This window comes from Corynebacterium meridianum (assembly GCF_016342265.1).
Taxonomy (GTDB): domain Bacteria; phylum Actinomycetota; class Actinomycetes; order Mycobacteriales; family Mycobacteriaceae; genus Corynebacterium; species Corynebacterium meridianum.
Map to the genome: position 1 here is coordinate 398,754 of NZ_JAEIOS010000013.1, position 57,063 is coordinate 455,816.

58 protein-coding genes (2 of these 58 running past the window's edge) are annotated in these 57,063 nt (G+C 65.9%); 44 read left to right on the forward strand and 14 right to left on the reverse strand.

Annotation, left to right across the window (positions count from 1 at the left end):
• From rpoB to tuf, 6 genes are all read left to right on the forward strand, one after another.
• Nucleotides 1-2,137, forward strand: the 3' portion of a protein-coding gene (gene rpoB, locus JDV75_RS09665; protein ID WP_198739125.1) for a DNA-directed RNA polymerase subunit beta. It extends 1,361 nt beyond the left edge of the window; the window shows 2,137 of its 3,498 coding nt (coding positions 1,362-3,498); the start codon falls outside the window, past its left edge; the stop codon is at nt 2,135-2,137.
• Between the two features lie 139 nt (nt 2,138-2,276).
• Nucleotides 2,277-6,281: a DNA-directed RNA polymerase subunit beta' gene (locus JDV75_RS09670; RefSeq protein WP_198739011.1), complete on the forward strand. Its 4,005-nt coding sequence runs from the start codon at nt 2,277-2,279 to the stop codon at nt 6,279-6,281.
• Nucleotides 6,282-6,686: 405 nt separating this feature from the next.
• Complete coding sequence (rpsL, locus tag JDV75_RS09675) at nt 6,687-7,058, forward strand: 30S ribosomal protein S12 (RefSeq protein ID WP_198734971.1); 372 nt, start codon at nt 6,687-6,689, stop codon at nt 7,056-7,058.
• A 3-nt stretch (nt 7,059-7,061) separates the two neighbouring features.
• On the forward strand, nt 7,062-7,529 hold the full coding sequence (gene rpsG / locus JDV75_RS09680) for a 30S ribosomal protein S7 (RefSeq protein WP_198734970.1): 468 nt from the start codon (nt 7,062-7,064) through the stop codon (nt 7,527-7,529).
• 344 nt (nt 7,530-7,873) lie between these two features.
• The gene (fusA, locus tag JDV75_RS09685; RefSeq protein WP_198739012.1) at nt 7,874-10,003 is read left to right on the forward strand and encodes an elongation factor G; all 2,130 of its coding nucleotides are present in this window, start codon (nt 7,874-7,876) and stop codon (nt 10,001-10,003) included.
• A 431-nt stretch (nt 10,004-10,434) separates the two neighbouring features.
• Nucleotides 10,435-11,625, forward strand: coding sequence for an elongation factor Tu (gene tuf, locus JDV75_RS09690; RefSeq protein ID WP_198739013.1), 1,191 nt, complete (start codon nt 10,435-10,437; stop codon nt 11,623-11,625).
• 638 nt (nt 11,626-12,263) lie between these two features.
• Here the strand turns inward: tuf and JDV75_RS09695 are convergent.
• The 6 genes from JDV75_RS09695 to JDV75_RS09720 form a co-directional block, all read right to left on the reverse strand.
• Nucleotides 12,264-12,833, reverse strand: a complete 570-nt coding sequence (locus JDV75_RS09695; protein WP_198739014.1) for an Asp23/Gls24 family envelope stress response protein — start codon at nt 12,831-12,833, stop codon at nt 12,264-12,266.
• The gene (locus tag JDV75_RS09700; RefSeq protein WP_198739015.1) at nt 12,830-13,378 is read right to left on the reverse strand and encodes a DUF6286 domain-containing protein; all 549 of its coding nucleotides are present in this window, start codon (nt 13,376-13,378) and stop codon (nt 12,830-12,832) included. The genes JDV75_RS09695 and JDV75_RS09700 overlap by 4 nt, the downstream gene beginning before the upstream one ends.
• Nucleotides 13,375-15,333: an Asp23/Gls24 family envelope stress response protein gene (locus JDV75_RS09705; protein WP_198739016.1), complete on the reverse strand. Its 1,959-nt coding sequence runs from the start codon at nt 15,331-15,333 to the stop codon at nt 13,375-13,377. The genes JDV75_RS09700 and JDV75_RS09705 overlap by 4 nt, the downstream gene beginning before the upstream one ends.
• A gap of 5 nt (nt 15,334-15,338) precedes the next feature.
• Nucleotides 15,339-15,524 (reverse strand): hypothetical protein, encoded by a 186-nt coding sequence (locus JDV75_RS09710; protein WP_198739017.1) that lies wholly within the window; start codon nt 15,522-15,524, stop codon nt 15,339-15,341.
• A 63-nt stretch (nt 15,525-15,587) separates the two neighbouring features.
• On the reverse strand, nt 15,588-15,896 hold the full coding sequence (locus JDV75_RS09715) for a hypothetical protein (RefSeq protein ID WP_198739018.1): 309 nt from the start codon (nt 15,894-15,896) through the stop codon (nt 15,588-15,590).
• 11 nt (nt 15,897-15,907) lie between these two features.
• On the reverse strand, nt 15,908-16,423 hold the full coding sequence (locus JDV75_RS09720) for an Asp23/Gls24 family envelope stress response protein (RefSeq protein WP_198739019.1): 516 nt from the start codon (nt 16,421-16,423) through the stop codon (nt 15,908-15,910).
• A gap of 794 nt (nt 16,424-17,217) precedes the next feature.
• On the opposite strand from JDV75_RS09720, the gene rpsJ reads away from it, so the two are divergent.
• The 16 genes from rpsJ to JDV75_RS09800 all read left to right on the forward strand — a co-directional run bounded on the left by rpsJ (nt 17,218) and on the right by JDV75_RS09800 (nt 29,358).
• Entirely contained in the window at nt 17,218-17,523 is a 306-nt protein-coding gene (gene rpsJ / locus JDV75_RS09725; RefSeq protein WP_003854291.1) for a 30S ribosomal protein S10, read from the forward strand.
• A 38-nt stretch (nt 17,524-17,561) separates the two neighbouring features.
• Complete coding sequence (gene rplC, locus JDV75_RS09730) at nt 17,562-18,218, forward strand: 50S ribosomal protein L3 (protein ID WP_198739020.1); 657 nt, start codon at nt 17,562-17,564, stop codon at nt 18,216-18,218.
• Nucleotides 18,215-18,871, forward strand: coding sequence for a 50S ribosomal protein L4 (gene rplD, locus JDV75_RS09735; protein ID WP_198739021.1), 657 nt, complete (start codon nt 18,215-18,217; stop codon nt 18,869-18,871). The genes rplC and rplD overlap by 4 nt, the downstream gene beginning before the upstream one ends.
• A complete protein-coding gene (gene rplW / locus JDV75_RS09740) occupies nt 18,871-19,176 on the forward strand; it encodes a 50S ribosomal protein L23 (RefSeq protein ID WP_198739022.1) in 306 nt (101 codons plus the stop codon). The genes rplD and rplW overlap by 1 nt, the downstream gene beginning before the upstream one ends.
• Nucleotides 19,177-19,206: 30 nt before the next feature.
• Nucleotides 19,207-20,049: a 50S ribosomal protein L2 gene (gene rplB, locus JDV75_RS09745; RefSeq protein WP_198739023.1), complete on the forward strand. Its 843-nt coding sequence runs from the start codon at nt 19,207-19,209 to the stop codon at nt 20,047-20,049.
• 13 nt (nt 20,050-20,062) lie between these two features.
• Entirely contained in the window at nt 20,063-20,341 is a 279-nt protein-coding gene (gene rpsS, locus JDV75_RS09750) for a 30S ribosomal protein S19 (protein ID WP_013241207.1), read from the forward strand.
• Nucleotides 20,342-20,344: 3 nt separating this feature from the next.
• Entirely contained in the window at nt 20,345-20,710 is a 366-nt protein-coding gene (gene rplV / locus JDV75_RS09755) for a 50S ribosomal protein L22 (RefSeq protein ID WP_198734956.1), read from the forward strand.
• Nucleotides 20,710-21,462, forward strand: coding sequence for a 30S ribosomal protein S3 (gene rpsC, locus JDV75_RS09760; protein ID WP_198739024.1), 753 nt, complete (start codon nt 20,710-20,712; stop codon nt 21,460-21,462). The genes rplV and rpsC overlap by 1 nt, the downstream gene beginning before the upstream one ends.
• Before the next feature lie 4 nt (nt 21,463-21,466).
• Nucleotides 21,467-21,883 carry a 50S ribosomal protein L16 gene (gene rplP / locus JDV75_RS09765; RefSeq protein ID WP_198734954.1) on the forward strand — a complete coding sequence of 139 codons (417 nt, stop codon included), beginning with the start codon at nt 21,467-21,469 and terminating at the stop codon, nt 21,881-21,883.
• Nucleotides 21,883-22,113: a 50S ribosomal protein L29 gene (gene rpmC / locus JDV75_RS09770; protein WP_198739025.1), complete on the forward strand. Its 231-nt coding sequence runs from the start codon at nt 21,883-21,885 to the stop codon at nt 22,111-22,113. The genes rplP and rpmC overlap by 1 nt, the downstream gene beginning before the upstream one ends.
• 2 nt (nt 22,114-22,115) lie before the next feature.
• Nucleotides 22,116-22,406, forward strand: coding sequence for a 30S ribosomal protein S17 (gene rpsQ, locus JDV75_RS09775; protein ID WP_198739026.1), 291 nt, complete (start codon nt 22,116-22,118; stop codon nt 22,404-22,406).
• Between the two features lie 212 nt (nt 22,407-22,618).
• Nucleotides 22,619-23,050: a hypothetical protein gene (locus JDV75_RS09780; protein WP_198739027.1), complete on the forward strand. Its 432-nt coding sequence runs from the start codon at nt 22,619-22,621 to the stop codon at nt 23,048-23,050.
• Nucleotides 23,051-23,313: 263 nt separating this feature from the next.
• Nucleotides 23,314-24,627, forward strand: coding sequence for a lysine 6-monooxygenase (locus JDV75_RS09785; protein ID WP_198739028.1), 1,314 nt, complete (start codon nt 23,314-23,316; stop codon nt 24,625-24,627).
• Nucleotides 24,628-24,687: 60 nt separating this feature from the next.
• Nucleotides 24,688-26,292, forward strand: coding sequence for an amino acid adenylation domain-containing protein (locus JDV75_RS09790; RefSeq protein WP_198739029.1), 1,605 nt, complete (start codon nt 24,688-24,690; stop codon nt 26,290-26,292).
• Nucleotides 26,293-26,353: 61 nt separating this feature from the next.
• The gene (locus tag JDV75_RS09795) at nt 26,354-27,454 is read left to right on the forward strand and encodes a thioesterase domain-containing protein (RefSeq protein WP_198739030.1); all 1,101 of its coding nucleotides are present in this window, start codon (nt 26,354-26,356) and stop codon (nt 27,452-27,454) included.
• Nucleotides 27,455-27,567: 113 nt separating this feature from the next.
• Nucleotides 27,568-29,358: a siderophore-interacting protein gene (locus JDV75_RS09800; protein ID WP_198739031.1), complete on the forward strand. Its 1,791-nt coding sequence runs from the start codon at nt 27,568-27,570 to the stop codon at nt 29,356-29,358.
• Here the strand turns inward: JDV75_RS09800 and JDV75_RS09805 are convergent.
• On the reverse strand, nt 29,345-29,674 hold the full coding sequence (locus JDV75_RS09805) for a hypothetical protein (RefSeq protein ID WP_198739032.1): 330 nt from the start codon (nt 29,672-29,674) through the stop codon (nt 29,345-29,347). The two genes, JDV75_RS09800 and JDV75_RS09805, sit on opposite strands and share 14 nt — an antisense overlap.
• A gap of 3 nt (nt 29,675-29,677) precedes the next feature.
• Nucleotides 29,678-30,403 (reverse strand): ABC transporter substrate-binding protein, encoded by a 726-nt coding sequence (locus tag JDV75_RS09810; protein ID WP_198739033.1) that lies wholly within the window; start codon nt 30,401-30,403, stop codon nt 29,678-29,680.
• A 407-nt stretch (nt 30,404-30,810) separates the two neighbouring features.
• On the opposite strand from JDV75_RS09810, the gene rplN reads away from it, so the two are divergent.
• Genes rplN through rplE form a run of 3 tightly spaced genes read left to right on the forward strand, consistent with a single transcriptional unit; the run spans nt 30,811 to nt 32,066 of the window.
• A complete protein-coding gene (gene rplN, locus JDV75_RS09815; RefSeq protein WP_198734946.1) occupies nt 30,811-31,179 on the forward strand; it encodes a 50S ribosomal protein L14 in 369 nt (122 codons plus the stop codon).
• Nucleotides 31,180-31,494 (forward strand): 50S ribosomal protein L24, encoded by a 315-nt coding sequence (gene rplX, locus JDV75_RS09820; protein WP_198739034.1) that lies wholly within the window; start codon nt 31,180-31,182, stop codon nt 31,492-31,494.
• Between the two features lie 2 nt (nt 31,495-31,496).
• Nucleotides 31,497-32,066 (forward strand): 50S ribosomal protein L5, encoded by a 570-nt coding sequence (gene rplE, locus JDV75_RS09825; RefSeq protein WP_198739035.1) that lies wholly within the window; start codon nt 31,497-31,499, stop codon nt 32,064-32,066.
• An 88-nt stretch (nt 32,067-32,154) separates the two neighbouring features.
• On the opposite strand, the gene JDV75_RS09830 is transcribed toward rplE, so the two are convergent.
• The 6 genes from JDV75_RS09830 to JDV75_RS09855 are packed head-to-tail and all read right to left on the reverse strand — an operon-like array spanning nt 32,155 to nt 40,535.
• Entirely contained in the window at nt 32,155-36,096 is a 3,942-nt protein-coding gene (locus JDV75_RS09830; RefSeq protein WP_198739036.1) for a non-ribosomal peptide synthetase, read from the reverse strand.
• A gap of 31 nt (nt 36,097-36,127) precedes the next feature.
• Nucleotides 36,128-36,361 carry a phosphopantetheine-binding protein gene (locus JDV75_RS09835; RefSeq protein ID WP_198739037.1) on the reverse strand — a complete coding sequence of 78 codons (234 nt, stop codon included), beginning with the start codon at nt 36,359-36,361 and terminating at the stop codon, nt 36,128-36,130.
• The gene (locus JDV75_RS09840) at nt 36,358-38,004 is read right to left on the reverse strand and encodes a (2,3-dihydroxybenzoyl)adenylate synthase (protein ID WP_198739038.1); all 1,647 of its coding nucleotides are present in this window, start codon (nt 38,002-38,004) and stop codon (nt 36,358-36,360) included. Before JDV75_RS09840 ends, JDV75_RS09835 begins: the two co-directional genes overlap by 4 nt.
• Nucleotides 37,994-39,109, reverse strand: a complete 1,116-nt coding sequence (locus tag JDV75_RS09845; RefSeq protein ID WP_198739039.1) for an isochorismate synthase — start codon at nt 39,107-39,109, stop codon at nt 37,994-37,996. Before JDV75_RS09845 ends, JDV75_RS09840 begins: the two co-directional genes overlap by 11 nt.
• Nucleotides 39,102-39,758: an isochorismatase family protein gene (locus JDV75_RS09850; RefSeq protein WP_198739040.1), complete on the reverse strand. Its 657-nt coding sequence runs from the start codon at nt 39,756-39,758 to the stop codon at nt 39,102-39,104. Before JDV75_RS09850 ends, JDV75_RS09845 begins: the two co-directional genes overlap by 8 nt.
• A gap of 48 nt (nt 39,759-39,806) precedes the next feature.
• Nucleotides 39,807-40,535: an SDR family oxidoreductase gene (locus JDV75_RS09855; RefSeq protein WP_198739041.1), complete on the reverse strand. Its 729-nt coding sequence runs from the start codon at nt 40,533-40,535 to the stop codon at nt 39,807-39,809.
• A 327-nt stretch (nt 40,536-40,862) separates the two neighbouring features.
• Between JDV75_RS09855 and JDV75_RS09860 the strand changes: the two genes are divergently transcribed.
• The 19 genes from JDV75_RS09860 to rpsM form a co-directional block, all read left to right on the forward strand.
• A complete protein-coding gene (locus tag JDV75_RS09860; protein ID WP_198739042.1) occupies nt 40,863-41,804 on the forward strand; it encodes a methionyl-tRNA formyltransferase in 942 nt (313 codons plus the stop codon).
• 44 nt (nt 41,805-41,848) lie between these two features.
• A complete protein-coding gene (locus JDV75_RS09865; protein ID WP_198739043.1) occupies nt 41,849-43,483 on the forward strand; it encodes a serine hydrolase in 1,635 nt (544 codons plus the stop codon).
• Nucleotides 43,484-43,647: 164 nt separating this feature from the next.
• Nucleotides 43,648-44,685, forward strand: coding sequence for a sugar ABC transporter substrate-binding protein (locus JDV75_RS09870; RefSeq protein ID WP_418884396.1), 1,038 nt, complete (start codon nt 43,648-43,650; stop codon nt 44,683-44,685).
• Entirely contained in the window at nt 44,682-45,770 is a 1,089-nt protein-coding gene (locus JDV75_RS09875) for an ABC transporter permease (protein WP_198739044.1), read from the forward strand. The genes JDV75_RS09870 and JDV75_RS09875 overlap by 4 nt, the downstream gene beginning before the upstream one ends.
• Nucleotides 45,771-46,592, forward strand: coding sequence for an ATP-binding cassette domain-containing protein (locus JDV75_RS09880; protein ID WP_198739045.1), 822 nt, complete (start codon nt 45,771-45,773; stop codon nt 46,590-46,592).
• A gap of 105 nt (nt 46,593-46,697) precedes the next feature.
• A complete protein-coding gene (locus JDV75_RS09885) occupies nt 46,698-47,924 on the forward strand; it encodes an acid phosphatase (protein ID WP_198739046.1) in 1,227 nt (408 codons plus the stop codon).
• A 364-nt stretch (nt 47,925-48,288) separates the two neighbouring features.
• Entirely contained in the window at nt 48,289-48,687 is a 399-nt protein-coding gene (gene rpsH, locus JDV75_RS09890) for a 30S ribosomal protein S8 (protein WP_198739047.1), read from the forward strand.
• Between the two features lie 17 nt (nt 48,688-48,704).
• On the forward strand, nt 48,705-49,241 hold the full coding sequence (gene rplF / locus JDV75_RS09895) for a 50S ribosomal protein L6 (protein WP_198739048.1): 537 nt from the start codon (nt 48,705-48,707) through the stop codon (nt 49,239-49,241).
• Nucleotides 49,241-49,642: a 50S ribosomal protein L18 gene (gene rplR, locus JDV75_RS09900; RefSeq protein ID WP_198739049.1), complete on the forward strand. Its 402-nt coding sequence runs from the start codon at nt 49,241-49,243 to the stop codon at nt 49,640-49,642. The genes rplF and rplR overlap by 1 nt, the downstream gene beginning before the upstream one ends.
• A 40-nt stretch (nt 49,643-49,682) precedes the next feature.
• Nucleotides 49,683-50,330, forward strand: coding sequence for a 30S ribosomal protein S5 (gene rpsE / locus JDV75_RS09905; protein WP_198739050.1), 648 nt, complete (start codon nt 49,683-49,685; stop codon nt 50,328-50,330).
• Between the two features lie 3 nt (nt 50,331-50,333).
• Nucleotides 50,334-50,519 (forward strand): 50S ribosomal protein L30, encoded by a 186-nt coding sequence (gene rpmD / locus JDV75_RS09910; protein WP_198734927.1) that lies wholly within the window; start codon nt 50,334-50,336, stop codon nt 50,517-50,519.
• An 8-nt stretch (nt 50,520-50,527) separates the two neighbouring features.
• Nucleotides 50,528-50,980 (forward strand): 50S ribosomal protein L15, encoded by a 453-nt coding sequence (gene rplO, locus JDV75_RS09915; RefSeq protein WP_198734926.1) that lies wholly within the window; start codon nt 50,528-50,530, stop codon nt 50,978-50,980.
• A gap of 388 nt (nt 50,981-51,368) precedes the next feature.
• Nucleotides 51,369-52,172: a TSUP family transporter gene (locus tag JDV75_RS09920; protein ID WP_198739051.1), complete on the forward strand. Its 804-nt coding sequence runs from the start codon at nt 51,369-51,371 to the stop codon at nt 52,170-52,172.
• 301 nt (nt 52,173-52,473) lie between these two features.
• Nucleotides 52,474-53,793 (forward strand): preprotein translocase subunit SecY, encoded by a 1,320-nt coding sequence (gene secY / locus JDV75_RS09925; RefSeq protein ID WP_198739052.1) that lies wholly within the window; start codon nt 52,474-52,476, stop codon nt 53,791-53,793.
• Nucleotides 53,790-54,335, forward strand: a complete 546-nt coding sequence (locus tag JDV75_RS09930; RefSeq protein WP_198739053.1) for an adenylate kinase — start codon at nt 53,790-53,792, stop codon at nt 54,333-54,335. The genes secY and JDV75_RS09930 overlap by 4 nt, the downstream gene beginning before the upstream one ends.
• A 146-nt stretch (nt 54,336-54,481) precedes the next feature.
• A complete protein-coding gene (map, locus tag JDV75_RS09935; protein WP_198739054.1) occupies nt 54,482-55,276 on the forward strand; it encodes a type I methionyl aminopeptidase in 795 nt (264 codons plus the stop codon).
• A gap of 63 nt (nt 55,277-55,339) precedes the next feature.
• A complete protein-coding gene (locus JDV75_RS09940; RefSeq protein ID WP_198739055.1) occupies nt 55,340-56,056 on the forward strand; it encodes a L,D-transpeptidase in 717 nt (238 codons plus the stop codon).
• Between the two features lie 229 nt (nt 56,057-56,285).
• On the forward strand, nt 56,286-56,507 hold the full coding sequence (gene infA, locus JDV75_RS09945; RefSeq protein ID WP_075724780.1) for a translation initiation factor IF-1: 222 nt from the start codon (nt 56,286-56,288) through the stop codon (nt 56,505-56,507).
• Nucleotides 56,508-56,731: 224 nt separating this feature from the next.
• Nucleotides 56,732-57,063: the 5' portion of a 30S ribosomal protein S13 gene (gene rpsM, locus JDV75_RS09950; protein WP_198734920.1), read on the forward strand. The gene runs 37 nt beyond the window's last position; 332 of the gene's 369 nt are visible here — the first part of the coding sequence; it begins with the start codon at nt 56,732-56,734; its stop codon lies off the right edge, out of view.

Below are 57,063 nucleotides of genomic sequence, written 5' to 3' on the forward strand. Positions count from 1 at the left end.
GCGTGCCGGCATCGAGGTCCGCGACGTGCACCCCTCGCACTACGGGCGCATGTGCCCGATCGAGACCCCTGAGGGCCCCAACATCGGCCTGATCGGTTCGCTGTCCTCCTACGCCCGGATCAACCCCTTCGGGTTCATCGAGACCCCGTACCGCAAGGTCATCGACGGTCGACTGACCGACGAGATCGACTATCTCACCGCGGACGAGGAGGACCGGCACGTCGTCGCGCAGGCGAACACGCCCTACGACGAGAACGGTCTGATCACCGAGGAACAGGTCGTCGTGCGCATGAAGGGTGGCGACAACGAGGTCGTCGACCGTGAGCGCATCGACTACATGGACGTCTCGCCCCGCCAGATGGTCTCCGTCGGCACGGCGATGATCCCCTTCCTCGAGCACGACGACGCCAACCGTGCCCTGATGGGTGCGAACATGCAGAAGCAGGCCGTTCCGCTGGTCCGCGCCGAGTCGCCGTACGTCGGCACCGGCATGGAGCTCCGGGCCGCCTACGACGCCGGTGACCTCATCATCTCCAACAAGGCCGGTGTCGTCGAGAACATCGCCGCCGACTTCATCACCGTGATGGGCGACGACGGCATCCGCGACACCTACATGCTGCGGAAGTTCCAGCGGACGAACCAGGGCACCTGCTACAACCAGAAGCCCCTCGTCAACATGGGCGACCGTGTCGAGGAGGGCCAGGTCCTCGCAGACGGCCCCGGTACCCACAAGGGTGAGATGGCGCTCGGCCGGAACTTGCTCGTCGCGTTCATGCCGTGGGAGGGTCACAACTACGAGGACGCGATCATCCTCAACCAGCGCCTGGTGGAGGAGGACGTCCTCACCTCGATCCACATTGAGGAGCACGAGATCGACGCCCGCGACACCAAGCTCGGTGCCGAGGAGATCACCCGCGAGATCCCGAACGTCTCCGAGGAGGTCCTCAAGGATCTCGACGACCGCGGAATCGTGCGCATCGGCGCCGACGTCCGTGACGGCGACATCCTGGTCGGCAAGGTCACGCCGAAGGGCGAGACCGAGCTGACCCCCGAGGAGCGCCTCCTGCGTGCCATCTTCGGTGAGAAGGCCCGCGAGGTCCGCGACACCTCCATGAAGGTTCCGCACGGTGAGACCGGCAAGGTCATCGGTGTGCGCCGCTTCTCCCGCGAAGACGATGACGACCTCGCGGCCGGCGTCAACGAGATGATCCGCGTCTACGTCGCCCAGAAGCGCAAGATCCAGGACGGTGACAAGCTCGCCGGACGTCACGGCAACAAGGGCGTCGTCGGCAAGATCCTCCCCGCCGAGGACATGCCCTTCCTGCCCGACGGCACCCCGGTGGACATCATCCTGAACACCCACGGTGTCCCGCGTCGTATGAACATCGGCCAGGTCCTCGAGGTGCACCTCGGTTGGCTCGCCGCCGCCGGTTGGCACGTGGACCCGGAGGACGTCAAGAACGCCGAGCTCATCAAGACCCTGCCCGAGTCGCTCTACGACGTCCCGCCGGAGTCCCTCACCGCCACGCCGGTGTTCGACGGTGCCTCCAACGAGGAGCTTGCGGGCCTGCTCGCGAACTCCCGCCCGAACCGTGACGGCCAGACGCTGGTCGACGGCAACGGCAAGGCGCAGCTGTTCGACGGTCGCTCCGGTGAGCCCTTCCCGTACCCGGTGTCGGTCGGCTACATGTACATGCTGAAGCTGCACCACCTGGTCGACGAGAAGATCCACGCCCGCTCCACCGGCCCGTACTCCATGATCACCCAGCAGCCGCTCGGTGGTAAGGCCCAGTTCGGTGGACAGCGCTTCGGTGAGATGGAGGTGTGGGCGATGCAGGCATACGGCGCCGCCTACACCCTGCAGGAACTCCTGACCATCAAGTCCGACGACGTCGTCGGCCGCGTCAAGGTCTACGAGGCCATCGTCAAGGGCGAGAACATCCCGGACCCGGGTATCCCGGAGTCGTTCAAGGTCCTGCTCAAGGAGCTCCAGTCGCTGTGCCTCAACGTCGAGGTCCTCTCGGCCGACGGCACCCCGATGGAACTCGGGACCACCGACGACGACGAGTTCGACCAGGCGGGTGCCTCACTGGGCATCAACCTGTCCCGCGACGAGCGAACCGACGACGTGGCCTGACGGTCACCCGGATCCGCACGACGGTCTGACCGCGGCCGTCCCCCCACCGGGGCGGGCGGCCCGCGGGACGGGCAGCTAATCACCGATATTCTTTTTCTTCACACAACACCCCCGGAGAGACGGGGGGAAAGGGAGTTACGTGCTCGACGTCAACTTCTTCGACGAACTCCGCATCGGCCTTGCTACGGCCGACGACATTCGCCGCTGGTCCAAGGGCGAGGTCAAAAAGCCGGAGACCATCAACTACCGAACCCTCAAGCCCGAGAAGGACGGCCTGTTCTGCGAGCGGATCTTCGGACCCACCCGCGACTGGGAGTGCGCCTGCGGCAAGTACAAGCGCGTCCGCTACAAGGGCATCATCTGTGAGCGCTGCGGCGTCGAGGTGACCAAGTCCAAGGTGCGTCGTGAGCGCATGGGACACATCGAGCTCGCCGCTCCGGTCACCCACATCTGGTACTTCAAGGGTGTCCCATCGCGTCTCGGCTACCTGCTGGATCTCGCGCCCAAGAACCTTGAACGCATCATCTACTTCGCGGCGAACATCATCACCTCCGTCGACGACGAGGCCCGTCACAACGACCTGTCCACTCTCGAAGCCGAGATGCTCCTGGAGAAGAAGGACGTCGAGGCCGACGCCGAGTCCGACATCGCCGACCGGGCCCAGAAGCTCGAGGAGGACCTCGCCGAGCTCGAGGCCGCCGGTGCCAAGGCCGACGCGCGCCGTAAGGTGCAGAACGCCGCCGACAAGGAGATGCAGCACATCCGCGAGCGCGCGGAGCGCGAGGTCGCGCGCCTCGACGAGATCTGGAACACCTTCGTCAAGCTCGCCCCGAAGCAGATGATCGTTGACGAGACGATCTACTCCGAGCTCGTCGATCGCTACGAGGACTACTTCACCGGCGGCATGGGCGCGGAGGCCATCCAGACGCTCATCCGCAACTTCGACCTCGACGCCGAGGCCGAGGAACTGCGCACCATCATCAACGAGGGCAAGGGCCAGAAGAAGGCCCGCGCACTCAAGCGCCTCAAGGTCGTCGCCGCGTTCCAGCGCTCCGGCAACGACCCGGCCGGCATGGTCCTGGACAGCATCCCGGTCATCCCGCCGGAGCTGCGCCCGATGGTCCAGCTCGACGGTGGCCGGTTCGCCACCTCCGATCTGAACGACCTCTACCGTCGCGTGATCAACCGCAACAACCGCCTCAAGCGGATGATCGATCTCGGCGCCCCCGAGATCATCGTCAACAACGAGAAGCGGATGCTGCAGGAGTCCGTTGACGCGCTGTTCGACAACGGTCGTCGCGGCCGTCCGGTCACCGGCCCGGGCAACCGCCCGCTGAAGTCGCTGTCCGATCTCCTCAAGGGCAAGCAGGGTCGCTTCCGTCAGAACCTGCTCGGTAAACGCGTCGACTACTCCGGTCGTTCCGTGATCATCGTCGGCCCGCAGCTCCGTCTGCACGAGTGCGGCCTGCCGAAGCTGATGGCGCTGGAACTGTTCAAGCCCTTCGTCATGAAGCGCCTCGTGGAGCGCGAGTACGCGCAGAACATCAAGTCCGCGAAGCGCATGGTCGAGCGTCAGCGCCCCGAGGTCTGGGACGTGCTCGAGGAGGCCATCTCCGAGCACCCCGTGATGCTGAACCGTGCCCCCACCCTGCACCGCCTGGGTATCCAGGCCTTCGAGCCCGTGCTCGTCGAGGGCAAGGCCATCCAGCTGCACCCGCTCGCCTGTGAGGCCTTCAACGCCGACTTCGACGGTGACCAGATGGCCGTCCACCTGCCGCTGTCCGCGGAGGCCCAGGCCGAGGCCCGCATCCTGATGCTCGCCTCGAACAACATCCTCTCCCCGGCGTCCGGCAAGCCGCTGGCCATGCCCCGCCTGGACATGGTCACGGGTCTGTACTTCCTCACGCTGGACAAGAACCCCGACGAGCTGGGCGGCCAGGGCGCGTACGAGCCCGCGACCGAGAATGGTCCCGAGCGCGGTGTCTACAGCTCCTTCGCCGAGGCTATCATGGCCTACGACCGAGGTGTGCTGGGCCTGCAGGCCCCGATCAAGGTCCGCATCTCGCACCTGCGTCCCCCGGCGGACATCGAGGCGGAGCAGTTCCCCGATGGCTGGAAGCGTGGCGACGTCTGGATGGCGCACACCACCCTCGGCCGCATCATGTTCAACGATCTGCTGCCGTGGAACTACCCGTACCTCGAGGGCGTCATGGTCCGTAAGGGCGGCGGCACCGACAAGATCATGCTCGGTGACGTCATCAACGATCTCGCCTCGCGGTATCCGATGATCACCGTCGCGCAGACGATGGACAAGATGAAGGACGCCGGTTTCTACTGGGCCACCCGGTCCGGTGTCACCATCACGATGTCCGACGTGCTCGTTCTGCCGAACAAGGCCGAGATCCTCGACCGCTACGAGGCCGAGGCGCGTGAGGTCGAACGCAAGTACTGGGTCCAGGGCGCACTCACCGAGCGTGAGCGCTACGACCGTCTGGTCGAGCTCTGGAAGGACGCCACGGACACCGTGGGTAAGGCCGTTGAGGACATGTACCCCGACGACAACCCGATCCCGATGATCGTGAAGTCCGGCGCCGCCGGTAACATGCGCCAGATCTGGACACTGGCGGGCATGAAGGGCATGGTCGTGAACTCGAAGGGTGACTACATCACCCGCCCGATCAAGACCTCCTTCCGCGAGGGACTGTCCGTTCTGGAGTACTTCAACAACTCCCACGGTTCGCGTAAGGGCCTGGCCGACACCGCGCTGCGTACCGCCGACTCGGGATACCTGACCCGTCGTCTCGTGGACGTCGCGCAGGACGTCATCGTCCGCGAGGAGGACTGCGCCACCCGCCAGGGTGTCAAGGCCCCGGTCGCGGTCGAGGTCACCGACGCGCTGGGCAACGTCACCGGTCACCGCAGGCATCAGCTCACCGAGACCTCGGTCACCGGTCGGGTTCTCGCCGCTGACGCCAAGAACGCGTCCGGCGAGGTCATCCTCGAGGCGGGTGCCGATCTGGGCGAGCTCGAGATCGACGCTCTCGTCGAGGCAGGCGTCGCGGAGGTCAAGCTCCGTAGCGTCCTCACCTGCCAGACCCCGACCGGTGTCTGCGCCAAGTGCTACGGCCGTTCCATGGCCTCCGGCAAGCAGGTCGACATCGGTGAGGCTGTCGGCATCGTCGCCGCACAGTCGATCGGTGAGCCCGGTACGCAGCTGACCATGCGTACGTTCCACCAGGGTGGTGTCGGTGGCGACATCACCGGCGGTCTGCCCCGTGTCCAGGAGCTCTTCGAGGCCCGTGTCCCGAAGAACAAGGCTCCGATCGCGTCGGTGGCCGGTACGGTCCACCTCGAGGACGAGGGCAACTTCTGGACCCTGACCATCACGCCGGACGACGGTTCGGACGAGGTCGTTTACGAGAAGCTGTCCAAGCGACAGGGCCTCGCGATGATCAACGCCCCGATGGAGTACGCTCCGGGCTCGCACATCGACCGCACACTGCAGGAGGGCGACCACGTCGATGTGGGCGACCGGCTGCTCCGCGGTCCCGCCGACCCGCACGATGTCCTCGAGGTTCTCGGGCGCCGCGGCGTCGAGCAGCACCTCATCGACGAGGTGCAGGCGGTCTACCGTGCACAGGGTGTGGCGATCCACGACAAGCACATCGAGATCATCATCCGCCAGATGCTGCGTCGCGGTACCGTCATCGAGTCCGGCTCCACCGAGTTCCTCCCCGGGACGCTCGTGGACCTCGCCGAGGCGAAGCTCGCCAACGCCGAGGCCCGCGCGGCCGGTGGCGAGGTCGCTGCCCTGCGCAGCGAGATCATGGGTATCACCAAGGCCTCGCTCGCGACCGAGTCCTGGCTGTCGGCGGCCTCCTTCCAGGAGACCACCCGGGTGCTCACCGACGCGGCGATCAACAAGCGCTCCGACAAGCTCATCGGGCTCAAGGAGAACGTGATCATCGGTAAGCTCATTCCGGCCGGTACCGGTATCTCCCGTTACCGCAACATCTCGGTCAAGCCGACCGAGGCGGCGCGGAACGCGGCTTACGCCATCCCGACCTACGGTGACTCGATCTACGGCGACGACGGCTACGGTGAGTTCACCGGCGCCTCCGTCCCGCTGGACGACTACAGCTAGCACAGGCGGGGGAGCGGTACGACCACCGCTCCGGTCAAGCCCCCGGCACGCGTGCACACGCACGTACGCCGGGGGCTTTTCCCGTGTACCGGGCGGGACCGGACTGTGTGTTCCGGCGGGTGATCGGGGCCGGCCCGGGTCACAGATCAGGGTGTGTCCGCCGGATGAAATGGGCTGTGCCGCGGTGGGGAGTTGGTTTATCTGTGACTGATGGGGTACTCTGTTCAATCAGTCCCACGTCTCCATGGTGGGAGCCTGAATTTCCCCGGTAGGCCAGCGAGAGCGGCTGACTGGGTTTCGCGCGTTTTCATGAGTTTCAGCGATTTCAGGCGACAAGCAAGGAACGTACAGTACTCGGTCGGCGACATCGAACCGAGGAAGCCGATCAGACAAGAAAGACGGTTCATGCCCACTATTCAGCAGTTGGTCCGTAAGGGCCGCCATGATAAGACCACCAAGGTGAAGACCGCGGCGCTCAAGGGTTCTCCCCAGCGTCGTGGCGTGTGCACCCGCGTGTACACCACCACCCCGAAGAAGCCGAACTCGGCGCTCCGTAAGGTCGCGCGTGTCCGCCTGACCTCCGGCATCGAGGTCTCCGCCTACATCCCGGGTGAGGGCCACAACCTGCAGGAGCACTCCATGGTGCTCGTGCGCGGCGGCCGTGTGAAGGACCTTCCCGGTGTCCGTTACAAGATCGTCCGTGGTTCCCTCGACACCCAGGGTGTCAAGGACCGCAAGCAGGCCCGTTCCCGCTACGGCGCGAAGAAGGAGAAGTAAGACATGCGTAAGTCTGCAGCGCCGAAGCGCGAAGTAGTCAAGGATCCGGTCTACAACTCCGAGCTCGTGACCCAGCTCGTCAACAAGGTGCTCCTGGACGGCAAGAAGTCCACCGCACAGCGCATCGTCTACGGCGCGCTCGAGACCTGCCGCGAGAAGACCGGAACCGATCCCGTCGGTACCCTCGAGAAGGCTCTCGGCAACGTGAAGCCCGATCTCGAGGTCCGTTCCCGCCGTGTCGGTGGCGCCACCTACCAGGTGCCCGTCGAGGTTCGCCCTGGCCGCGCCAACACCCTCGCCCTGCGGTGGCTCGTGAACTTCACGCGCCAGCGCCGGGAGAAGACGATGACCGAGCGTCTCGCCAACGAGATCCTGGATGCCGCCAACGGCCTCGGTGCCTCGGTGAAGCGTCGCGAGGACACCCACAAGATGGCCGAGGCCAACCGCGCCTTCGCCCACTACCGCTGGTAAGAGCGTAGACGAGCTGATGGCCCCCTCGCCGTTCACACCGTGTCACACCCGCCGTCCCGGATGCCCCGCGTATTCGACACGGCCGGGACGACGTGGTCCGGTGTCGGGGTCATTGCGCTAGTCGAAGGTCGGTCGTTTCCGGCCCGCGTCCACGACGATGCGGGTTGCGGCACAGCCGGCGCCGTTCACCTCCGGTTCACCCGGAGCGCCTAAGCTCTCTATGGGCGGCTGGCCCGTGTACGGGCCGTGGCGCGGTACGGCAAAGAATTCATATCCACCGGTGACAACACCGTCCGGGCAGACGTCCGGGCAATCACCAAGAACCAACGAGTTTGGGGAACACTGTGGCACAAGAAGTGCTTACTGACCTGAATAAGGTCCGCAACATCGGCATCATGGCCCACATCGATGCCGGCAAGACCACCGCTACCGAGCGAATTCTCTTCTACACCGGTATCAACCGGAAGGTCGGCGAGACCCACGACGGTGCTTCGACCACCGACTGGATGGAGCAGGAGAAGGAGCGCGGCATCACCATCACCTCCGCCGCGGTCACCTGTTTCTGGAACAACAACCAGATCAACATCATCGACACCCCCGGTCACGTCGACTTCACCGTCGAGGTCGAGCGCTCCCTGCGCGTCCTCGACGGCGCGGTCGCCGTGTTCGACGGCAAGGAGGGCGTCGAGCCCCAGTCGGAGCAGGTGTGGCGTCAGGCCGCGAAGTACGAGGTCCCGCGTATCTGCTTCGTCAACAAGATGGACAAGCTGGGCGCCGACTTCTACTTCACCGTCAAGACGATCATCGAGCGCCTCGGCGCCAAGCCGCTGGTTCTCCAGCTGCCCATCGGTGCAGAGGACGACTTCGACGGTGTCGTCGACCTGCTGAACATGCGCGCGATCACCTGGCGCGGCAAGGTCGACATCGGAACCGAGCCGACCTTCGAGGAGATCCCCGAGGATCTCAAGGAGCTCGCCGAGGAGTACCGCGAGAAGCTGCTCGAGGCTGTCGCGGAGTCCGACGAAGAGCTCATGGAGAAGTACTTCGGTGGTGACGGCCTGTCGATCGAGGAGATCAAGGGCGCCATCCGGAAGATGACCGTCAACTCCGAGGTCTTCCCGGTTCTCTGTGGCTCCGCCTACAAGAACAAGGGCATCCAGCCGCTGCTCGACGCCGTCATCGACTACCTCCCGACTCCTCTGGACATCGGCGAGGTTCACGGCCACAAGGTCGGCGACGACGCCGTCGAGATGTCCCGTAAGCCCAGTGTCGACGAGCCCTTCTCCGCGCTGGCCTTCAAGATCGCCGCGCACCCGTTCTTCGGCAAGCTGACCTTCGTTCGCGTCTACTCGGGTCGCGTCGATCCGGGTGCCCAGGTCATGAACGCGACCAAGGGCAACAAGGAGCGCATCGGCAAGCTGTTCCAGATGCACGCCAACAAGGAGAACCCGGTCGACGAGGCACGCGCAGGTAACATCTACGCGTTCATCGGCCTCAAGGACACCACCACCGGCGACACCCTGTGTGACCTCAACGACCAGATCATCCTGGAGTCCATGGACTTCCCGGACCCGGTTCTGCAGGTCGCCATCGAGCCGAAGTCCAAGGCCGACCAGGAGAAGCTCGGTACCGCCATCCAGAAGCTCGCTGAAGAGGACCCCACCTTCACCGTCAAGCTGGACGACGAGACCGGCCAGACCGTCATCGGCGGCATGGGCGAGCTTCACCTCGACGTCCTCGTCGACCGGATGCGTCGCGAGTTCAAGGTCGAGGCGAACGTCGGCGCCCCGCAGGTCGCCTACCGTGAGACGATCCGCAAGCCCGTCGAGAAGCTCGAGTACACCCACAAGAAGCAGACAGGTGGTTCCGGCCAGTTCGCGAAGGTCGTCATCGCCCTCGAGCCCTACTCGCCGGATCCGGAGGAGCTGGAGGAAGGCGAGTCCGCGACCTACAAGTTCGAGAACGCCGTCACCGGTGGTCGCGTGCCCCGCGAGTACATCCCGTCCGTCGACGCCGGTATCCGCGACGCCATGCAGTACGGCTACCTCGCCGGCTTCCCGCTGGTGAACATCAAGGCATCGCTTCTCGACGGTCAGTACCACGAGGTCGACTCCTCCGAAATGGCCTTCAAGGTCGCCGGTTCCCAGGCGCTGAAGGAGGCTGTCGCGAAGGCGAAGCCCGTGCTGCTCGAGCCCGTGATGGCCGTCGAGGTCACCACCCCCGAGGAGTACATGGGTGAGGTCATCGGCGACGTCAACTCCCGCCGTGGCCAGGTCCAGGCCATGGAGGACCGCGCCGGCGCCAAAGTCGTCAAGGCCAAGGTCCCGCTGTCCCAGATGTTCGGTTACGTCGGTGACCTGCGCTCCAAGACGCAGGGTCGCGCGAACTACTCGATGATCTTCGACTCCTACGCCGAGGTTCCGACGAACGTCGCGGCCGAGATCATCGCCGAGCGCAACGGCACCTCCAACTAGGAGAGCGCCGGTCCGGGGAGGAACCTGATCCGGATATTCCTTCCCGGACAAGCCGCCCGGGACCGTCGACCGGTACCGCACCGGCCGGCGTGACCGGGCGGAAAACCGGACAGATCCGGAGAACAAGAGGGGTCTGGCTGTCACTCAACTGAGTTTCGGCCAAGCATTCCCGAGAAAATCTCCCAGTTTCGGGTAACGGTCCGCTGAGCCTCCGCACACGGAGGTTGAGCCGGCCGTTACCCGGGTACGGGGCTTGTGCCCGTGGTTTGAAAAACGCGGCATGAGCACCTAGTATCAGGTAACTGGCACAAAAATGAACCAGTCATACCCGTATGCCCCCTTTCGAAAGACGTGGGGCTGCCGGCAGTATGGCACTACCACCTATGTGGCTGCGAGAGTCGTAGCCACCGCGAAGTCCAGGAGGACATACAGTGGCAAAGGCGAAGTTCGAGCGTACGAAGCCGCACGTCAACATCGGTACCATCGGTCACGTCGACCATGGTAAGACCACCACCACCGCAGCCATCACCAAGGTTCTGGCTGAGGCTTACCCGGAGCTGAACAAGGCCTTCGCCTTCGACGCCATCGACAAGGCGCCGGAGGAGAAGGAGCGTGGCATCACGATCAACATCTCCCACGTTGAGTACCAGACCGAGAAGCGCCACTACGCGCACGTCGACGCCCCCGGTCACGCCGACTACATCAAGAACATGATCACCGGCGCGGCTCAGATGGACGGTGCCATCCTCGTTGTCGCCGCCACCGACGGCCCGATGCCCCAGACCCGTGAGCACGTTCTGCTCGCCCGCCAGGTCGGCGTCCCCTACATCCTCGTTGCGCTCAACAAGTGCGACATGGTCGACGACGAGGAAATCCTCGAGCTCGTCGAGATGGAGGTCCGTGAGCTCCTCGGTGAGCAGGAGTTCGATGAGGACGCCCCGATCGTCCACATCTCCGCTCTGAAGGCTCTCGAGGGCGACCCCGAGTGGTCCGAGAAGATCGTCGAGCTCATGAAGGCCTGCGACGAGGCCATCCCGGATCCCGAGCGCGAGACCGACAAGCCGTTCCTCATGCCCATCGAGGACATCTTCACCATCACCGGTCGTGGCACCGTCGTCACCGGCCGTGTCGAGCGTGGCCAGCTGAAGGTCAACGAGGAGGCCGAGATCCTCGGTATCCGCGAGAAGAGCAAGATGACCACGGTCACCTCCATCGAGATGTTCAACAAGTTCCTCGATTCCGCGGAAGCCGGCGACAACGCCGCTCTGCTGCTCCGTGGCATCAAGCGTGAGGACGTCGAGCGCGGCCAGATCGTGGCCAAGCCGGGCGCCTACACTCCGCACACCGAGTTCGAGGGCTCCGTCTACATCCTCTCCAAGGATGAGGGCGGCCGCCACACCCCGTTCTTCGACAACTACCGTCCGCAGTTCTACTTCCGCACCACCGACGTCACCGGCGTCGTGAAGCTGCCGGAGGGCACGGAGATGGTCATGCCCGGCGACAACGTCGACATGTCCGTCACCCTGATCCAGCCGGTCGCCATGGATGAGGGCCTGCGCTTCGCCATTCGTGAAGGTGGCCGCACCGTCGGTGCCGGTCGCGTCACCAAGATCATCAAGTAGTACCGATGATCTGAAGCGGATGCCCTGGACCTGAAGGTCCGGAGTTCCGGAACATTGAGACCCCGCTCCACGTACAACGTGGGACGGGGTCTCTTCGTTGTCCGTTGTCCGCTTCAACGCGGCTGACCCTGAATTGAACCTCGACGGGTACATCCGGGGTGGCCAGAGAGAAGCACTGCGGGCGTGGGGCCCGGCGGTTCCGTCGCGCCCCATCTCGGCGCCGGGGTTGCGTCCCGGAATCCGGTGACCACGGTGGCGTCCACCGAACGCTCTCCACCCGCATCGACGGGCTCCGCTGCCGCCGGTTGGGGCGTCCGCCACGGCGTTTGGTTCGGGTCGGCCCTGGGCTCGGGCATCGCACATCTGTGACGGTGCCGCTCCGGTCGTGTCCGCGGGGAAAGACGGAGGAGGTTCCGGGGCAGGAGGACGACGACGGCGGCCCAAGCTAGCCGCCCGGACCGGCTCACCGGCTTTCCCGCGGGGGGATGGCCATGCACCGAGCCGGATCGTCCGGTTGCCAGTGAAGTTGCGTACGCGGGAAGGTGGGGTCCCGAGAAGGAAAACCCCCGTATCGGGGGATACGGGGGTTTTCGGTGGTGCTCTAGACCAGGTCGGCCACTTGCCTTGAGCTCTATCGGTCAGAGTTCGTGGTTCTGGGGGACCCTGCCGATGTGGATCCGGTAGGACGTCGCGGCGTCGCTCGGTCCGATCGCGTCGCGGAGATCCCGCTCGGCCTGTTCGATGGCGGTGTGGATGCCGGGCACGCTGCAATCGGAGGCGGCGTCCACCGTGAACTCCATCGTGGTCAGCCCACGGTCGATGACGACACGTTTCCGGACCTTCGATACACCATGGGTGTCTTCGAGGGAGTCAGCGACGGCGTCGGCGAGGGTACCGAGATTGAAACTGATGTCCCCCATCTCCGTGGAGGCTGCACTGTTGACCACGGAAACGGAGCGGCGTCGGATGTTGGCGACGATCAGCCAGAGGCCGATGATGATGCCGCTGACGAGTACACCGACGAGTGCCCAGTCGTACCAGTCCAGGTCGGGCGCGTTCGCCCACATCTCCTGATCGGCGTACTCGGAGACGCGTTGCGCTTCGGGAACGTCGAAGAACAGACCGATCGACCACACGCCTAGGAATGTCAGAGCGAGTCCCGCGACCAGGACGAGCAGACGGTCGATGAAAGCTAGTCCGTGGCTCACTTGATGGCCTCCTTGTTCTGGACCTGCACGTTGAGTCTCGGCGAGCCGGCGACGAGGCTCGCCAGGGGCTGGAGGGACTGCTGCAGTTCCTCACGCAACCTCTGGTCCGAGGTGTTCCCGATCACCGTGACATCGATGGAACGCTTGCGGGCGACGGTGTGTGCTCCCATGACACCCGGGACGCGCTGGGCGCTCGCGGTGCACATCCGGGCGACATCTACCGGCCGCATCCAGACCGCGACCTCCGAAGTGAGTTCCCGGTGGGTCTTCGTCCGCGGGCGGATCGCAGCCCAGATAAGCAGTAGACCGATGATGAGTGCCGCGATGCCGGCGGGCAGCATCCAGGCCCTGTAGGTCAGGTCGCCGATCCAGCCGGTGGCGGCGGAAACCCATGGCTGCCACTCGACGTCCGTGTATCGGATGTAGAGGTCACGTCCGGCGACGACTGCGGCTACGACGAGCAGCAGTCCGAGGAGAACAGCGAGGTACCGGGCGGCGGGACTGGCTGCGGGCCGGTGCCCACGGACCGTCTGGATTTCACTCATCTCTCAAAAACCGCCTTCGCGTTGGCCGGGTCGACGCTGACCGGAATGATGGTACTTGGTTTGACCGAGATCGGCCGGAGCTCCGTCGGCGTGACGCGGATTTCGCGCTCTCTGGACTGGCGCGGTGTATTGACCGGCCGTGCGTCGACGCGTGGCTTCCGCGGCGAGACGGGATCGTTGCGCTTGACCAGGGTGACACGGGCCGGGCGTGGAGCCTTGACAGAGCTCACCCGCAGGGTCTCGGCGTGAATCTGGGCGAGCCGGTGGGTGTCCGGGGTATGGACGCTCGTCAACCGTGTCGGTTCAGGAGACTCCACCGTCCGTACCGGACGTGGGCGCGGTGCCGTAACGGACCGGGGGTTCGGTGCCGCGGGTACGGAGACCGTGACCGTGGGCAGCTCCCGGGCCGCGATGGGCTTCAACGGTGCCGGTTCCGGGACAGTGACCGGCGCGAGCGGGCGGGAAACCGCGACGTCGATGTCTCCGAGCGGTTCCTGTTCCGGGACGCGGATCTCCCGCAACGGCGTTTCCGGGGCCACCTCCGGCGAATACACCGTGGCGGCTGCTTCGCCTGTGACGGACACGGCCCGGAGCTCCTCGGAGCCGGACACCGTGATCGGTAGGAGCTCGCCGGGTGTTCCGGTCGATATGTCCCGGAACGTGGCGTTGTCCGGACCGGAGACGGTGACAGGTTTCAGGGATTCGCTACCGGACCTGACGGATACCGGGGCGAGGCCGGAGTTGCGGGCGCTGCAGACAATCTCCCTGAGCGCCGCATTCGTGGCGGTGACAACGACGGACCGTAGCCGGGGCGTCGTGTCGAAGGCATTGAGCTCGGCTTCCGTGACCCTGTCGGAACCGGGGATTATGGGGCCGACGGTGACGTTGACGCAGACGACGGGTATGTCCGTCATATCGCGGACCCAGTCGAAGATGGTGGTTCGGACTGTTTCGGCCACACGTGTCACGGGGGAGGGCCAGCTCACGGCGATGTACGCGTCGATCGCCACGGCATCGGAGTTGCTGTCGAGCTCCACGTCGAAGCGCGGGTAGTTTCGGCCGAGTACATCGAGCCCACCGGCCTGGTCCGTTGTGCCGGGGACACTGGCCGCCGCCTGTCGGACGATCTTGGTGACCGTCTTCTCGGAGATCTTCACCCAGCCGCGGCTCGGGTTATGGTCGTCGGGCTCCGCTGCGGGGCGGAGGTGCTCCGGGACCGCTGCTTCGTCCTGTTCGCCTTTGTCGTTCCGCGAATCTTCCCGGGGCTCCGACTCCGGGGATTGTTCCGGACCATGCCCCGCCCGCGGACCCTCCGTGTCGCCGGTGGTTCCGGGATCGGTGTCGGTTGGGGGGACGTCAGCGTGTGCGTCGTCCGGTTCAGTGACTGCCCTGCCGTCGACGGAGTGGTGCTCGGATGTGGCGTCGGCGGCATTCCGGTCAGGGGCAGGGGAGTTTACCGACTGTGGTGCCGACGGGTGTTCGTGGGAGCTGTCCCGCCCGGATTCGGGCGAAACGGTGTCAGCCTCGGAGACGAACCCGGATTCGACAACGGACCCGGATTCAGCTGGTTCGGGCCGGGAGGGTGCCTCCGCGGGCTCATCGTCGGCGTTTGATCCGGTGTGTTCACCGGGTGCCGCTGACGAAGGTGCGTCCGGAGATTCCGTCGGCTCCTCGGTGCGGGGTACACCGTCGGGAGTGGCACCGGAAACGGTGTCGCCGGAGTCCACGGGGACTCCGCTCTCCCGGAGGATGCGCCGGTCCTCTTCCGCCTTGGTGTCGTCGCGGACGATCTCGGCGAGGGCCTGATCCGCCCGACGCTCAGCCTCCGCACGCAGTCGTGCACCGGGCGACCCGGTGGGTTCCTCTGCCCCGTTCCGGAGGTTCTCCGACGGGTTGGAGGCATCGGTGCTGGAGCGCCGCTCGGATTCGCGGGATCTTCCAGAACGTTTCGTCAACGAGATTACCCCCTGTTGCCGGAGCCGTTGATGATGGCGCGGAGGTCGATCTTGCCGTCGAAGTGGGCACCGATGACGCCACCGACGGTGACGAAGAGTAGGGCCCAGAGGAAGCCGACCAGACCGCCGACGATCACGGCGAATGCAAAAGCGAAGCCGAGAATGAGGCCGGTCACAGTGAGAGATTTCATGACACTCTTTCAGAGTCGAGGTGTGATTGGAACGGGCGTGCAGTACGGGTGGGTGACCGCCGGTCAGCTCGCGTCGCTGAAGAATACGTCAACGGGTTCGGAGACGAATCTCCCGGCGACGGCGCGAACCTCGTCGGCGAGCTTGCCGAGGTCGGGTAGCTGAGACAGATCTGCGATGAGATGGATTTCCATCCGGGTCTCGTCCGGACGACCCCGGGGCGTGAGCAGATGAAGCCCACGCACCCGGGCACCGGGATAGAGCATCGCAACCTCACCGAACTGCCCACCATGCATGCCGCCGACCCCCGGGAGCGAGAGAATCTCGTCCCGGAGCGTCTCGGCCTGCTCGAGGGAGATGGGATCAGGTTGCACGGAGTCCGGTCCTACTTGACGCGGGGCTCGTGGTCGGCCGCGGCGACCTCGGCCGGCTCGATTTCCTTGACCTCTTCTTCCGCGGACTCCTCATTGTCGTCGTCCAGCTCGAGGTGCACGTCGTGAACGGTGACGTTGACCTCGGTGACCTCGAGGCCGGTCATCCGCTCGATGGCGTTGATGATGTTGCGACGGATCGCCTCAGCCAGCTCGTGGATCGCGACACCGTACTCGGCGACGATCGCGACATCGGCTGCTGCCTGGGTCTCGCCGACCTCGACGGAGACGCCCTGGCGGACGTCGACGCGGGAGCCCGCCATGTCGCGGAGGGCGCCCAGAGCGCGGGCGGCGCCGCCACCGAGAGCGTGGACACCAGAAACCTCGCGTGCGGCCATACCCGCGATCTTGGCGACGACGACATCATCGATGTGCGTACGGCCGTGATCGGTCTCGAGGGCGGAGTTGCGCTCGATGCTGTTCTCTTCGATGGTGGCGGGGGACTTGCTGTCGGACTTGTTTTCGCTCATTGAGATGCTCCTCGTGTAATCAAGCGGTCGTGGATGCACGCATTGGCGGTGCACTAGATTGATCCTAGGTGAGGGCGCCGGTTTCGCGCCGCCCTGTGTGCAATACGTTACAGGTTTGTCGCTTTTCGGGGGTTCGCTTGCCACTCGGGCGAGGGTGTGTTTCAATGCTTGGGTTGCTCCAACACGTCATATCCGTATGCGTTGATGTCGAGGCTCCGAGAGTCCTCCGGTATCCACCGAATACGGGAAGTTGACGCTGGTGGGGCAAACATGGCACCTGATGCCTGTGGCGCGGTCCAGATGATCGAAAGATCTAGCGGACGTGCCGCCGGAATCTCGGTGTCTCCGCGACTGACGGGGCCTCGGCTCCCCGGTTGGCGGAGGCCGGGAATCATCACGGGAACATGGCAAATAAACAGCGGCAGTAGGCAGGATGCCCGCCCACGCCGGAGAGCAGGTGGCTGAATATATTTCCGCCATCCGTGGATCCGGCGTCGAGTGGACCTCATCCCGACGACCTGACACACCTCAGACGCTCACAGTAACCGGTTCGCCACGGACTCCGGACCCCGGAGTCACCGCGGGCATGGTCTCTGAGTGGAGGAACTGGGGAAGTTGTTTGTGGTTCATGTGGCCCGGTGATGTACCCGGTCAGATTTTCAGACAGGTTCAGGTCAGGACAACTGGCGTTGCGCCCGAGTTTCCGTGTTCCACGGCCGGACAACGTTATAGAGATGACAACAGCGACCCCCACCAATCATCGCGACGTGGGGAAGCGAAGGAAGAGGACAAACGTGGCGGGACAAAAGATCCGCATCAGGCTGAAGGCCTACGACCACGAGGCGATCGACGCGTCCGCGCGCAAGATCGTCGAGACCGTCACCCGTACGGGTGCGCGTGTCGTCGGCCCGGTGCCGTTGCCCACTGAAAAGAACGTTTACGCCGTTATTCGTTCTCCCCACAAGTACAAGGACTCGCGCGAGCACTTCGAGATGCGCACGCACAAGCGCCTCATCGACATCCTTGACCCGACGCCCAAGACGGTTGACGCGCTGATGCGCATCGACCTTCCCGCAAGCGTCGACGTCAACATCCAGTGATCGCGTACAACAGTCTTTCAGCCAGTGGAGAATAAGTAATGAGTGAAACAGAGATCAAGGGCATTCTGGGCACCAAGCTCGGTATGACCCAGGTCTTCGACGACGACAACCGGGTCATCCCGGTCACCGTTGTCGAAGCTGGGCCGTGCGTGGTCACCCAGATTCGCACCATCGACACCGATGGCTACAACGCCATCCAGATCGCCTACGGCGACATCGACCCGCGCAAGGCCAACAAGCCTGCCGGTGGTCACTTCAAGAAGGCTGGCGTTACCCCCCGCCGGCACGTGGCGGAGATTCGCATGGACGATGTCTCCGGCTACGAGCTGGGTCAGGACGTCACCGTCGACATCTTCGAGGGCATCACCTTCGTCGACGTTACCGGTACCTCCAAGGGCAAGGGCTACGCCGGCGCCATGAAGCGCCACGGTTTCGCCGGTCAGGGTGCGTCCCACGGTAACCAGGCAGCGCACCGCCGCGTCGGCGGTATCGGTGCCTGCGCCACACCCGGTCGGGTCTTCAAGGGCACCCGGATGGCCGGACGCATGGGTAATGAGCGCGTCACCACCCAGAACCTCAAGGTTCAGAAGATTGATGCCGACGCCAACATTCTGCTCATCAAGGGTGCGATCCCGGGTGTGCGTGGCGGCGTCGTAACCGTTAAGACCGCAGTGAAGGGCGGTGCACACGCATGACCAACCTCAAGCTTGACGTCCAGAAGGCCGACGGGGCAACCGCCGGTCAGGTCGAGCTGCCTGCCGAGATCTTCGACCGCGAGGCATCAGTTGCACTGATGCACCAGGTCGTCCTCGGACAGCTCGCGGCCAAGCGCCAGGGCACGCACTCCACCAAGACCCGCGCACAGGTGTCCGGTGGCGGTCGTAAGCCGTTCCGCCAGAAGGGAACCGGTCGCGCCCGTCAGGGCTCGATCCGCGCTCCGCACTTCACCGGTGGCGGTATCTCGCACGGCCCCGTGCCGCGCGACTACTCCCAGCGCACCCCCAAGAAGATGAAGGCCGCCGCACTCCGTGGCGCCCTGACCGACCGCGTGCGCCACGAGCGCATCCACGTCGTCAGTGAACTGGTTGCCGGCCAGGTGCCGTCCACCAAGTCGGCCCGTGCCTTCATCGAGCGTCTGACCGAACGCCGAAACGTGCTGGTCGTCCTCTCCCGTGAGGACGTCACCTCCTGGAAGTCCGTCCGCAACCTGCCGGGCGTGCACATCCTGACCGAGGACCAGCTGAACACCTACGACGTCCTCAAGTCGGACGACATCGTGTTCTCCGTTGAGGCTCTGACCACCTTCATCAACCGGGCCACCGGCGCGGTCAAGGAGGAGGAGAACTAATGAGCACGATCGCTAACCCGCGTGACATCATCATCGCCCCGGTGGTGTCCGAGAAGTCCTACGGACTGATGGAGCAGGGCACCTACGTGTTCTTCGTCTCCCCGGACGCCCACAAGACCCAGATCAAGATCGCTGTCGAGCAGATCTTCGGTGTGAAGGTCGCCAGCGTGAACACCGCCAACCGTGAGGGCAAGCGCAAGCGCACCCGCTCCGGTTTCGGTCAGCGCAAGGCCACCAAGCGCGCCTTCGTGACGCTCGCTGAAGGCAGCGATTCCATCGACATCTTCGGCGGTTCGGCCGCGTAAGCGCGCCGAAGGTAAGGACTTAGAAAACCCATGGCTATTCGCAAGTACAAGCCGACTACGCCGGGCCGGCGCGCAAGCTCCGTGTCGATGTTCGAGGAAATCACTCGTTCGACGCCGGAGAAATCCCTGCTGCGTCCCCTGCACAAGACCGGCGGCCGTAACGTTCACGGCCACATCACCACCCGCCACAAGGGTGGCGGACACAAGCGCCAGTACCGCCTGATCGACTTCCGGCGGCACGACAAGGACGGCATCGAGGCGAAGGTCGCTCACATCGAGTACGACCCCAACCGCACCGCCAACATCGCGCTGCTGCACTACGTCGACGGCGAGAAGCGCTACATCATCGCCCCCCGCAACCTGCGTCAGGGCGCCATCGTCGAGGCCGGCGCCAACGCCGACATCAAGCCCGGCAACAACCTGCCGCTGCGCAACATCCCGGCCGGTGCCACCGTGCACTGCGTCGAGCTGAAGCCCGGTGGCGGCGCCAAGCTGGCCCGTTCCGCGGGAACGTCCATCCAGCTCCTCGGTAAGGAAGGCAAGTACGCGATCCTGCGTATGCCCTCCTCCGAGATCCGCCGCGTGGACATCCGCTGCCGCGCCACCATCGGTGAGGTCGGCAACGCTGACCAGATCAACATCCGTTGGGGCAAGGCCGGCCGCATGCGCTGGAAGGGCTGGCGCCCGACCGTCCGCGGTGTGGTCATGAACCCCGTCGACCACCCGCACGGTGGTGGCGAGGGCAAGACCTCCGGTGGTCGTCACCCCGTTTCCCCGTGGGGCCAGCCGGAAGGCCGGACCCGCCGCCCGAATCGTCCGAGCGACAAGCTGATCATGCGTCGTCGCCGCAGCAACAAGAACAAGAAGCGCTAGGAGGTAACAGACAATGCCACGCAGCCTCAAAAAGGGCCCGTTCGTCGATGAGCACCTCCTCGCCAAGGTTGATGCACAGAACGAGAAGGGCACCAAGCAGGTCATCAAGACCTGGTCCCGTCGGTCCACCATTCTCCCCGATTTCATCGGTCACACCTTCGCCGTCCATGACGGTCGCAAGCACGTGCCGGTGTTCGTGGACGACTCGATGGTCGGACACAAGCTGGGCGAGTTCGCCCCGACCAAGACCTTCAAGGGTCACATCAAGGACGACAAGAAGGGACGTCGATAAGCGATGAGCGAAGACACCATCACGTCCGCAAGCGCGACGGCTCGTTACGTCCGAGTCACCCCCATGAAGGCACGCCGGGTCATCGACCTGGTCCGCGGCAAGTCCGTGGCCGAGGCCCTCGCCATCCTGAAGTACGCCCCGCAGGCGGCCAGCGAGCCGGTTGCGAAGGTCGTCGCTTCCGCGGCAGCCAACGCCGAGAACAACTTCGGTCTGGACCGCGACTCACTCGTCATCTCCGAGGCCTACGCCGACGAGGGACCGACGATGCGTCGTTTCCGTCCGCGCGCCCAGGGCCGTGCCTTCCACGTCCGCAAGCGCACCAGCCACATCACCGTGGTTGTTGAGAGCCAGAAGGGAAGTGCTCAGTAGTGGGCCAGAAAATTCATCCCCACGGCCTCCGGCTGGGCATCACTTCCGACTGGAAGTCCCACTGGTACGCCGACAAGCAGTACAGCGACTACGTCGCTGAAGACATCAAGATCCGCGAGTTCCTGTCGAAGGGCCTCGACCGCGCCGGCATCGCCGACGTCGTCATCGAGCGCACCCGCGACCGCGTCCGCGTCGACATCCACACCGCCCGCCCGGGTATCGTGATCGGTCGCCGTGGCTCCGAGGCCGACCGCATCCGCGGCGAGCTGGAGAAGCTCACGGGCAAGCAGGTGGCGCTGAACATCCTCGAGGTCAAGAACATCGACGCCAACGCTCAGCTGGTGGCGCAGTCCATCGCCGAGCAGCTGACCAACCGCGTGGCCTTCCGTCGCGCGATGCGTAAGGCCATCCAGTCCGCGATGCGCCAGCCGCAGGTCAAGGGCATCAAGGTCGTGTGTTCGGGTCGTCTCGGCGGCGCCGAGATGTCCCGCACCGAGCGTTACCACGAAGGTCGCGTCCCGCTGCACACGCTGCGCGCCGAGATCGACTACGGCACCTACGAGGCCCACACCACCTTCGGCCGCATCGGCGTGAAGGTCTGGATCTACAAGGGTGACGTCGTCGGCGGCAAGCGCGAGAGTGAGCTGAACGCACCGTCCGACCGTCGCGGTCGTGGTGGCGCCGATCGCCGCGAGCGTCCGCGCCGCGGCGGCCAGCGTCGCCAGCGCGCCGAGCAGAAGCAGGAGGGCTAGACACATGCTTATTCCTAAGCGCGTCAAGTACCGCCGGCAGCATCGTCCCACCCGGACCGGTGTATCCAAGGGCGGAAACCGCGTCACCTTCGGTGACTACGGCATCCAGGCCCTTGAGCCGTGCTACATCACCAACCGTCAGATTGAGTCCGCACGTATCGCGATCAACCGCCACGTCAAGCGTGGTGGCAAGGTGTGGATCAACATCTTCCCGGACCGTCCCCTGACCCAGAAGCCGCTCGGCGTGCGTATGGGTTCCGGTAAAGGCCCCGTCGAGAAGTGGGTGGCCAACGTCAAGCCCGGCCGCGTTCTCTTCGAGATGAGCTACGCCAACGAGGAAGTCGCCCTCGAGGCACTCCGCCGTGCAGCCCAGAAGCTGCCCTGCAAGGTCCGCATCATCAAGAAGGAGGACCAGCTCTAATGGCCACCGGTACCCCCGCATTCGAGCTCCGCGAGCTCAACGCCGAGGAGCTTGTCACCCGCCTCAACGAGGCGAAGGAGGAGCTTTTCAACCTCCGCTTCCAGATGGCCACCGGCCAGCTGACCAACAACGGTCGCCTGAAGACGGTCAAGCGTGACATCGCCCGCATCTACACGGTCATCCGTGAGCGTGAACTGGGTCTGTCCGTCGTTCCGGGAGCTGAAGGCTAATCATGAGTGAGGCAAACGTGAACATCCAGGAATCCACCAACGAGAGGGGCGCCCGCAAGGTCCGCACCGGCTACGTTGTCTCGACGAAGATGCAGAAGACCATCGTCGTCGAGCTCGAGGACCGTCGTCAGCACGCGCTGTACGGCAAGACGATCCGCACGAACAGCCGCGTGAAGGCCCATGATGAGGACGGAACCGCCGGCGTCGGCGACCTCGTCCGCATCATCGAGACCCGCCCGCTGAGCAAGGACAAGCACTTCCGTCTCCTCGACATCGTCGAGAAGGCACGCTAGTCCCGTCCGGCTTCATCCGGTGTCCATTCCCCGTGGTCGGGTGACCGCCACGGTGAACGCCCCGGATCAGCCATACTGAAGGCCCCGACCGAACCCGGTCGGGGCCTTCAGCTGTTCAGGCGCCCTTTCGTTCCGCCCGTCCTTCGTTGACGGACCGCAACCGAGGGCCATCTTCCATCCGCAGAAGTAGAAAGGCAGCGGTGTCAGCGTCAATGCCGTCGATCGATATCGGACTGATCCTTGATAGGCTCCACGCACTCGGGCTCGCGACCGGTACGCGTGACGGCGAGCTCGTCGTGGACGTCGGGGAGCTCACCTACTGGTTCAGGGTGGACACGCCGGAGAACCGGGTGGTCGTCACGACCGCCCATCCCCGGATACTCCGTGGTCGCGTCGAGACGCTAGCCGGTGAACTCCTCGCCGGCGCCCTCAACACCATTCCCGGATCCGGCGAGGTTTCACTCCTGCCCGATGTGGGGATCCTGGCCGTCACCTTCGAGCTGTCGGCCGCGGCCCCGGTGGCCGCGGTGGAACTGGATGAGTTCATACTCCAGACCCTGAGCACCGGGGTGGTCATCGCAGAGCGGATCTCCGCCGAGATCGAGCCGCTGATCCGGCGAGTGGAGGGCGTGGCGGGACCCTGACCGGAGTATTCCGCGTCACCGCCACCGCACGCGATCGGTGGGGGACCGTGGAACCGTGGTTGAACCTCCGGGAGTTATATATGGGGTTGTCGGTTAGGTAAGGCTCGTGACAATGTAAGCTGGTTGGAAGCTGAAGCTAAGGCTGTCCTACAGCCTGTGGGGCGTCCAATGATTCCGTGGACCGGCCGGTGATCTGTTGTGCTGTCCCGCAGATCCAGATCCGGTGGCGTAGGGCCACACAATGACAGGAGCGGAAGATAACAGTGAGCACCCTGACCATCGTCGGAGCCGGCCCGAAGGCGGTCGCTGTGGCCGCCAAGGCCCACGTCGCCGAGCGAATCGGACTGGCGGTTCCGGAGATCACGGTGATCGACCCGCACGGTGTCGGTGCTCACTGGCTGGCCGCGGGTGGTTGGACCGACGGTCGCCACCGGTTGGGGACGTCGCCCGAGAAGGACATAGGCTTCCCCTACCGGACCGAGCTCACCGGTGATCCCCGGATCGACGTCGAAATCGACCGTGGAATGGCGGAGTTGTCCTGGACCTCCCACCTCATCGACGCGGGGACGTATGCCTCGTGGATCGATCGGGGTCGTCCGCAGCCGATGCACTGCGAGTGGGCTGCATACCTCCGCTGGGTCAGTGACCGAATCGGGCTGAATCCCGTACCCGGGCGGGTCACCAACGCCGAGATCTCCGGTGATAGCTGGCGCATTCGGGTGGAGGACGCCATCTCCGGGGCTCCGCGGGTCCTCTCCTCCGATGCCCTCATGCTCACCGGACCCGGAACGAGTGAGCGACGGTTCCTCCAGCACAGCAACGTACTGAGCGTCGCGGGTTTCTGGGCCCGCGTAGCCGCGGACGCCCGGTTCACGGGGCGGGTCTGCGTCGTGGGCGGGGGAGAGACCGCGGCGAGCATCATCGAGGAGCTCACGACCCACCGGGTCGCGGAGATCGTCACCGTCGCCCCCACCGCATGCCTGCTGTCCCGGGGAGAGAACTTCCAGGAGAACGCGCTTTACACCGACCCGGAGGTCTGGGCGTCACTCGACGCCGCCACCCGACGAGCCATGCTCTGCCGTACGGACCGGGGTGTGCTCTCGCTGCAGTCCCTGGAAATCATCGGGCGCGACGGGAGATGCAGGCACGTCATGGGGTCGGTCTCCTCCGTGACGGCGGGTTCCGCCGGTCCCGTCGTCCACGTGGAGCATCCGGGACGAACCGTCGCCGCCGACACCGTCATCGACGCCCGCGGTGCCGATCCGTCCTGGTTCATCGGTCTCCTCGGCGACGGCGCGCGGGCCAGGCTCGCCACCGCCGCCGGGTTCGACCCGCAGGGAGGGGCCAGGAGGGCGGGGTTTGTCGCCGGTATCGAGGGAAGCATCAGACGTGACCTCACGGTTGACGGAATGGACCCGACCCTCGTACTTCCGACGCTGGCCGGCTTCAACCAGGGGCCGGGATTCGGGAACCTCAGTTGCCTCGGGCTTCTCGCGGACCGGATTCTCGGGGGCATCGTCGGCGACGCTGACGGACTCGTCTCTGTGGGGGCCCGGGCCGTCAGCGACAGAGCGTGACCGAGCCCCGGTGACGACGAACCGGCCAGACACACCAGACCACAAGACGAGAACGGATTCATGACCTCAACACCCCACACCCAGTCACACCCGGTACCCGCACGGAACCGGGGGCCGGCGGTGCCGGTCGAACCGGTCACGGTCGACGCGATGATCCGGCTCGCGGCGCAGCGCCACCCCGATCTCGACGCAGTGGTCGCTGCGGACGCGACCCTGACCCACGCTGAATTCGACTCCAGGGTCAACGCTTTCACCAGGACGCTCCTCGCCGCGGGCGTCTCCACCGGAGACCGCGTGGCGGTCGTCGCCCGCCGCTCGGCCGCGTTGCCGATCGCCGCGGCGGCCGTGATCCGTGCCGGTGGTGTGTACACCCCCGTCGATCCATCGAACCCGGCGGAGCGCATCGCGTTCATCCTCGACAACTCCGACCCCGTACTGGTGCTCACCGTCGGCGACGTGGAGCTGCCCGCCACGGAGCTGCCGGTGCTCCCGGTTCCCCTGGATCCGGAGGGCGACACCTCCGCGGTCGAACCGGGCGAACTCACCCGGCCCGTCACCCCGGAGGACGGCGTCTACCTGATCTACACGTCCGGTACGACCGGAACCCCGAAGGGTGTCCTGAACGTCCACCGGGGCGCGGCCGCCCACATGCAGTGGTTCGTGCGCACCCTGGGGCCGGTCGGCGACCTCCGCTGGATGCAGAAGGCGCCCGTGGGATTCGACGTCAGTGTCGCGGAGATGATCACGCCCCTGGCCGGCGGTGGTGCCGTCGTGCTGCCCGCGGCGGACTGGTGGCCGGGTGACGTCGACGGGTTCGTTGATGTCATCCGGGACAACCGGGTCACGGTGCTGTCGATGGTGCCGAGCCACATGCGGGTCGTCGCCGAGGTGCTCGAGGATTTCGGGGATTCCCTGGAGGCCCTGAACGGCCTCCGGTTCCTGCTCCTCGGCGGGGAAGCGGTACCTACCGATCTGGCGCAGCGCTGCCTCGACGAGATCGGGTGCCGGATCCTCGGGCTGTACGGCCCGACGGAGGCCGCGATGGACGTCACGTGCGTCGAATACACCGCGGATTCGACTCCCCCCTGTCCGGAGGGAACGTGCTTGCTCGGCCTCCCCGAGGACAACGTCACCGTGCACATTCTCGATGCCGAGGGCAACGAGGTCGGTGACGACGAGACCGGCGAACTCTACCTCGCGGGGGTACAGCTCGCCGCCGGATACGTCGGCGATGAGGAACTCACCGCCCGAACGTTCGTGCCCAGCCCCTTCGAGGGCGATGACGGCGGACGGATGTACCGGACCGGTGACCTCGCGGGCTGGCACAAGGGCCAGATGTACTACGCCGGTCGTGTCGACGACCAGGTGAAGATCCGCGGCAACCGCGTGACCCTCGGCGAGGTCGAAGCCGCGCTCGCAGCCCTGGACGGCGTCCGTGCCGCGGCCGCGGTGGCCGACACCACGGGTGAGCACCCGGAATTACGCGGGTTCATCGTCGCGGACCCGGGCTGCCCGGACCTCGACACGCTGACGGCGAAACTGCGGGACCGTGTCCCGGCCTACGCGGTGCCGTCGACCATCACCAGGATCGATCAACTCCCCGTCACCGCAAACGGAAAACTCGACCGCCGTGCGCTGGTCCGGCTCTACCACGACCGGTCCTGAAGATCCCAGCCCCCGTTCCCCAGCTCTCACCCTCACGCACCTCCCCAAGGAGCCCATCACCATGACCAGGAATCCCATTGCTGTGCCGGATCACGCCGAGGCGACGGAACTCATCGCCCGGCACATGAGCGCCCTCACCGGAACTGAAATCGGATCCGGCGACGACTTCTTCGCCTGCGGGGGGCATTCCCTTTCCGCGATGAAGCTCCTGGGGCGCCTGCGTCGGGCAGGTCTTGACGTCGGGGTCGACACGATCCTGACGCACCGGACCCCGGAGGCCATCGCCTCGGCGGCGACGGGCATCCGGGACGCGGAATCCCCCGCCCGCGCCCAGCTCCCCGGGGAGGGCGTTCTGGTCGACTTCTCCGGCGGCGACGGTGCCCCGATCTTCTGTTTCCACGCGGTCGTCGGGCTGGCCTGGAGCTACGCCCCTCTCGCCGGACTGCTCGATGACGGGCACCGCGTGATCGGGGTGCAGCTCCCGGACGCCGAGACGACCCTGTCGATCGGCCTCGACCACGACGCGCTGTGCCGCTACTATCTCGATCTCCTCCGGCAGGTGCAGCCGGAAGGCCCGTACCGGTTGCTCGGCTACTCGTCCGGCGGCGCACTGGCGCACACCATCGCGGGGATGCTCCAGCAGGACGGCGAGACGGTCGACTTCCTCGGTGTCATCGACGCGTACCCCTCCGGAATCGCGCCGGACACCCCGAACGGTCTCGCCGCGGCACTGGACACGTTCATCCGGCACCACAAGCCGGACGAGGAGATCCCGGAGCTCCCCGGTGACGGGGGCTTCGGCGACATCATGGCCGTACTCGAACACTTCGACGACGCGCTGATCGGCGAGATGATCCGCGCCGCCAACGCCCCGAACTTCTCGCAGGAGGAGATCGACGCGATGAAGGACGCCTCCGGTCGGTGCTTCATGATCCACATGACCGCGACCCGCTCGCCGTACACCGGTCCGGTTCTCGTGCTGCGTGCCGGTGACACGACGGACATGGCCGGTCTGAACTGGGAACCTCTCAAGGCGTGGGAGGATCTGGACGGCGTCGAGCCCGTCAGCTCACACACGGTCGACAGTGCCCATCTGGCGATGAGTTCCGTCCAGGCGTGGGAGTCCATGGCACCAGTGATCGAGCGCCATCTCGTCGCATGAGGCTGTCCTCACGGACAGGACAGGGAGTCCACGAACGCAGGCCACACCCGGTCCGGTAGTCTGAGGGTTCCCTAACTTCTTCTTCCCCGATCTCCGGAAGGACGGCACCGCCTATGGCACGGAGCAGCCGAACCCACGACATTCACCCGATCAGTATCCGGGAGCTCGAGGTGATCCGGTCCGGGGACGTCACCCCGGGGATGCGACGCGTGGTCCTCGGCGGCCCGGGGCTCCGGGCACACACCCGTGACGGTCACGGGATGCCCGAGTTCATCAGCGACGGTTTCGACGATGATGTCCGCATCATCTTCCCGGATCCGGTGACCGGATCCCGGCCGTACCCCCCGCCGGGCGGAGACGGCCGGCTGAAGTGGAACGATGAGGTCAACCGACTCTTCCGTACCTACACCGTGCGGAAGTATGACGCAGAAGCCGGCGAGGTCACCATCGACTTCGCCCGGCACGGCAAGGGGCTGGCGGAGGGCTGGGCGGTTTCCGCGGCACCCGGAGCCAAGGTGTGGGTCGCGGGTCCGAAACGGTGCGGTGCGTTACCCATCCACGCTGATCATCTCGTCCTCGTGGGGGACATGACCGCGCTTCCGGCCATCGGGAGATGCCTCGAAGAACTACCCACCGGTACTCCGGTGACCGCCCTCGTGGAGGTGCCCGAACGACACGATGTCCAGCAGCTCGCCACCTCCGCGTCCGTGGACCTGCGGTGGGTCATCCGCGCTGAGGGGGGAAACCTGGCCGAGGCGTTCGAGGCGCTCGAGTGGCCCGCCGGTCGCGTTTACGTGTGGTGCGCCGGGGAGGCGGGTCAGCTGCGGGGGATGCGTCAGGTCATCAGGGACCATGACGTAGACCCGGCCGACAGGGAGATCACCGGCTACTGGCGCGAACAGACGGACGGTGACGGCGGTGGAGCGGCGCCCCTGCACGCGCTGGCTGAACTTGCGGACGTCTCGGGTGGTCTGGCACTGCGGGCCGCGGTGCGGATGGGCCTGTTCACCGCGGTGGACGAAGGAAAGGACACTCCGGCGGCAGTGGCCGTGGCAACCGGCACGGCCGAATCCGCCGTGCTGCGGTTCGCCCGGTATCTCGAGGCCCGGGGGCTCCTGTGTCTCGAGACGGGGGACCGGGGTGGGGTATCCGAGGTGACCCGGATCGGGCTTACGGCGATGGGCCGCGAACTCGTCGACCCCGAGTCCCGCGCCGTGCAGATGCTCGCCGGTCCCGGACTGGTGGAGCTGCTCGCGTTTCTGCACCTCGACGAAGCGGTGCGTACCGGGGGAGCCGTCGAACTGGGCACCGCGCACTGGGCGGGGGAGATTGACCCTGCCGCACTGGCGGTCCGGGTGGACCGTCAGCGGCAGGCATCAGAGGCCGCAACGACCGCAGCCGCGATGGTCGAAGCTCTGGATGCGGTGACCGACGGGTCGCGCCGCCCGGTGGTGGGATTCGCCGGTGCCGCCGCGGATGTCTACGCGCAGGAGTGCAGCAACCGTCGCCCCGATGTGTCGGTGGTGTGTCTGGTCCCCGACGGCGCAACGGACGTACCCCTCACTGAGGTGGTGACCTGCCGCAGCTATTCGACGGGGGAATCCGTCGATGACGTGGATACGCTGGTGGTGGTAGATCCCTTCGCCCTGGCGGCCCCGGCCGGACTCGCCGATCTGCTCGCAGCCACCGGCGTGCCGAACCTGGTGCTGGTGACGCGGCAGGTCGAGGAGAGTGGCGGGGATGCGGACGACTACGCGGACGACCTGGTGCGGTTGTGTGTGACGGGCACATCGGTGCCGACACGCCGGGAGATCCGGGACACCCTCGAACGCGCGGGCTACACGATGGACGGGGCCGTGGCCGTGGGCTGGGGTTTCTGGGCGGTCGCGGCTACCCGACGGTAGCCAGGACGGAATCCGACAGGGCGGTCATCCCCATGGCGCGCAGCTGGTACTCCTGGAACGGAGGATTGTTGAGCATGAGGGCGTCGCTCTCATCGAGGACGATGAACTGCTCCGCCTGCTCGGTGACATCCGGTGCGCACGCCTCCGGGCAGTCTCCGGCCCAGAAGATGACATCCGAGCGCAGATCCCTGACGTCGCTCCCCGGGGGGTAGACGGCGATGTCCGCGCTTCCCTCGTCGGTGGCTATCGCGGGGTTGAGTATCATCCCGAGCTCGGTGAGGTAACTGTTGGTCGGATCGTCTGCGGCGGTGTGCACGACCTAACGGTCGCCCTCGTGTGAGGGGCGGATGTAGGTGAACGTCTTCCCGTGCAGTTCAGGAAACGCGTCGGCGGCTTTCTTCACCGCCAGTCGGTACGTGGTCTTCGCGTTCCACAGTGCTTCCCTCGCGGCGGGGTCGTCGTAGAGGTTGAGGTAGAAGTCGATGGCTTTCCCGGTGTCCACCTGTCCCGGGGCATCGGTTTCGACGACGGTGGGGGCGATGTCGCTCAACCTTTCGTACAGGGCCGGATCCGTGATGCTGTTCGCCAGGATCAGATCGGGTTTGAATATGGTCCTGGCCTGCTCCCAGGGGAGCTCCTCCCCGTAGGAGAAATCGTCATCCGGAAGCGGGAGCGGGAGGAAGGAGGTCTCGGCGGCGGAATCGCCGGTTGTTGTCGCGAGATGGCCCAGATACTGCCAGGCAAGGCCCGTGGACATGACGACCCGTGGATTCCGGGGAATGACCGTAGTACCCATGGCGTGCGTGACGGTCATCGTCTCTCCGGTCGCGTAGTCACTGAAATCCTGAGTGCCGGAGTTCTCCTCGACGAACTCGATGTCTCCGGCATCGATGTCCGGGAGCGCCCCGCTCTCCTTCAGCTCGCCGAGCTCTTTCCCGAGCTCCCGGAGCTCGTCGTGTGGCTGCGTCTCGGATGTGGTGCAGGCTGCGGCGGCGATTCCGATGCCGATGACGAGGGCGGCGATTTTTCCGGGGGCACGGGACACGGTCTCCTCCTGGGGCGGGTGAGGGGGCCGGGATCGGCTGCAATGTATCAGGCATGCTAGTCATCTGCTTTTCCTCGCGCTCCGAAATTCTGGGTGGGTGCGGTCGGGCGGGTTGCTGTGCTGCGCTGCATGTGATTGAATGATTCGGTCGCTGACGTGGGTCGGTCCGCCGTGCGTTTCCGAGCGCGGACCGAGACCCTTCGACACCGCGGGTATCGCCGTCGCCACAGGTTCCAGAGGTTCCAGAGGTTTCACCGTGGCCGATCGGCCGGTGCCCGCTCATGTACGGTGTTCGTCGCCTTCACCGGGTTCTTCCCGGAGCGTCAGTGGCCGTGCAAGTACATCAGACCGCGTGCGTCCGGGTCGGAAATCCGGCGCACATTGAAATCCAGGTCAGGAGACCCATAGTGATTCAGCAGGAATCGCGTCTGCGGGTCGCCGACAACACTGGTGCACGGGAAATCCTGTGCATCCGCGTTCTCGGTGGCTCCACCCGACGCTTCGGCGGTATCGGTGACGTCATCGTCGCCACCGTCAAGGAAGCCACTCCCGGCGGCAACGTGAAGGCCGGCGAAATCGTCAAGGCCGTCATCGTCCGTACGAAGAAGGAGACCCGTCGTCCGGACGGCTCCTACATTCGTTTCGACGAGAACGCAGCCGTCATCATCAAGAACGACAGCGATCCGCGCGGTACCCGTATCTTCGGTCCCGTCGCACGTGAGCTTCGTGAGAAGAAGTTCATGAAGATCGTCTCGCTGGCACCGGAGGTAATCTAAATGAAGATCCACAAGGGCGATAACGTCCTCGTCATCTCCGGTCCGGACAAGGGCGCCCGCGGTAAGGTCATCGAGGCCTACCCGAAGCGCTCCAAGGTCCTGGTCGAGGGAGTCAACCGCATCAAGAAGCACGTCGCGAACTCCGCGCCCGAGCGTGGCGCCGAGTCCGGTGGCATCGTCACCCAGGAAGCGCCGATCCATGTCTCCAACGTCATGGTCATCGATTCCGACGGAAACCCGACCCGCGTCGGTTACCGGATCGATGAGAACGGCAAGCGCGTGCGCATCTCCCGACGCAACGGGAAGGACATCTGAACATGAGCGAGAACTACACCCCTCGTCTGAAGAACCGCTACCGCGAGGAAATCCGCACCGCGCTGTCTGAAGAGTTCGACTACGACAACGTCATGCAGGTTCCCGGCGTCGTCAAGGTCGTCGTGAACATGGGAGTCGGCGACGCCGCCCGCGACGCCAAGCTCATCAACGGCGCGCTCGAGGACCTCACCCTGATCACCGGCCAGAAGCCGGAGATCCGTCGGTCCAAGAAGTCCATCGCGAACTTCAAGCTGCGCGAGGGCATGCCCATCGGCGCCCGCGTCACCCTCCGCGGTGACCGCATGTGGGAGTTCCTGGACCGACTGCTGACCGTCGCCCTGCCCCGTATCCGCGACTTCCGCGGACTCTCGGACCAGCAGTTCGACGGCCACGGCAACTACACGTTCGGCCTCACGGAGCAGACCATGTTCTACGAGATCGACGTGGACAAGGTTGACCGTCCCCGTGGTATGGACATCACCGTCGTCACCACGGCAACGAACAACGACGAAGGCCGTGCCCTGCTCCGCGAGCTGGGCTTCCCCTTCAAGAAGCCGGGCCAGGAGCGCTAGACGGCGTTTCCCGACCGGTACACGACTGAACGCCGCCGACCCTCTCACCGGGGTCGGCGGCGTTCAGTCGTTGATGCCCACCACCGGTTCAGGAATGGTCGACGAGGAGTTCCGCGACCTCCGTAAGGGCCTCCGGCGACACCATCCCGGGGTGGGTGACATCGATGCTGTGCACCCGGAGTGCCGTGCAGAACGGATCCCATGCGGTTTCGTCCATGTACTCCGGATTCCGCTCCGCACGGAAGATGTGCACGGTGCCGGCCCACCGTACGGTCCGGTGCTCGCGCATGATCCGTGCGTTGTGGCCGATCATCTCGGTCACCGTCGCGAGCATGTCGTCCGGGAGCGCACCGAAGGCACCCGGTGCGTCGCGGAGCGCCGCCACCACGTCCGCCGTGCGCAGTGGTGCGGGATGATCTTCCGGATCCTGACCCGCCATGATGAGCACACCCCGCAGGCGTTCCTGGTCGTCTGGGGCGGGACGACCCCGCCACAGCTCCGCCGGATAGGCGTCGAGCAGGACGAGTTTCCGCACGCGGACCGGGCTGTCGGCGAGCTCCACCGCACAGGCCTGGGCCAGTACCCCGCCGACCGACCACCCGAGGAGATCCACCTCGGTCACACCGTGTCGGGCGCATTCCCCGAGAAGATCGTTCGCCGCCCGCCGCGCTCCGGAGGTGATGGATTCGACCGTGGAGGAACAACCGTCCGTCAGACCCGGCGACTGAACCGCGAACACACCCCTGCGCGGATCGTCCAGGAGGGGAATCAGCCGGGCATAGGACCAGCCGATTCCACCTGCCGGGTGGAAACAGAACACGGGGATTCCCGCCCGGTGCGGTCGCAGTGCCAGCAGGGGAGCGAAACCGGCATCGCCGGATGATCCGGCACCGCGGTCGCGGAGGGTCGCGGTGAGCTGACGCACCGACGGGGCGCCGAAGATGTCCGGCACCCCGACATCGAAGCCGGTCCGGTCCCGGACGGTCCAGGCGAGCGTCACGGCGTTCAGGGAGGTGCCGCCGAGATCGAAGAAGTTCCGGTCCACGCCTGGCCGCACACCCAGGACCTCGGTGAACGCATCAGAGACCATCGCCTCGAGCGGGTCCCCGGGAACCGCGGCCCCACCGCCGTCGCACGCTTCGACCACGGGAGCGGGCAGCGCGCCGGTGTCCAGTTTCCCGTTCGCGGTGACCGGAAGTTCCGGCAGGGGGACGAAGGCCCTGGGGACCATGTAATCCGGGAGCAGTCTCCGGCAGTGCCGGACGAGTTGATCCGGGTCCGGATCCGCGGCTCCGTGAGCGGGGACGACCCACGCGACGAGGGTGCCGTCTCCGCCGGATCCGGTGGCCGGATGGATTCGCACGACGCACCGGTCGACCCGCGGGTGGGATTCGAGAACCTCCTCGATCTCACCGGGTTCCAGGCGCTGGCCCCGGAGCTTGATCTGGGTGTCGGTCCGCCCCAGATAGATGAGCTCGCCGTCCGGTGTCCACCGTGCGATGTCCCCGGAGTCGTACATCCGACCTGCACCCGTGAATGGATCAGTGGTGAACCGCTCCGCGGTCAGGTCCGGGCGCCCCACGTAACCGGTGGCGACCTGGACACCCGCGAGGAAGAGCCGACCCGGTGCCCCGACCGGCAGGAGTCGGCCCACCGGGTCGAGGACATAGGTCCGGGTGTTCCACACGGGGGCACCGATCGGGATGACCTTCTCTTTCCCGGTGACGGTGTGTGCGGTGACGTCGATGGACGCCTCCGTCGGACCGTAGAGGTTGTGGACCTCGACGTCGAGACGCCCACGGCAGGCTGCGGCCGTCCGCACGGACAGCGCCTCGCCGGATGTGATCACCGCGCGCAGTTCCGGGACGTCCACCGCGCCGGGAGTCCATGCGAGGAACGCATCCAGGGCGGAAGGGACGAAGTGACAGACCGTCACCCCGGCCGCGCGGAGCACCTCCAGCAGAGCCTCGGGATCACGGTGCGCGCCAGGGGCAGGGACCGCGAGCCGGGGACCGTGTGTGAAGGGGAGCAGGAGCTCCCACCCGGAGACATCGAAGGAGACGGGCGTCTTCTGGATCAGCGTGTCGGTCGGGTCGAGACGGTAGTACGACGCCATCCACTCGAGTCTGTTGAGGATTCCCTCCTGCGGCACGGACACGCCCTTCGGTGTGCCGGTCGACCCGGAGGTGAACAGGACGTGGGCGGTGTCCGTGGGCCGGGCGCGAACCGGGTCCGGTGGCCCGGTCGGTGAGTCCGGACCGGTCACCGGACGGATCGTATCCTCCCCGAGAGTGACCGTCACCCGCAGGTCCGGGTGCGGACTCGTCATCCCCGGCGCCGTTACCAGTAGCCCGGGCGCGGCGGTCTCCACCATCTGTCGCCGGCGTTCAGCGGGGAGCCCGGGATCCAGCGGCACCCATGCGGCACCGGTGACGACCGTGGCGACCACCGCGATGCACAGGGCGGGGCTACGGTTCAGCTGCAGTGCCACCAGGGCTCCCGGACGGGCCCCGTTGCGCCGGAGTTCCACGGCGAGTCGATCGACCTGCCCCCAGAACTCCCTCCGACGGAGCCATTCGCCGTTCCACCAGAGTGCGTCTGCGTCACCGGCCGGGGACCTGAGGTCGTACTCCCTGCGGGACAGGACACGTTCCTGCAGGGTGGTGGCGGTTCCGGGTGGGTGACCGGTGTCGTTGAACCGTTCCAGGATCGTGCGTCGTTCGGATCCGTCGATCAGGTCGAGTTGCCCGAAGCTCTCCACCTTGGCGTCGGTTTGCCCGGCGAGCCTGTTGATCAGTGCCGCGAGTCGTCGGGTGTGCGCGTCCAGTTCCGCCTGCCGGACGCCGTCCCCGTGGGTGAGTCCGTGGAGTGTCATCGAGCCGTCGTCCTCGGACTGGTAGATGAATTCGATGTCGGAGACGGGTCCCACGGAGATGGTGGTGAGGACAGCGGGGACATCGCCGAACCGGAATCGTGGGGTGAACGGCCGGAGGTTCACCGTCGGCCCCGTGATCCGGTGGGTCGGGTCACTGATCCGCCACAGGCGGCGCAGGTGCTCGCCCCGTACCGCGCCGTGGGTGCGCAGCCCGGCGAGTGCCCGTGCCACATCCGGGATCACCTTCGGGAGCGGGTCCCCGAGGGCGGAGGTGTCCAGTGTGAGCGGGAGAAGATTGACGGCCGGGGCGAAGTCCACGGTCTCCGCCCCCAGGGGGCGGTTCATCAGAGGTACCCCGAGGGTGACCCGGTCCGAACCCGTCATCGCGGCCGTGTAGTGGGCGGTCAGGGCCGTGAGGAGATCCAGTTCCGTGGCCCTGTTTTCGCGGGCGAGCGTACGCAACACCTGTCGGGCCCCGGTTTCGATCACCGACTGTGCCCGAAGCGGAACGCCCCGGGCGGGGTCCTCCCCGGTGATGAGTGCCGCCGGGGGTTTGTCCGGCCTACGGTCGGGATCCATCCAGTAGGCGACGTCTGCTTCCGCTGCCTCGGGGGACGTCGGAGTGTGCCCCGGGGAGAAGGGGCAGCGGGGAGCGTCACCGCCGGTGGTGCGTGCGGTGTAGGTGGCCGCTATCCACCGGATGAGCGCGGCGATGGCGTAGCCGTCGGCGAGTATGTGGTGGAATCTGGCGAACCAGCACACCGTTCCGTCGGGGCGGCGCATGATGTGGTGTCCGGTCAGTTCGGCCCCGGAGATCGACTCCCCATCGGTCATCGCGGCGACCGACACGGCCTCCGTGATCCAGTCCGTGGTGTCATCGGCGAGTTCACCCGTGCGAATGATGATCGACGCCGGGGTCCATTCGGGATCCGGCTCCGCGCGCAGCTTTCCGTCCGTGGCACGGAGGAACCGCCACCGGACGGGGGCGAGGGATCCCAGACACTCGCGGATGGAGTCGGAGAGCAGCCCGATCTCCACGTCGCCGTGGAACTCGATGAGCTCGGCGCACTGGAACACCGTGCTCCCGGGCGTCGCCGCCTGTGCGAACCAGAGTGCGGCCTGCCCGGGTGTCATGTCGTGGCCGGTGGTTTCCATGGGTTCTCCTCGCCGATCCGGTGGTGTTTTTCTACCTGGTGAGCGCGGTGATCCACCCGTTGAGCGTGGGCAGTGCCATGAGCTCCTGGAAATCGACGTTCACGCCGTCGGCCCGCCAGTTCTCCACAAGGGTCACCGCACGCAGTGAATCGAGGCCCAGTTCGGTGAGAGGGGTATCGGGTTCCACGGTGGACGGATCGAGGTCGAGAATTTCGGCGATGTCACGGGTGATGCGGTCACCGGTGAGTTCGGGTTGTGTGCTCATGGTTCGGTTTCTCCTGTGGTGTGGTCTTGGTTCAGAGTGTCTGCGAGGCGACGGCGGAGGGCCTTCCGGCTGATCTTGCCCACCCCGGTGAGCGGGAATCCGGTGTCGAACTCGTAGCGGTCGGGTAGCTTGTATCCGGCCAGACCCCGACGGATGAGGAACTCCCGGATCTCCGACACCGGTGGAGGATTCGTGCTGATGATCCAGGCGCAGGAACGTTCCCCCAGGTATTCGTCCGGCACCGCGACGAGCGCGGCGTCGGTGATGTCGGGATGGGCGATGAGATGGTTCTCCACCTCCTCCGCCGAGATTTTCTCCCCACCGCGGTTGATGTGGTCCTTGTCGCGCCCCTCGACGATCAGGTGGCCGGTGGGCAGACGACGCACGATGTCCCCGGTGCGGTAGAAACCGTCGTCGGTGAACGCGCCGGGATCGGCGTCGTGGTGGTAGCGGCGGATGGTGTACGGGCCACGGGTGAGAAGGTGTCCGGGTTCCCCCTCGGGGACTTTCCTGCCCTCGTCGTCGAGGATGAGGATCTCATCGTCGGGGGAGATCGGTCGGCCCTGGGTGCCGGTGACGATGTCCTCGGGATCTTCCGGCCGCGTGTAGTTCACCAGTCCCTCGGCCATCCCGAACACCTGCTGGAGACGGCAGCCGAGAACCGGGGTCACCCGGGCGGCGGCTTCCGGTGGGAACTTCGCCCCGCCGACCTGAAGCACCTCGAGGGTCCGCAGTGAGGCGTCGATCCGTGGACGGAGCGTGAGCCACGTCATCGCCAGTGGCGGGACGGCCGCGGTGATGGTTATGTGCTCCGCGTCGATGAGCCGGAACACCGAGCTCGGTGTGGGGTCGCCGGTGAGGACGACGGTACCGCCTGCCCACAGGGCACCGAGGACGCCGGGTGAACTCATGGTGAAGTTGTGGGACACGGGCAGGACGACCAGCATTCTGGTGTCCGGTCCGAGACCGCAGATCCGGGCCGATTCCCGAACGGAGTAGAGGTAGTCGGCGTGGGAGCGGGGAATGAGCTTCGGGACGCCGGTCGAGCCGCCGGACATCTGGAGGAAAGCGAGCTCCTCGGGAACGGGGTGCGCCCTGGGCGGTACCGGGCCGGGTTCCTGGTGGTCCGCGGCATCGAGGGGTACGAACTCCTCCGGTTCGGCTCCGGCGATGATCACCATCGGGCCGTCGGATATCTCCGCGAGGACGTCGCGGGCCAGCTGCCGGTGGTCGAAGCCCTGGTGGCGGCCGGTAGTGACGAGGGCGACGGCACGGGTTTCCCTGATGAAGTGCGTCAGCTCCACCCGGCGGTGTGCGGGCAGGCTGAAAACCGGACGTGCGCCGAGATGGAACAGGGCGAAGACCGTCCGCAGGAAATCCGGTGTGTTCGGTAGCTGGACGATCACGAAATCCCCGTATCCGATCCCCAGTTGGGCGAAACGGCGTGCGGTCGACTCCGTGGCGGCGAGCAACTCCCGGTAGGTCATCCGGGTCCCGCCGCACACGACGGCCTCGCGGTCCCCGTGGCGATCGGTGACGGAGACCAGGAAATCGGCGAACGTGTCGTCCGTCCAGTACCCGGCGTCCCGGTAGCGGCGAACGAACTCGGTGGGATAGAGGGCAGGGTCATCGTCATGGTGCATTGTGTTTCCTCCGTGTCTCCGTGATGCCCAGCGCGCCGAACACCGGGCCGAATTTGGTGCGTGTCTCCCGGACCTCGGCGGCGGGATCCGAGTCAGCGACGACACCGCCTCCTGCGTGGGCGAACACGGTGCGCCCTCCGGCATCGACGACGGCGCTGCGGATTGTCACGCGCCATTCACCGTCGCCCCCGGGGCCGGTCCATCCCACGGCACCCCCGTAGAATCCGCGGGATGCCTCACATCCCTCGAGCAGCTCCACCGCACGCTGCGTCGGATACCCGGCGACCGCGGGCGTGGGGTGCAGGGCCACCGCGAGTTCGAGCGCCGATGTAGCGGGATCCCGGAGGGTGCCGCGGATCGGTGTCCCCAGGTGCCAGGCGTATGACGTCCGCGTCAGGGAAGGTTTGCGCGGCACCTCCAGCGTCGTGCAGTGGGGGGTCAGGATCCGCCGGATCTCATCGGTGACGAAGGCGTGCTCGTCCAGGTCTTTCGCGGACAGGAGGAGCTCGGTTGCCCTCGCCGCGTCCTGCACCGGATCCTCGGAACGCGGTGCGGTGCCCGCGAGCGGATGGGATTCGACCCGGAGGCCGCGTTTCCGGACGAGTAGTTCGGGGCTGGATCCGACCAGGGTCCGTCCGCGGTTCGCCGCTCCGGCCGCCGACAGATCCACCAGATGTCCCTGGACCTCGGCGGCCCCGGCCAGGAAACGCGACAGCAGCAGCTCGGGGTCGACGATCCCCGACATCCGGAAGGTCAGCTTCCGGGACAGCACGATCTTGGACAGTGCACCACGACGGATGTCGGCCACCGCCCGGGTGATCCTCCGGGCGTGTTCCTCGGCTCCCGGATCCTCGGTGATCGCGGTGACGGCGGGAATGCCCTCCGTCGGGGACGGGGCGGGGGGATCGTCGTCGGCGTCGAGTCGTTCGGGGATGAACAGTGCGGGAGTCTCGTGCGTGTGGAATGGTAGGGCCCCGACGACGGCTGCGCCGTTGGTCGCGTCATCGCGTAGCGCGGATACCGCTTCATCCGTGGTGGCGAACGTTCTCCTGACACCGTGGCCCGTGAGTGTGCGGGAGTCGGCGGCGAACACGAATTCAGGCATCGCGACCGGACGCTCCATCGGTGAGTGCGGAGAGCACCGTTGACGTCCGGAGGGCGACCCCGGCCCGCCTGCCCACCCAGTGCACGGCGTCGTGGTGTTCCGTGGCGGAGAAGTCCGCGACGGCATCCGCGATGATGAACGGCTGCACGTCATTCATGAATGCGTCTGCGGCGCTCACCTGGCAACCCATGTGGGCGTAGACGCCGGTTATCAGCAGCTGATCCCGTCCCGCGAAGGCGAGCGCCTGACGGAGGTCGGTGCGTTCGAAGGCCGAGTAGCGCCATTTTGTCACGCGGTGGTGGGCGGCCCCGGGGCTGAGCTCGGGGATCACCGCGGCCTCATCGTCGTCCGCTATGCCCGTGCCCCAGAAGTCCGTCAGCAGGCCGCGACGTTCTGGAGCCTGCGCCGGGGGCTGAACGGAGTAGAAGACCGGGGCCCCCACGGCATCGAAGGCGTCGATGAGCCTCCGGATGTTCGGTACCACCGTCGAGACCGGTTCCCGGGTGCGGTCGAAGGCCCGCAGGAAATAGTTCTGCATGTCGTGGACGAGCAGCGCCGCGCGCTTCCCGTTCGGTCGCCAGTCGACGACGGGTCCCGGGAGTGGCCCGGTGTCGGCGAGCGGGTACGGGGCGATGCGGGGAATGGCCATGGTGTGTGACTCCTCGATGATGATCGGCGTTCTGCGGGGCAGCTCGGGTCAGGCGTCGAGCGTGGCGCCACCGTCGATTCGCAGGTCGTGCATGGTGATGTGCCGGGATGTGGGGGAGAGCAGATACAGGCAGGCCTCGGCGACGTCGGTGGGTTGTGCGAGGCGCTTCAGGGGGATACCCAGACGGAACTTCTCCGGTGTTCCCGCGATGACGTCCGCTCCCCGGTCCTCGCCCTCCGGCCACATCCCCCGGAGCATGGATGTGTCGGTCGATCCCGGGGTGACGATGTTGCAGCGGACCCCGTGCGGCGCACACTCCAGGCCGAGGGTGCGGAGCCAGGACGTCGCCGCAGCTTTCGAGGCACCGTAGGCGGCCATCCCCGAACGCGGTACCGAGCCGGCGTTGGATGTCACCGCGACGATCGATCCGGTCCCACGGGCGGTCATGCGTCGGGCCACCGCGGAGCACACCGCGACGACACCCATCAGGTTCACCTCGAGCGACCGGTGCAGCGCGTTTACGTCCGGGTTGAGTGCGGAGTCGGGATGGAGAATGCCGGCGGTGTGCACCAGGCCGCTGACCGGTGTCCGGGCGTCGAGCTCCCGTACCGCGGTTTCGACGGCCCGGGTGTCGGTGACATCGTGTTCCGGCAGGTCCCAGGGAGTGACGGTGAAACCCCGTGCTTCGAGGAGCCCAACGACGGCGGTCCCGATGCCGCCGTGGGCGCCCGTGACGAGAATGTGCTGGGAGCTGTTCGGACTCGGATCCTTGGACATGGCGTGGACCAGTGACCCCTTTCCCGGTGTGTGGAAGGCCGAATCGGATATTAGGTGAGGCAATACTGTCCCGGGACCAGTGTAGGGATTTTTGTTGTCCGGTTTCCGGGGTCGGTCAGGGGGCGGGGGGAAGTGCGGTAGCCCTCCCCGGGGAATCCCCATCTTGATGCTCCCGGCGTCCGGGCGTGAGGTGTCTCAACGGTGGCGGGAATCACTCCGTTCCGATGGTTGCGGGGGCTGCGGGAGAGGTCTGGAGGTGCTCCGCTACGATGACCGTCGTTAAGGCTTCCCTCATCTTCGCTCACCGGAAAGAGGTCTGATTCGGGCATGCGCGTCATTTTCACCGGTTTCGCCACCTTCGGCTACCGTTCCATCACCGCCCTCGCCGACAGTGGCCACGAGATCGTGCTCGTCTGCACCCAGCCGCCGATCGACGACCCCTACTACGCCGGAATGGATGAGGATGTCGCAGCTTTCGCCCGGCGGCGCGGAATCCCGGTGATTGAGACGAAGCGCCTCGACGGTGCCGCCGCGGAGGCGGTCCGCGGGGCGGACGCGGATCTCATGGTGGTGACGAACTGGACGTCTGTGATCGCGCGGGACGTGTACGACGCCCCGCGTCTGGGTACGCTCAACATCCACGACTCCCTGCTGCCGAAGTATGCGGGGTTCGGGGCGCCGAACTGGGCGTTGATCAACGACGAGTCCGAGGTCGGTGTCACCGGACACCTGATGGCGGAGGGCTTCGACACCGGCCCCATCGTCGCCCAGCGCGCCACCCGGGTCACGGACTCCGATGACGCGCTGACGCTGACCAACCGGTGTCTGGATCTGGTCGGGCCGGTCCTGCGGGACTCTCTCGACGCCCTCGACGCCGGGAGGGAGCCGACGCCGCAGGATCCCGAACAGTGGACCTACTTCCACCGGCGTCGTCCCGCGGACTGCGGCGTCGACTTCTCTCTCGGTGCCCGCGCGGTGTTCAATCTCGTGCGGGCCAGCTGTGACCCCTTCTTCAACGCGTGGGCGTACCTCGGGGATCAGTTGATCTACCTCATCGACGTCGAGGTCAGTCCCATGCGGTTCGGTGGAACCCCGGGACGGGTGGTGACCGACGGTGAGCACATCGTCGTCGTCGCGGGTCCCGCGGCACACACCGGCCGGGAGCACGGCGTGCAGATCAACCGGATCCGGCTGGCGGACGGGACCGACATCGACAATCCGGGGCGGATCATCCGCCCGGGGATGTACCTGCGTCCGGCGGCGGGATAGGCAGGTTCGTTGACATACCTCTAGGGGTCTGGAGCTCTAGAGGTATGTCAAACCAGTGTCTCTCAAGAACCCTGACCGCGGCCATTCTCTGCGGCGCAGTGGCCCTGGGATCCTGCGCCACGACCCCGGAATCGGGGTCGACACCATCCACGACCGCCTGCCCCCGGATCGGCACCGGCAGCGACGCCGACCTGACCACCACCCGGGGGTGGATCGCCCATCTCGCGGCCCACCCGGACGACACCGCCCTCGTCATCATCCCCGATGCCGCCACCCCGGACGGCACCGGCACCGTGCGGAAGAAGGCCGACACACCGCTGGACGTCGCCTCCGCGGCGAAGATCATCCACCTGCTGGCCTACGCCGACGCCGTCGCCGACGGCACCCTCCGACCCGACACACAGGTGCCGGTCGCCGAGTGGGAGGCCTTCTACCTGCCCCTCGACGGCGGTGCGCACGCCGCCGCACTCGACCGGCTGGGCATAGACTCCCGGGAACCGTCCCCGGGAGTCGCCGTCGCCTCCGACCCTGACGCCACCGTCGCACTGGACGACCTCGTCAGCGCGATGATCGTCGAGTCCGACAACGCCGCCGCGGACTGGCTCGCGGAGGAGCTCGGATCCGACACCCTGGAAACCGTGGCGGCGGACGCCGGGTGGCGGAACCCCCGCACACCCAACTACCTCGGATCCATGCTCGCCATCCTCGAGCCCGATGTCGCCGACGATCCGGCCGCCGCATCCCGCAGATTCCGGGAGGACCCCGAATGGGCCGCCGACATCCTCCGCCGTACACCGGGTGGGTACGCCGTGCAACGGGACATCCTCCGTGGAACCGCGACCGCCACCGCCGGCGAACTCGCCGCCGTCTACACGGAACTCGCCACCGGTGGCGGTGGTACCGCGGGTGACGTCGCGCCGCCACCTGGAGCACACCGACCCCGACGGGTACACCGCGATCGGGCACAAGGGCGGCAACCTGCCGGGGGTGCTGGCCGACGCCATGGAGATCCGACGCGAGGACGGGACCGCGGCAGTGGCCGTCCTGATCACCAACGACGTGCCCGAAGAAGGAAACGCCGATGCTCTGCGTGCCTTCGCCTGGCAGGACCTGATGCTGCAGGCGGTCGACAATCGGGAGGTGCTCGACCGGCTAACGTGTGGAGAATGACTGAAGCACAGGAACTCGCGGATCTCCGGAGACGCGTCACCGACCTTGAGTCGCGCGTACGGAAGCTCGAGAATCCCGGAACCCCGGAGGCACCGCCCACGGACGGGGAGGGGGCGATCAGCGGGACCGTCCGATACAGCGGCGAACTGACTGTGCCGGATCAGCTCCGGTGGACGATCACACTCGACGCCGACGCCGCACGCGTCCTGCCGCGAGACAGGATCGCGGACATTCTCACCGCGGTGTCCAGCCCAGCCCGGATACACATACTGCAGGAACTGCTCGCCGGACCGGCAACCTCGAAAAAGCTCCAGGAAATCCTCGGCTACAGCTCACCGGGGCCGCTCTACCACCACCTCAAGCCACTGCAGGCGGCCGGGATCGTGGAGCGCGACACGGACGGGAGAAACCACATCCCGGCGTCCCGGGTCGTACCCCTGCTCATCCTGATGGCCACGGCCGGTGACATCGCCGGCGAGTTCAACGTCACAACCACGGGGCGCCGGTAACGGTGTGGGGATGAACCCGAACGGGCCGGCGGTGCCGCTTCCGGTGAAAATTCTTTCGCTCTTCTCCTGCTGGTCATGTTCACTGAATCGGTAAATACGCAGTTCAGACAGCTTGTTTTTGGTTTCGCGGGTGCGTTCAATGACTCATTGTGAAACTCAAAGACCTGTCCACGCTGTTCTCCCGTGACCGCGCCACCCGCACCCGTCCCGCACGTCGGGTCTCCGCGGTCGCCGTAACCTTCACCGCAGGAGCGCTCGCGCTCGCGTCCTGCTCCTCAACGGGCGGAGCCCCGGAATCCGGTTCGGACTCCGCAGGCGGTGGGACCGTCGACACGCCCCGCGCGGTCGTCGCGATGGTGAGCCACGGGGCTCCCGGTGACACCTTCTGGGATCTCGTGCGCAAGGGCGCGGAGGACGCCGCGAAGAAGGACAACATCGAGCTGCGGTACTCCTCGGACCCCCAGGCGCCGAACCAGGCGAACCTCGTCCAGTCCGCGATCGACGCCGACGTCGACGGTATCGCCGTGACACTGCCCAACGCCGAGGCCATCGGGCCGGCCGCGAAGAAGGCCGTGGACGCGGGGATCCCCGTAGTCGGCCTCAACGCCGGCATGAACGACTACACCGACTACGGGATGTCCGCCTTCTTCGGGCAGGACGAATCCATCGCCGGTGAACTCGCCGGTGAACGGCTCGCCGACGACGGTGCCAAGAAGGTCCTCTGCGTCATCCATGAGCAGGGCAACTCATCCCAGGAGGCCCGCTGCGGCGGCATCAAGAAGGGCCTCGGGAATTCCGGGGACATGGAGATCCTCTACGTCAACGGAATGGACATGACCTCGGTCGCCTCCACCGTCCAGGCGAAGCTCGCCCAGGATCCCTCCATCGACTGGATCATGGGCCTGGTCGCACCGGTGGCGATCACCAGCATCGACGCGGCGAAGGACGCGGGCAGCGACGCGAAGATCGCCACCTTCGACACCAACGCCGAACTGGTCAAGGCCATCAAGGACGGCACCATCGAATGGGCGATCGACCAGCAGCCCTACGTGCAGGGCTACCTCGCGGTGGACGCCATCTGGCTCGCGATCCGCAACGGGTCGACCCTCGGCGGCGGCAAGCCGGTACTCACCGGTCCCTCATTCGTCGACGCCAAGAACGTCGACTCCATCGCCGACGCCGCAGCAGAAGGTCTTCGATGATTCGTGGGCAAACCCCCACCGGCGACACGACCGCGACGACCCCGGACGCCGCTACGCCGGTGAACGGTCCGGCCGACGACCGGCTCCGGGAGCGGACGGTATTCGACCGGTTCATCCGCCGCCCCGAGCTGGCGAGCCTCGTCGGTGCGGCCATCATCTTCACCCTCTTCATGATCGTGGCCCCGCCGTTCCGCACACCCGACGCTTTCGCCACCGTGCTCTATGCGTCATCGACGATGGGCATCATGGCGCTCGCCGTCGGCATGCTCATGATCGGCGACGAGTTCGATCTATCCTCGGGTGTGGCGGTCACCTCCGCCGCGCTCGCCGCCGCGATGCTGAATTACCACCTTCACCTCAACTCCTGGGTCGGTGTGTTCCTCTCCCTCGGAACCGCGCTGGCGATCGGGGCCCTCAACGGATTCCTGGTCACCCGCACCGGTATCCCCTCGTTTTTGATCACCCTCTCGGTGTTCCTCATGCTCCAGGGGCTCAACCTCGCGCTGACGAAGCTCATCGCCGGACAGGTGGCCACCCACTCCATCGGTGACATGGACGGCTTCAGCTCGGCGAAGGTCATCTTCGCGAGCTCCGTCAGCATCGGCGGGGTGAACGTCAAGGTGACGGTGTTCTGGTGGCTGCTGTTCGTCGCGATCGCGAGCTACATCCTGTACAAGACACGCTTCGGCAACTGGGTGTTCGCGGTCGGTGGCGACAAGGCCGCGGCAGAGGCCGTCGGTGTGCCGGTGCGCAGGGTGAAGATCGTGCTGTTCATGTTCGTGGGTTTCGCCGCCTGGTTCGTCGGGATGCACAACCTGTTCGCCTTCGATTCCATCCAGGCCGGTCAGGGTGTGGGCAACGAGTTCCTCTACATCATCGCGGCGGTGATCGGTGGTTGCGCGCTTACCGGCGGCAAGGGAACCGCGGTGGGGACCGCGATCGGTGCCCTCATCTTCGGAATGACGAACCAGGGGATCGTCTACGCGGGCTGGAACCCCGACTGGTTCAAGTTCTTCCTCGGCGCGATGCTGCTCTTCGCGGTCATCGCCAACCGGACGACGGCAAACTACACGGAGAACAGGTAGATGGACACCACAAAAACCCTGCCGCAGGTCGACGACACCCGCTCCGCGGCCCCTGAAAGCCCCATCGTCGAACTGCGGGACGTCGCCAAATCCTACGGTGCCTTCAATGCCCTGTCCGGAGTCAATCTCACCGTCCGTGCCGGGGAGGTCACCTGCATCCTCGGTGACAACGGCGCCGGTAAATCCACGCTGATCAAGATCCTCTCCGGGCTCCACCCCGCCACCTCCGGTCAGGTGGTCATCGACGGGGAGGTCGCGAATTTCCGCGGACCGAAGGACGCCCTCGACGCAGGTATCGCCACCGTGTACCAGGACCTCGCGGTCGTCGGCAGCATGCCCGTCTGGCGGAACTTCTTCCTCGGTCAGGAACTGACCACCGGCCCGTTCGGTCACCTGAGGGCCGCGGAGATGCGCAGGATCACCCGCGAGCAGCTGCTGGAGATGGGCATCGATCTCCCCGACGTGGACGTCCAGGTGAATCAGCTGTCCGGAGGTCAGCGACAGGTCGTGGCCATCGCGCGGGCGATCTACTTCGGTGCCCGGGTGGTCATCCTGGACGAACCCACCGCGGCATTGGGTGTCAAGCAGTCCGGCATGGTCCTGAAGTTCGTCGCCGATGCCCGCGACCGTGGAATCGCGGTCATCCTCATCACCCACAACCCGCACCACGCGTACCTTGTCGGTGACGAATTCGTCGTGCTCGGACTCGGCCGGCAGATACTCGCCGTGAACCGTGCGGACACCAGTATCGACGAGCTCGCCCTCCAGATGGCCGGGGGCGGGGAACTCGACGCTCTCGAACACGAGCTCAAGAGAAGCTGACCACCCCCGGTGTCTCCCCACCGGGGGTGAACGGGCGGTGACGATCCGGTGAGCGTCCCGTGAGATCGCCTCGGCAGTCCCGTGCGCGGCTCTAGACTCACGGGCATGTCCCACCGCCGCCGCGCCGCCGCCACAGTCGCAGTAATCGCATTCACCGCCCTCTGCGCACAACCGGCCCAGGCGATCGATCTGCCGTCCGTCCCCGCGCAGCCCCCCGGGCAGGAAACTCCCGTCCACCATGACGGGGCCCCGGTCCCCGTGTCCTTCGGGCCGCAGGACTACGTGGGATACATCTCGGACGTCAGCTCCCACCCCCATGGCATCTACCTCGACGTGATCGACTCCTTCGCGGAACTCCGGGACAACCCGGACGTGATGAACTCCAACCTCGAACAGGTCATCGCGATCAACGACGCCGCCGCCGGGAACCTCTGGCGTATACAGCGCGCCCAGGCTGATGCCCGTGCCGACCGGGACGGACTCCTCGGCCCCGTCGCCGACGCCCTCGGTCCCGATCTGGCGGTGCACTTCCGCGACGCCCTGGCTGAGAACCGTCTCCCCAAGACCCGGATGCTGCTCGGTGGCGGATGGTTCGCCCGCGCCGGTGGGCCGGCGAGCTCCACGTTCGTGGAGAAGGAGATCTTCGCCAACCCGCGGCCCTTCGTGGTCGCGCCGGAACGCATCACCAGGTACGTCTCCGCGGACCGGAACTTCTACACCACCTCGAAGTCCTTCCCCTCCGGCCACACGAACCAGGCGACGTGGACGACCACCCTGCTCGCGGTGATCCTCCCGGAGTTCGGACCGCAGTTCCTCGCACGCGGATCGGAGGCCGGTGAACACCGTCTGGTTATGGGTGTCCACTATCCGCTCGACGTCATCGGGGGCCGGATGACCGGTACCGCCGCTGCGGCGGACAGGTGGAACGATCCGAAGATGCGGGCCAATCTCCGTGCCGCGGCCGACGAGATTCGGGCGGAACTCGAATGGCGGTGCGGTACCACGCTCGCCGAATGCGCCAAGCGTGGAGGCGCCTACTCCACTGATCCGGTGGGGCAGTACACCCGGCGGATGAACTACGGGTTCACCCCGGTCGGGGACACGTCCTCGCCGATGGTCGTTCCGCAGGCGGCCCCCGACCTGCTGCTCGGGGCATTCCCCGAACTCTCCTACGGGCAGCGGGCGGAGATCCTCCGGCTGACAGCTGGACCGGCGGGTATGCCCCTCGACGAGACCGGCCCGGCCGGTTCCTGGCAGCGGCTGAATCTCGCCGCGGCGATGGCGGCCGAGATCACCGTGACCCCTGACGGACAGGTTCGCCTCCGCGGCTAGTGCACGCCGGGTCCGGGTCACGGCGGACCGGTGGACGGAACGCCACCGACGGGTTGCTTATCAACGCCCAGCTGCGGTAACGTCATCCGCTGGACTTGCGTCCGACCTCGTCGTGCCGTCATGTGCGCCATGATCCGGGGTTGTGCAGGTTCCTTGTGGCAATACCGCCACGAAAACGTACAGACGTTCCACTCCTACTTTGTTGTAGGCCCCCCGCCCGATGGCGTCCATCGGTTACTGCTGGCAGCGAGCCGCACCACTACTAAGTGGTCTGTGGCGACAAGTGGCCAGGGAGAAGATGATAACGCCGGGTGGTCATTAGCGTGATCAGGGGAACCGCAACGAGAAAGGCTACTGGTCTGCCATGACCATGACTGATCCTATCGCCGACATGCTGTCGCGCGTGCGTAACGCGAATAACGCGTTCCACGACACCGTGTCGATGCCGTCCTCGACTCTCAAGGCGAACATCGCCGAGATTCTGAAGCAGGAAGGCTACATCGCCGACTACAGCGTCGAAGATGCGAAGGTGGGCAAGACCCTCTCGCTGACGCTGAAGTACGGTCCGTCCCGCGAGCGCTCCATTGCGGGTGTTCGCCGAGTGTCCAAGCCGGGCCTGCGCGTTTACGCCAAGTCCACCAACCTGCCGCAGGTCCTCGGAGGCCTGGGCGTGGCGATCATCTCCACGTCCCAGGGTCTGCTGACCGATCGTCAGGCTACCGAGAAGGGTGTAGGCGGAGAAGTCCTCGCCTACGTCTGGTAAGGGAGGATTGAGCAACAATGTCGCGTATCGGTAAGAACCCGGTCGCCGTTCCCAACGGCGTGACCGTCACCATCGACGGCCAGGATGTCCAGGTCAAGGGTCCCAAGGGAACCCTGACCCAGACCATCCCGGCTCCGATCACCGTCGCCCAGGGGGAGAACGAGATCATCGTCTCCCGCCCGGACGATCACCGCAAGAGCCGCGCCCTGCACGGCCTGTCCCGCTCGCTGGTCAACAACATGGTTGTCGGCGTCACCGAGGGCTATACCATCAAGATGGAAATCTTCGGTGTCGGTTACCGTGTCCAGGCCAAGGGCAGCAACCTCGAGTTCGCTCTCGGCTACAGCCACCCGATCCTGATCGAAGCTCCGGAGGGTATCACCTTCGCCGTCGACGGCAACACGAAGTTCTCCATCACGGGTATTGACAAGCAGAAGGTCGGCCAGATCGCCGCGAACATCCGCCGCCTGCGCAAGGATGACCCCTACAAGGGTAAGGGCATCCGTTACGCCGGTGAGCAGATCCGCCGCAAGGTCGGAAAGACGGGTAAGTAATGAGCAACACTGCACAGAACAAGCGCCTCCCCATCGGTCGGGACATCTCCACCCGCCGTCGTGTCGCCCGCACGCGCCGTCATGCGCGCCTGCGCAAGCACATGCGTGGAACACCGGAGACCCCGCGTCTCGTGGTGCACCGCACCTCGCGCCACATGCACGTCCAGATCATCGACGACCTGGCGGGCCACACGCTGGCTGCCGCGTCCACGATGGAACCGGAGATCCGTGGTGTCGAGGGCGACAAGAAGGCTCGCGCCGCCAAGGTCGGCACCCTCATCGCCGAGCGTGCGAAGGCCGCCGGCATCGAGGCGGTCAAGTTCGACCGCGCCGGCTACAAGTACCACGGTCGTGTCGCCTCTCTGGCCGACGCAGCCCGCGAAGGTGGTCTGAAGTTCTGATGACCGCTTTCACCAAGATCAACAACGGAAGGATCGCGTAATGCCGGGACGTGAACGGCGTGACGGCGGACGCTCCGCCGACAGCACCACCAACAGCAAAGACAACAACAACCGCAACGATCGCCGCGGCGGAGGACGCCGCGACGACCGTCGCAACCAGCAGCAGGACGAGCGCAACCAGTACATCGAGCGTGTCGTCACCATCAACCGCGTGTCCAAGGTCGTCAAGGGTGGTCGTCGCTTCAGCTTCACCGCTCTCGTGATCGTGGGCGACGGCCAGGGCATGGTCGGTGTCGGTTACGGCAAGGCCAAGGAAGTCCCCGCGGCCATCCAGAAGGGTGCAGAGGAAGCCCGCAAGAACTTCTTCCGCGTCCCGATGATCGCCGGCACCATCACCCACCCGGTCCAGGGCGAGGACGCCGCAGGCATCGTCATGATGCGGCCGGCCGCCCCCGGTACCGGTGTCATCGCCGGTGGCGCAGCACGCCCCGTGCTGGAGTGTGCCGGTGTCCAGGACATTCTCTGCAAGTCCCTGGGCTCCGACAACGCCATCAACGTCGTGCATGCGACCGTCGCCGGTCTGAAGCAGCTGGTCCGCCCCGAAGAGGTCGCGGCCCGCCGTGGCAAGACCCTCGAAGAGGTCACCCCGGCCCGGATGCTGCGCGCTCGCGCAGGCAAGGAGGCTTAACCAATGGCCCTCAAGATCACCCAGCTCAAGGGCACCGTCGGTGCCAAGAAGAACCAGAAGGACTCGCTGCGTACTCTCGGTCTCAAGCGCATCCGCCACTCTGTGGTCCGGCCCGACACCCCTCAGGTGCGCGGACTGGTCAACGTGGTGCGCCACATGGTCGAGGTCGAAGAAGTGGCGGGGGAGTAGGTAGTTAAATGAGCGATCCCATCAAGCTTCACGATCTGCGCCCCGCCAAGGGCGCCAACAAGGCCAAGACCCGTCTCGGTCGAGGCGAGGCCTCCAAGGGCAAGACCGCTGGCCGCGGTACCAAGGGCACCAAGGCCCGCAAGCAGGTTTCGGCGGCGTTCGAGGGCGGCCAGATGCCGCTTCACATGCGCCTGCCGAAGCTGAAGGGCTTCAAGAACCCGGCGAAGGTCACCTTCCAGGTGGTCAACGTCTCGGATCTCGAGAAGGCCTTCCCCGAGGGGGGCGACATCACCGTCGCCGACCTCGTCGCAGCCGGCCTCGTCCGCGCCAAGCAGCCCGTCAAGGTTCTCGGCAACGGCGAAATCAGCGTCAAGGTCAACGTCACCGCCACCAAGTTCTCGAACTCCGCCAAGGAGAAGATCGAGGCCGCAGGTGGTTCCGTGACCGCCGAAGGCAAGTAACACCAGCCTTCACCGGTCGGCGGTCGGGCCCTTCGGGCTCCGGACGTCGACCACATCGAACCCCGCATCTCCGTCGCCGGAGGTGCGGGGTTCTTTGGTCTGGTTGCCAGTTCCCGCCGGTACCGCCGGACGCTGTGGCGGCCCCACGGCACGGACAGAGTGGAACCGGTCGGAAACCCGGTAATCGCATTGCCCAAGCCGCAGGCGATCCCGGTACCGCCCGCGGAGGCAACCTGTCCCGCCGGTGCTACGGACATTTCCGGCACACACTCCCTGCTCCGGGCCGGGAATTGCGTTCTCGTGGTCCCATCGCGCAGATCCGCGGCCTTTGACCTACGCTGTTGTCGAGCTGTCGAGTCATCCGAAACCCCGGGAAGGAAGCCGTGTCGTGAGCCTGCTCGGTGCCGTGGGAGTCGGTGTGCTCGTGGGGACGGTCGTCGGTGCCCTGGGGGCGGGTGGTGGGATCATCGCGGTGCCCGTCCTCACCTACCTTCTCGGACAATCGGAGCATGCCGCGACGAACGGGTCCCTGGTCATCGTCGCATTGACCGCAGCGGCCGCGCTCCCGGGAAAGGCCCTGCGCGGGCAGGTGCGGTGGCGGGACGGCCTCATATTCGGGGGCATGACAACCCTCGGGGCGGTTCCCGGCCGGTTCATCAACGAATTCCTCGATGCAGGGATGCTGTTCGTCTCTTTCTCCGTGTTACTGCTCACCGTTTCCGCGATCATGATCGCCCGTTCGATCAGGGGTCGGGGCAGTGACCCCCACGCGCAAACGGCGTCGGACGTGATGGGGGACCTGGTCGGCGTGCGGCGACGTTCTCTGCTGTTCGTCACCGGAGCGGCGACGGCGACCGGACTGCTGACGGGGATCTTCGGCGTCGGGGGAGGGTTTGCGGTGGTTCCCGTGCTGACGCTGGTCATGGGTTTCGGGGTCCGGGAGGCGACGGGAACCTCTCTACTGGTAATGATCATCGCCGCAGGAGTTTCCGTCGTCACCGGGTCCATCCGCGGATCTTTCGAGGTGGACTGGCTGGTTGTTCTGCTCTTCGCCGGTGGATCCATGATCGGCGGAGTGCTGGCGGGCCCTCTCTCCCAGCGGGCGAAGGCCTCGACACTATCGGCCGCGTTCGGTGTCCTGGTGGGAATCGTCGGGATATTCACACTGGTGAGGACCTTGACGGGTCTCTGACTTAGGCTCGGCTCGGTTGACGTCGCCCCGCGGTGCCCACGGAGTCGGTCCGGGCTCCGTCGGGTACACAACCTAGAACAACCCCTACATGTGTACGCGGCCCCGCCAGCTGGTAGGGTTACGTAGTCGTACAACTTCTGCGCCACTGACCGGCCCGCCCACCAGCGGTTGCCGGGCCCGATGCGGTGCACTGAAGATGAATTTCAATTACCGTTACCTTCTCCATGAAACCGCAGGCCCGATGGCGGGCCGAAGTCCCTTGACGGGGCTTTCTGCGGTGGGGGAGCCAGCAGGAGGATATGTGTCCGCCATCGTCTCGGCATTCAAGGACGCTGATCTACGCAAGAAGATCTTGTTCACCATCGCGATGATCATTCTGTACCGGATCGGCGCCCAGATACCGTCCCCGGGCGTCAATTACGGCGCCATCGCGGGCCGGTTGCGTGATCTAACCCAGGATCAGTCCAGCGTCTACTCGCTGATCAACCTGTTCTCCGGCGGCGCGCTCCTGCAGTTGAGTATCTTCGCGGTGGGCATCATGCCCTACATCACCGCATCCATCATCACGCAGTTGCTGACCGTCGTGATCCCGCACTTCGAGGAGCTCAAGAAGGAGGGGCAGTCCGGGCAGGCGAAGATGACGCAGTACACGCGCTATCTGACGGTCGCGCTGGCGCTGCTCCAGTCCTCGGGCATCGTCGCCCTGGCGGACCGCGGTCAGCTGCTGGGCTCCGGCTTCGAGGTACTCGTGCCGGACCGGAACATCTTCGACCTCATCCTCCTCGTCTTCGTGATGACCTCGGGTGCGGTCCTGCTCATGTGGCTCGGTGAGCTGATGACCGAACGCGGCATCGGCAACGGCATGTCGCTCCTGATCTTCGCGGGTATCGCGACGCGTCTGCCCACCGACGGTGCGGGCATCCTGGCCAGCTCCGGCGGCCTGGTGTTCACGCTCGTGCTCGTCGCGGTCCTGATTCTCGTCGTGGGTGTCGTCTTCATCGAGCAGGGTCAGCGGCGCATCCCGGTCCAGTACGCCAAGCGGATGGTCGGACGCCGGCAGTACGGCGGTACGTCCACGTATCTCCCGCTGAAGGTCAACCAGGGTGGCGTCATCCCGGTCATCTTCGCGTCGTCGATCATCTACGTTCCCGTGCTGATCACCCAGATCATCAACTCGGGCGGAAGCGTCTCCCCCGACAACTGGTGGCAGAACAACGTCATCCAGTATCTGCAGACCCCGTCGTCGTGGCAGTACATCGTCCTGTACTTCACCATGATCATCTTCTTCAGCTACTTCTACGTCTCGGTCCAGTACGACCCCAATGAGCAGGCCGAGAACATGAAGAAGTACGGTGGGTTCATCCCCGGGATCCGTCCCGGCCGACCCACCGCCGAATATCTCGGTTACGTCATGAACCGGCTGCTCTTCGTCGGTGCCCTCTATCTGGGTATCATCGCCGTGCTCCCGAACCTCATGCTCGACCTCGGGGTCGGTACCTCGTCCGGCTCGACGCCGTTCGGCGGTACCGCGATCCTGATTCTCGTGTCCGTCGCCCTGACCACGGTGAAGCAGATCGAAAGCCAGTTGCTGCAGTCCAACTACGAAGGATTCCTCAAATGAGACTCGTTCTCCTCGGTCCCCCCGGTGCAGGCAAGGGCACCCAGGCCGCCATCCTGTCCGAGAAGCTCGGCGTACCGCACATCTCCACCGGAGATCTCTTCCGCGCCAACATCGGCGAGGGCACTCCGCTGGGGCTGGAAGCCAAGAGTTACATCGACGCCGGAAAGCTGGTCCCGACGGACGTCACCGCCCGGATGGTCGAGTCCCGGCTGGCGGAGGCGGATGCCCGCGAGGGCTTCCTCCTCGATGGTTTCCCCCGGACCGTCGAGCAGGCGGAACTGCTCGCCGGCATGCTGGAGAAGTCCGGTCACGAACTTGACGGCGTCGTGCAGTTCAAGGTCGCCGAGGACGTCGTCGTCGAGCGGATGCTCGCCCGCGGTCGTGCCGACGACAACGAGGAGACCATCCGGACACGCCTCGGCGTCTACCGCGATGAGACCGCACCCCTGATCGACCACTACGCCGACGTGATCATCCCGATCGAGGCCGAGGGGTCCGTCGAGGAGATCAACGCCCGCACCATGGCCGCCCTCGAGAAGTAGCGGACATCCCCGTGTGCCCCGCACGGAAAACGACAGGGGAGACCGGAGGACCGGCCCGCTCCAGTGGGCCGGTCCTCCGGTTTATCGAGGGGGCCGGTACCTTACCGTCCCCGTTCCAGCAACAGACCCAGGAGTAGAGAAGAACAATGGCCTTCCGTAAGCGTCGCCGAACCATGCCCGTCCGTACCGCAGGAGAACTCGACGCCATGCAGGCCGCCGGCGAGATCGTCGGCAAGGCGTTGCAGGCGGTCCGCGCCGCTGCTGAGCCCGGGGTGTCCACCCTGGAACTGGACGCCGTCGCGGAGGCCACGATCCGGGACAACGGTGCTGTCCCGACCTTCCTCGGGTACCACGGTTTCCCCGGTTCGATCTGTTCCTCGGTGAACGATGTCATCGTCCACGGGATCCCGGACGCTAAAACGGTGCTGGCACCCGGCGACCTGGTCTCCATCGACTGCGGAGCGACCCTCGACGGGTGGGTCGGCGATTCAGCCTGGACATTCGGCATCGGCGAGCTCGACGAGGAGTCGGAGCGGCTGAACGACGCCACCGCATGGGTTCTCGCCGAGGGACTGAAGGCGATGATCCCCGGGAACCGGCTCACTGATGTGTCGCACGCGCTGGGTGAGGCCACCGCGCGGGCCGCCGAGAAGTTCGGCGTCACCCTCCACATAGTCGATGGCTACGGAGGGCACGGCATCGGGCGCGAGATGCACGAGGACCCGTACCTCGCCAATGAGGGGAAGCCGGGGCGCGGCCCGTTCATCGGCGAGGGCAGTGTCCTCGCCATCGAGCCGATGCTGGCCACCGGAACGCCCGACTCCACCGTGCTCGAGGATGACTGGACGGTGGTGACGCTCGACGGATCGAGGGCGAGCCACTGGGAACACACGGTCGCGGCAACGGCGGACGGCCCCCGGATCCTCACCCCCAGATACTGAACAACCCGGACGAAACCCGGTCTGACTTCCGACCACCCGCTGCAGCAGACTAGGATTACTTCCATGTATTCAGCTCGTACCAGTACCTCCGCGGCGATGGCGACGCTCCGCAGGCTTCTCGTCATCGCCGTCGCGGCGCTCACCGTGGGATTTGTCCTGTCGCCCTCGCCCGCCGGTGCGGCTCCGGTTCCGGGTTCATCCGTCGGGGTCGCCGGATCCAGCAACCTCAACGATGATGCCTGGAACATGAGGAACGACCTCCACCAGCGGAGCAACGACCTACCCCCGTTCATCGGTGATGGCGTCCGTGCGGCCACGGACGGTGCCGTCGACCTGTTCTTCCCCGGGTTGATCGCGCAGCGTAGCGCCGAAGAAGCGGCACGGCAGGCTCCCCCGCCGCCGGCGCCCGTGCGCGCACCGGAGTTCGATCGGGGATCCTGTCCGCCGGAGGCCCGCGCCTGCATCGACCTGGGCAAGCAGCGGAGCTGGCTCCAGAACAACGGTCAGGTCACGCACGGTGCAGTGCCGATCTCCTCCGGTGCAGTCGGTCACGAGACCCCGAAAGGCGTGCACTACGTCAACCGAAAGGTGCGGGACGAGATCTCCCGGGAATTCAACAATGCGCCCATGCCCTACTCGGTTTACTTCACCCACAACGGGATCGCGTTTCACGAGGGCAGCGTGAACCTCATGTCCCACGGATGCATCCATCTGAACCACGCGGATGCGGTGAAGTACTTCGACACCCTCCAGATCGGCGACATGGTCTACGTCTACTGACCGGCGGCCGGGGTATCCGGCCGACACCGAAATCGGTCCGTCACGTCACTCCCGCGGAGTGTCCCGGCGGGCCGTTTCGTCATTCAGATTGCGCTCCGGTTCTGCTCCGCGTATTGTCAGACGTTGGTGTGCACCATCATGCACACCGCTTGTCGGAAGAGACAATGCAGTCAACTATCTACCGGATGACACCGCACTTCGCGTGCGGCGCCGGAGAAACGTGGAGGATATGGCTAAGAAGGAAGGCGCCATCGAGGTTGAGGGCCGCGTCGTCGAGCCCCTGCCGAATGCGATGTTCCGAGTCGAACTCGACAACGGGCACAAGGTTCTTGCACACATCAGCGGCAAGATGCGCCAGCACTACATCCGTATCCTGCCGGAGGATCGTGTCGTCGTGGCTCTGAGCCCGTACGACCTGACCCGCGGCCGCATCGTCTACCGCTACAAGTAAAGACCATCAGCCTCCACACTCACCGCACGTGTCCAGCGCTAAGTGCCGGTTCCCCGGAATCGGCCCGAAACCGCTCCGTGGCACGTGCATCATGCACCTTCGGCATCGGTGGCCGAAGCCCCGTGTATCCCTGATCCACTTTCCGGCATCCGCCCGGACGAAGCATCAGCAGACGGGGACGGGTGTGGGGAAAACCACCGGACCAACCGGAAGGAAACTGCCATATGGCACGCCTTGCTGGAGTGGACCTCCCGCGCAACAAGCGCATGGAGGTCGCTCTGACCTACATTTACGGTATCGGGCCCGCCCGAGCCAAGAAGCTGCTGGAAGAGACCGGCGTCTCTCCGGACCTGCGTACCGACAACCTCACTGACGAGCAGATCGCCGCTCTCCGTGACGTGATCGAAGCTACCTGGAAGGTCGAGGGTGACCTCCGCCGTCAGGTCCAGGCGGACATCCGCCGCAAGATCGAGATCGGCTGCTACCAGGGTCTCCGTCACCGCCGTGGACTTCCCGTCCGTGGCCAGCGCACCAAGACCAACGCACGTACGCGTAA

Excerpts from the sequence above, each read along its gene's own strand:
- JDV75_RS09860 (WP_198739042.1), top strand. The coding sequence starts at position 40,863 with ATGCGCGTCATTTTCACCGGTTTCGCCACCTTCGGCTACCGTTCCATC.
- rplP (WP_198734954.1), top strand. The coding sequence starts at position 21,467 with ATGCTTATTCCTAAGCGCGTCAAGTACCGCCGGCAGCATCGTCCCACC.
- JDV75_RS09840 (WP_198739038.1), bottom strand. The coding sequence starts at position 38,004 with ATGCACCATGACGATGACCCTGCCCTCTATCCCACCGAGTTCGTTCGC.
- rplW (WP_198739022.1), top strand. The coding sequence starts at position 18,871 with ATGAGCACGATCGCTAACCCGCGTGACATCATCATCGCCCCGGTGGTG.
- rplV (WP_198734956.1), top strand. The coding sequence starts at position 20,345 with ATGAGCGAAGACACCATCACGTCCGCAAGCGCGACGGCTCGTTACGTC.
- JDV75_RS09940 (WP_198739055.1), top strand. The coding sequence starts at position 55,340 with ATGTATTCAGCTCGTACCAGTACCTCCGCGGCGATGGCGACGCTCCGC.
- rpsH (WP_198739047.1), top strand. The coding sequence starts at position 48,289 with ATGACCATGACTGATCCTATCGCCGACATGCTGTCGCGCGTGCGTAAC.
- rplR (WP_198739049.1), top strand. The coding sequence starts at position 49,241 with ATGAGCAACACTGCACAGAACAAGCGCCTCCCCATCGGTCGGGACATC.
- infA (WP_075724780.1), top strand. The coding sequence starts at position 56,286 with ATGGCTAAGAAGGAAGGCGCCATCGAGGTTGAGGGCCGCGTCGTCGAG.
- rpmC (WP_198739025.1), top strand. The coding sequence starts at position 21,883 with ATGGCCACCGGTACCCCCGCATTCGAGCTCCGCGAGCTCAACGCCGAG.
- JDV75_RS09885 (WP_198739046.1), top strand. The coding sequence starts at position 46,698 with ATGTCCCACCGCCGCCGCGCCGCCGCCACAGTCGCAGTAATCGCATTC.
- JDV75_RS09865 (WP_198739043.1), top strand. The coding sequence starts at position 41,849 with ATGTCAAACCAGTGTCTCTCAAGAACCCTGACCGCGGCCATTCTCTGC.
- rplF (WP_198739048.1), top strand. The coding sequence starts at position 48,705 with ATGTCGCGTATCGGTAAGAACCCGGTCGCCGTTCCCAACGGCGTGACC.
- JDV75_RS09845 (WP_198739039.1), bottom strand. The coding sequence starts at position 39,109 with ATGCCTGAATTCGTGTTCGCCGCCGACTCCCGCACACTCACGGGCCAC.
- rpsQ (WP_198739026.1), top strand. The coding sequence starts at position 22,116 with ATGAGTGAGGCAAACGTGAACATCCAGGAATCCACCAACGAGAGGGGC.
- JDV75_RS09800 (WP_198739031.1), top strand. The coding sequence starts at position 27,568 with ATGGCACGGAGCAGCCGAACCCACGACATTCACCCGATCAGTATCCGG.
- rplE (WP_198739035.1), top strand. The coding sequence starts at position 31,497 with ATGAGCGAGAACTACACCCCTCGTCTGAAGAACCGCTACCGCGAGGAA.
- JDV75_RS09875 (WP_198739044.1), top strand. The coding sequence starts at position 44,682 with ATGATTCGTGGGCAAACCCCCACCGGCGACACGACCGCGACGACCCCG.
- JDV75_RS09710 (WP_198739017.1), bottom strand. The coding sequence starts at position 15,524 with ATGAAATCTCTCACTGTGACCGGCCTCATTCTCGGCTTCGCTTTTGCA.
- rplB (WP_198739023.1), top strand. The coding sequence starts at position 19,207 with ATGGCTATTCGCAAGTACAAGCCGACTACGCCGGGCCGGCGCGCAAGC.
- map (WP_198739054.1), top strand. The coding sequence starts at position 54,482 with ATGGCCTTCCGTAAGCGTCGCCGAACCATGCCCGTCCGTACCGCAGGA.
- JDV75_RS09700 (WP_198739015.1), bottom strand. The coding sequence starts at position 13,378 with ATGAGTGAAATCCAGACGGTCCGTGGGCACCGGCCCGCAGCCAGTCCC.
- rplD (WP_198739021.1), top strand. The coding sequence starts at position 18,215 with ATGACCAACCTCAAGCTTGACGTCCAGAAGGCCGACGGGGCAACCGCC.
- rplX (WP_198739034.1), top strand. The coding sequence starts at position 31,180 with ATGAAGATCCACAAGGGCGATAACGTCCTCGTCATCTCCGGTCCGGAC.
- JDV75_RS09780 (WP_198739027.1), top strand. The coding sequence starts at position 22,619 with ATGCCGTCGATCGATATCGGACTGATCCTTGATAGGCTCCACGCACTC.
- rpmD (WP_198734927.1), top strand. The coding sequence starts at position 50,334 with ATGGCCCTCAAGATCACCCAGCTCAAGGGCACCGTCGGTGCCAAGAAG.
- rplC (WP_198739020.1), top strand. The coding sequence starts at position 17,562 with ATGAGTGAAACAGAGATCAAGGGCATTCTGGGCACCAAGCTCGGTATG.
- JDV75_RS09880 (WP_198739045.1), top strand. The coding sequence starts at position 45,771 with ATGGACACCACAAAAACCCTGCCGCAGGTCGACGACACCCGCTCCGCG.
- JDV75_RS09790 (WP_198739029.1), top strand. The coding sequence starts at position 24,688 with ATGACCTCAACACCCCACACCCAGTCACACCCGGTACCCGCACGGAAC.
- JDV75_RS09850 (WP_198739040.1), bottom strand. The coding sequence starts at position 39,758 with ATGGCCATTCCCCGCATCGCCCCGTACCCGCTCGCCGACACCGGGCCA.
- JDV75_RS09835 (WP_198739037.1), bottom strand. The coding sequence starts at position 36,361 with ATGAGCACACAACCCGAACTCACCGGTGACCGCATCACCCGTGACATC.
- JDV75_RS09720 (WP_198739019.1), bottom strand. The coding sequence starts at position 16,423 with ATGAGCGAAAACAAGTCCGACAGCAAGTCCCCCGCCACCATCGAAGAG.
- rpsE (WP_198739050.1), top strand. The coding sequence starts at position 49,683 with ATGCCGGGACGTGAACGGCGTGACGGCGGACGCTCCGCCGACAGCACC.
- rpsS (WP_013241207.1), top strand. The coding sequence starts at position 20,063 with ATGCCACGCAGCCTCAAAAAGGGCCCGTTCGTCGATGAGCACCTCCTC.
- JDV75_RS09930 (WP_198739053.1), top strand. The coding sequence starts at position 53,790 with ATGAGACTCGTTCTCCTCGGTCCCCCCGGTGCAGGCAAGGGCACCCAG.
- JDV75_RS09855 (WP_198739041.1), bottom strand. The coding sequence starts at position 40,535 with ATGTCCAAGGATCCGAGTCCGAACAGCTCCCAGCACATTCTCGTCACG.
- rpsG (WP_198734970.1), top strand. The coding sequence starts at position 7,062 with ATGCGTAAGTCTGCAGCGCCGAAGCGCGAAGTAGTCAAGGATCCGGTC.
- JDV75_RS09830 (WP_198739036.1), bottom strand. The coding sequence starts at position 36,096 with ATGGAAACCACCGGCCACGACATGACACCCGGGCAGGCCGCACTCTGG.
- JDV75_RS09795 (WP_198739030.1), top strand. The coding sequence starts at position 26,354 with ATGACCAGGAATCCCATTGCTGTGCCGGATCACGCCGAGGCGACGGAA.
- rplO (WP_198734926.1), top strand. The coding sequence starts at position 50,528 with ATGAGCGATCCCATCAAGCTTCACGATCTGCGCCCCGCCAAGGGCGCC.
- rpsL (WP_198734971.1), top strand. The coding sequence starts at position 6,687 with ATGCCCACTATTCAGCAGTTGGTCCGTAAGGGCCGCCATGATAAGACC.